The sequence below is a fragment of the Sphingomonas sp. 179-A 2A2 NHS genome, assembly GCF_045371305.1.
GTDB lineage: Bacteria > Pseudomonadota > Alphaproteobacteria > Sphingomonadales > Sphingomonadaceae > Sphingomonas.
Genome location: NZ_JBIQDE010000004.1, coordinates 166,016 through 221,503 on the forward strand (window position 1 = coordinate 166,016; position 55,488 = coordinate 221,503).

General features: G+C 67.7%; 52 protein-coding genes (2 of these 52 only partly in view). 25 read left to right on the top strand and 27 right to left on the bottom strand.

The features are described from left to right. Window positions 1-664, top strand: the end of a protein-coding gene (locus ACH0AE_RS10200; RefSeq protein WP_294444389.1) for a bifunctional cytochrome P450/NADPH--P450 reductase. It extends 2,546 nt beyond the left edge of the window; 664 of the gene's 3,210 nt are visible here — the last part of the coding sequence; its start codon lies off the left edge, out of view; its stop codon occupies window positions 662-664. Between the two features lie 33 nt (window positions 665-697). On the opposite strand, the gene ACH0AE_RS10205 is transcribed toward ACH0AE_RS10200, so the two are convergent. The 4 genes from ACH0AE_RS10205 to ACH0AE_RS10220 form a co-directional block, all read right to left on the bottom strand. Continuing rightward, entirely contained in the window at window positions 698-3,106 is a 2,409-nt protein-coding gene (locus tag ACH0AE_RS10205; protein WP_294444388.1) for a TonB-dependent receptor, read from the bottom strand. Next, the gene (locus ACH0AE_RS10210; protein ID WP_406875720.1) at window positions 3,090-4,088 is read right to left on the bottom strand and encodes a FecR family protein; all 999 of its coding nucleotides are present in this window, start codon (window positions 4,086-4,088) and stop codon (window positions 3,090-3,092) included. The genes ACH0AE_RS10205 and ACH0AE_RS10210 overlap by 17 nt, the downstream gene beginning before the upstream one ends. 33 nt (window positions 4,089-4,121) lie before the next feature. After that, window positions 4,122-4,658, bottom strand: coding sequence for an RNA polymerase sigma factor (locus ACH0AE_RS10215; protein WP_294445177.1), 537 nt, complete (start codon window positions 4,656-4,658; stop codon window positions 4,122-4,124). A gap of 74 nt (window positions 4,659-4,732) precedes the next feature. Beyond that, window positions 4,733-5,308 carry a M23 family metallopeptidase gene (locus ACH0AE_RS10220; protein WP_294445176.1) on the bottom strand — a complete coding sequence of 192 codons (576 nt, stop codon included), beginning with the start codon at window positions 5,306-5,308 and terminating at the stop codon, window positions 4,733-4,735. 116 nt (window positions 5,309-5,424) lie between these two features. Between ACH0AE_RS10220 and ACH0AE_RS10225 the strand changes: the two genes are divergently transcribed. From ACH0AE_RS10225 to ACH0AE_RS10270, 10 genes are read left to right on the top strand one after another with little or no spacing between them, the layout of a single operon-like run. Then, window positions 5,425-6,231, top strand: coding sequence for an aldolase/citrate lyase family protein (locus ACH0AE_RS10225; RefSeq protein ID WP_294445175.1), 807 nt, complete (start codon window positions 5,425-5,427; stop codon window positions 6,229-6,231). A gap of 3 nt (window positions 6,232-6,234) precedes the next feature. Next, complete coding sequence (locus ACH0AE_RS10230; protein ID WP_294445174.1) at window positions 6,235-7,068, top strand: inositol monophosphatase family protein; 834 nt, start codon at window positions 6,235-6,237, stop codon at window positions 7,066-7,068. After that, window positions 7,065-8,927 carry an SLBB domain-containing protein gene (locus ACH0AE_RS10235; RefSeq protein ID WP_406875721.1) on the top strand — a complete coding sequence of 621 codons (1,863 nt, stop codon included), beginning with the start codon at window positions 7,065-7,067 and terminating at the stop codon, window positions 8,925-8,927. The genes ACH0AE_RS10230 and ACH0AE_RS10235 overlap by 4 nt, the downstream gene beginning before the upstream one ends. Continuing rightward, the gene (locus tag ACH0AE_RS10240) at window positions 8,927-10,021 is read left to right on the top strand and encodes a capsule biosynthesis protein (protein WP_294443673.1); all 1,095 of its coding nucleotides are present in this window, start codon (window positions 8,927-8,929) and stop codon (window positions 10,019-10,021) included. Before ACH0AE_RS10235 ends, ACH0AE_RS10240 begins: the two co-directional genes overlap by 1 nt. Beyond that, the gene (locus ACH0AE_RS10245; RefSeq protein WP_294443672.1) at window positions 10,018-10,938 is read left to right on the top strand and encodes a glycosyltransferase family 2 protein; all 921 of its coding nucleotides are present in this window, start codon (window positions 10,018-10,020) and stop codon (window positions 10,936-10,938) included. The genes ACH0AE_RS10240 and ACH0AE_RS10245 overlap by 4 nt, the downstream gene beginning before the upstream one ends. Beyond that, the gene (locus tag ACH0AE_RS10250) at window positions 10,935-12,221 is read left to right on the top strand and encodes a hypothetical protein (RefSeq protein WP_294443671.1); all 1,287 of its coding nucleotides are present in this window, start codon (window positions 10,935-10,937) and stop codon (window positions 12,219-12,221) included. The genes ACH0AE_RS10245 and ACH0AE_RS10250 overlap by 4 nt, the downstream gene beginning before the upstream one ends. Continuing rightward, window positions 12,221-13,240 carry an NAD(P)-dependent oxidoreductase gene (locus ACH0AE_RS10255; RefSeq protein ID WP_294443670.1) on the top strand — a complete coding sequence of 340 codons (1,020 nt, stop codon included), beginning with the start codon at window positions 12,221-12,223 and terminating at the stop codon, window positions 13,238-13,240. The genes ACH0AE_RS10250 and ACH0AE_RS10255 overlap by 1 nt, the downstream gene beginning before the upstream one ends. Next, window positions 13,228-15,048, top strand: a complete 1,821-nt coding sequence (locus ACH0AE_RS10260; RefSeq protein ID WP_406875722.1) for a thiamine pyrophosphate-binding protein — start codon at window positions 13,228-13,230, stop codon at window positions 15,046-15,048. The genes ACH0AE_RS10255 and ACH0AE_RS10260 overlap by 13 nt, the downstream gene beginning before the upstream one ends. Continuing rightward, the gene (locus ACH0AE_RS10265) at window positions 15,045-15,449 is read left to right on the top strand and encodes a GtrA family protein (protein WP_294443668.1); all 405 of its coding nucleotides are present in this window, start codon (window positions 15,045-15,047) and stop codon (window positions 15,447-15,449) included. Before ACH0AE_RS10260 ends, ACH0AE_RS10265 begins: the two co-directional genes overlap by 4 nt. After that, window positions 15,446-16,408, top strand: a complete 963-nt coding sequence (locus ACH0AE_RS10270; RefSeq protein ID WP_294443667.1) for a class I SAM-dependent methyltransferase — start codon at window positions 15,446-15,448, stop codon at window positions 16,406-16,408. The genes ACH0AE_RS10265 and ACH0AE_RS10270 overlap by 4 nt, the downstream gene beginning before the upstream one ends. On the opposite strand, the gene rfbG is transcribed toward ACH0AE_RS10270, so the two are convergent. Beyond that, window positions 16,363-17,448, bottom strand: a complete 1,086-nt coding sequence (gene rfbG / locus ACH0AE_RS10275; protein WP_294443666.1) for a CDP-glucose 4,6-dehydratase — start codon at window positions 17,446-17,448, stop codon at window positions 16,363-16,365. The genes ACH0AE_RS10270 and rfbG overlap by 46 nt on opposite strands. Then, window positions 17,445-18,221, bottom strand: coding sequence for a glucose-1-phosphate cytidylyltransferase (rfbF, locus tag ACH0AE_RS10280; protein ID WP_294443664.1), 777 nt, complete (start codon window positions 18,219-18,221; stop codon window positions 17,445-17,447). Before rfbF ends, rfbG begins: the two co-directional genes overlap by 4 nt. A gap of 56 nt (window positions 18,222-18,277) precedes the next feature. On the opposite strand from rfbF, the gene ACH0AE_RS10285 reads away from it, so the two are divergent. Further along, a complete protein-coding gene (locus tag ACH0AE_RS10285; RefSeq protein ID WP_406875723.1) occupies window positions 18,278-19,882 on the top strand; it encodes an ArnT family glycosyltransferase in 1,605 nt (534 codons plus the stop codon). A gap of 113 nt (window positions 19,883-19,995) precedes the next feature. On the opposite strand, the gene ACH0AE_RS10290 is transcribed toward ACH0AE_RS10285, so the two are convergent. Further along, window positions 19,996-20,271 (bottom strand): hypothetical protein, encoded by a 276-nt coding sequence (locus ACH0AE_RS10290; protein WP_294443662.1) that lies wholly within the window; start codon window positions 20,269-20,271, stop codon window positions 19,996-19,998. Window positions 20,272-20,703: 432 nt separating this feature from the next. Between ACH0AE_RS10290 and ACH0AE_RS10295 the strand changes: the two genes are divergently transcribed. The 4 genes from ACH0AE_RS10295 to ACH0AE_RS10310 all read left to right on the top strand — a co-directional run bounded on the left by ACH0AE_RS10295 (window position 20,704) and on the right by ACH0AE_RS10310 (window position 24,801). Then, on the top strand, window positions 20,704-21,138 hold the full coding sequence (locus ACH0AE_RS10295; protein WP_294443661.1) for a DoxX family protein: 435 nt from the start codon (window positions 20,704-20,706) through the stop codon (window positions 21,136-21,138). A gap of 243 nt (window positions 21,139-21,381) precedes the next feature. After that, the gene (locus tag ACH0AE_RS10300) at window positions 21,382-22,998 is read left to right on the top strand and encodes a GMC family oxidoreductase (RefSeq protein ID WP_294443660.1); all 1,617 of its coding nucleotides are present in this window, start codon (window positions 21,382-21,384) and stop codon (window positions 22,996-22,998) included. Window positions 22,999-23,096: 98 nt separating this feature from the next. Further along, a complete protein-coding gene (locus ACH0AE_RS10305; protein ID WP_294443659.1) occupies window positions 23,097-23,873 on the top strand; it encodes a winged helix-turn-helix domain-containing protein in 777 nt (258 codons plus the stop codon). A gap of 175 nt (window positions 23,874-24,048) precedes the next feature. Further along, window positions 24,049-24,801: a response regulator gene (locus ACH0AE_RS10310; protein ID WP_294443658.1), complete on the top strand. Its 753-nt coding sequence runs from the start codon at window positions 24,049-24,051 to the stop codon at window positions 24,799-24,801. Between the two features lie 15 nt (window positions 24,802-24,816). Here ACH0AE_RS10310 and ACH0AE_RS10315 read toward each other — a convergent pair whose 3' ends face one another. After that, window positions 24,817-27,195: a DAHL domain-containing protein gene (locus ACH0AE_RS10315; RefSeq protein WP_294443657.1), complete on the bottom strand. Its 2,379-nt coding sequence runs from the start codon at window positions 27,193-27,195 to the stop codon at window positions 24,817-24,819. Continuing rightward, on the bottom strand, window positions 27,192-28,304 hold the full coding sequence (locus ACH0AE_RS10320) for a cytochrome-c peroxidase (protein ID WP_294443656.1): 1,113 nt from the start codon (window positions 28,302-28,304) through the stop codon (window positions 27,192-27,194). The genes ACH0AE_RS10315 and ACH0AE_RS10320 overlap by 4 nt, the downstream gene beginning before the upstream one ends. A 204-nt stretch (window positions 28,305-28,508) precedes the next feature. Here ACH0AE_RS10320 and ACH0AE_RS10325 point away from each other — a divergent pair, with 204 nt between their 5' ends. Next, window positions 28,509-29,663, top strand: coding sequence for a GAF domain-containing protein (locus ACH0AE_RS10325; RefSeq protein ID WP_294443655.1), 1,155 nt, complete (start codon window positions 28,509-28,511; stop codon window positions 29,661-29,663). A 3-nt stretch (window positions 29,664-29,666) separates the two neighbouring features. On the opposite strand, the gene ACH0AE_RS10330 is transcribed toward ACH0AE_RS10325, so the two are convergent. Further along, window positions 29,667-30,146, bottom strand: coding sequence for a MarR family winged helix-turn-helix transcriptional regulator (locus ACH0AE_RS10330; RefSeq protein WP_294443654.1), 480 nt, complete (start codon window positions 30,144-30,146; stop codon window positions 29,667-29,669). Window positions 30,147-30,269: 123 nt separating this feature from the next. Between ACH0AE_RS10330 and ACH0AE_RS10335 the strand changes: the two genes are divergently transcribed. Both ACH0AE_RS10335 and ACH0AE_RS10340 read left to right on the top strand, forming a co-directional pair. After that, complete coding sequence (locus tag ACH0AE_RS10335) at window positions 30,270-30,695, top strand: Ohr family peroxiredoxin (protein WP_294443653.1); 426 nt, start codon at window positions 30,270-30,272, stop codon at window positions 30,693-30,695. Window positions 30,696-30,727: 32 nt separating this feature from the next. Then, complete coding sequence (locus ACH0AE_RS10340) at window positions 30,728-31,522, top strand: alpha/beta fold hydrolase (RefSeq protein WP_294443652.1); 795 nt, start codon at window positions 30,728-30,730, stop codon at window positions 31,520-31,522. 147 nt (window positions 31,523-31,669) lie between these two features. On the opposite strand, the gene ACH0AE_RS10345 is transcribed toward ACH0AE_RS10340, so the two are convergent. From ACH0AE_RS10345 to ACH0AE_RS10360, 4 genes are all read right to left on the bottom strand, one after another. After that, window positions 31,670-31,972, bottom strand: a complete 303-nt coding sequence (locus ACH0AE_RS10345; RefSeq protein ID WP_294443651.1) for a hypothetical protein — start codon at window positions 31,970-31,972, stop codon at window positions 31,670-31,672. Beyond that, on the bottom strand, window positions 31,969-33,105 hold the full coding sequence (locus tag ACH0AE_RS10350; RefSeq protein ID WP_294443650.1) for a class I SAM-dependent methyltransferase: 1,137 nt from the start codon (window positions 33,103-33,105) through the stop codon (window positions 31,969-31,971). Before ACH0AE_RS10350 ends, ACH0AE_RS10345 begins: the two co-directional genes overlap by 4 nt. Continuing rightward, window positions 33,102-34,040, bottom strand: coding sequence for a VOC family protein (locus ACH0AE_RS10355; protein WP_294443648.1), 939 nt, complete (start codon window positions 34,038-34,040; stop codon window positions 33,102-33,104). Before ACH0AE_RS10355 ends, ACH0AE_RS10350 begins: the two co-directional genes overlap by 4 nt. A 103-nt stretch (window positions 34,041-34,143) precedes the next feature. Continuing rightward, window positions 34,144-34,905 (bottom strand): GntR family transcriptional regulator, encoded by a 762-nt coding sequence (locus ACH0AE_RS10360; protein WP_406875724.1) that lies wholly within the window; start codon window positions 34,903-34,905, stop codon window positions 34,144-34,146. 61 nt (window positions 34,906-34,966) lie between these two features. Here ACH0AE_RS10360 and ACH0AE_RS10365 point away from each other — a divergent pair, with 61 nt between their 5' ends. Then, window positions 34,967-35,365, top strand: a complete 399-nt coding sequence (locus ACH0AE_RS10365; protein WP_294443645.1) for a heme-binding protein — start codon at window positions 34,967-34,969, stop codon at window positions 35,363-35,365. 47 nt (window positions 35,366-35,412) lie between these two features. Here ACH0AE_RS10365 and ACH0AE_RS10370 read toward each other — a convergent pair whose 3' ends face one another. The 7 genes from ACH0AE_RS10370 to ACH0AE_RS10400 all read right to left on the bottom strand — a co-directional run bounded on the left by ACH0AE_RS10370 (window position 35,413) and on the right by ACH0AE_RS10400 (window position 44,072). After that, complete coding sequence (locus ACH0AE_RS10370; RefSeq protein WP_294443644.1) at window positions 35,413-36,264, bottom strand: SDR family NAD(P)-dependent oxidoreductase; 852 nt, start codon at window positions 36,262-36,264, stop codon at window positions 35,413-35,415. A gap of 28 nt (window positions 36,265-36,292) precedes the next feature. Then, entirely contained in the window at window positions 36,293-38,263 is a 1,971-nt protein-coding gene (locus tag ACH0AE_RS10375; protein ID WP_294443643.1) for an FAD-dependent oxidoreductase, read from the bottom strand. Between the two features lie 7 nt (window positions 38,264-38,270). Continuing rightward, the gene (locus ACH0AE_RS10380) at window positions 38,271-38,570 is read right to left on the bottom strand and encodes a hypothetical protein (protein ID WP_294443642.1); all 300 of its coding nucleotides are present in this window, start codon (window positions 38,568-38,570) and stop codon (window positions 38,271-38,273) included. 54 nt (window positions 38,571-38,624) lie between these two features. Continuing rightward, on the bottom strand, window positions 38,625-40,988 hold the full coding sequence (locus ACH0AE_RS10385; RefSeq protein WP_406875725.1) for a TonB-dependent receptor: 2,364 nt from the start codon (window positions 40,986-40,988) through the stop codon (window positions 38,625-38,627). Between the two features lie 218 nt (window positions 40,989-41,206). Beyond that, window positions 41,207-41,800 (bottom strand): glutathione S-transferase family protein, encoded by a 594-nt coding sequence (locus ACH0AE_RS10390; protein WP_294443907.1) that lies wholly within the window; start codon window positions 41,798-41,800, stop codon window positions 41,207-41,209. Beyond that, entirely contained in the window at window positions 41,797-42,648 is an 852-nt protein-coding gene (locus ACH0AE_RS10395) for an alpha/beta fold hydrolase (RefSeq protein ID WP_294443908.1), read from the bottom strand. Before ACH0AE_RS10395 ends, ACH0AE_RS10390 begins: the two co-directional genes overlap by 4 nt. Then, complete coding sequence (locus ACH0AE_RS10400) at window positions 42,648-44,072, bottom strand: FAD-dependent oxidoreductase (protein ID WP_294443909.1); 1,425 nt, start codon at window positions 44,070-44,072, stop codon at window positions 42,648-42,650. The genes ACH0AE_RS10395 and ACH0AE_RS10400 overlap by 1 nt, the downstream gene beginning before the upstream one ends. 163 nt (window positions 44,073-44,235) lie before the next feature. Here ACH0AE_RS10400 and ACH0AE_RS10405 point away from each other — a divergent pair, with 163 nt between their 5' ends. Beyond that, a complete protein-coding gene (locus tag ACH0AE_RS10405) occupies window positions 44,236-45,204 on the top strand; it encodes an alpha/beta fold hydrolase (protein ID WP_294443910.1) in 969 nt (322 codons plus the stop codon). A 14-nt stretch (window positions 45,205-45,218) separates the two neighbouring features. Here ACH0AE_RS10405 and ACH0AE_RS10410 read toward each other — a convergent pair whose 3' ends face one another. The 3 genes from ACH0AE_RS10410 to ACH0AE_RS10420 are packed head-to-tail and all read right to left on the bottom strand — an operon-like array spanning window position 45,219 to window position 48,568. Then, window positions 45,219-45,986, bottom strand: a complete 768-nt coding sequence (locus ACH0AE_RS10410; RefSeq protein ID WP_294443911.1) for an IclR family transcriptional regulator — start codon at window positions 45,984-45,986, stop codon at window positions 45,219-45,221. A 30-nt stretch (window positions 45,987-46,016) separates the two neighbouring features. Next, a complete protein-coding gene (locus ACH0AE_RS10415; protein WP_294443912.1) occupies window positions 46,017-47,339 on the bottom strand; it encodes an MFS transporter in 1,323 nt (440 codons plus the stop codon). A 41-nt stretch (window positions 47,340-47,380) separates the two neighbouring features. Then, window positions 47,381-48,568 carry a class I SAM-dependent methyltransferase gene (locus ACH0AE_RS10420; RefSeq protein ID WP_294443913.1) on the bottom strand — a complete coding sequence of 396 codons (1,188 nt, stop codon included), beginning with the start codon at window positions 48,566-48,568 and terminating at the stop codon, window positions 47,381-47,383. Window positions 48,569-48,777: 209 nt separating this feature from the next. Here ACH0AE_RS10420 and ACH0AE_RS10425 point away from each other — a divergent pair, with 209 nt between their 5' ends. From ACH0AE_RS10425 to ACH0AE_RS10440, 4 genes are read left to right on the top strand one after another with little or no spacing between them, the layout of a single operon-like run. Next, window positions 48,778-49,968 (top strand): FAD-dependent oxidoreductase, encoded by a 1,191-nt coding sequence (locus ACH0AE_RS10425; protein ID WP_406875726.1) that lies wholly within the window; start codon window positions 48,778-48,780, stop codon window positions 49,966-49,968. Beyond that, entirely contained in the window at window positions 49,965-50,717 is a 753-nt protein-coding gene (locus ACH0AE_RS10430) for a hypothetical protein (RefSeq protein WP_294443915.1), read from the top strand. Before ACH0AE_RS10425 ends, ACH0AE_RS10430 begins: the two co-directional genes overlap by 4 nt. A 10-nt stretch (window positions 50,718-50,727) precedes the next feature. Then, window positions 50,728-52,191, top strand: coding sequence for an aldehyde dehydrogenase (locus tag ACH0AE_RS10435; RefSeq protein WP_294443916.1), 1,464 nt, complete (start codon window positions 50,728-50,730; stop codon window positions 52,189-52,191). Window positions 52,192-52,196: 5 nt separating this feature from the next. Beyond that, the gene (locus tag ACH0AE_RS10440; protein ID WP_294443917.1) at window positions 52,197-53,054 is read left to right on the top strand and encodes an alpha/beta fold hydrolase; all 858 of its coding nucleotides are present in this window, start codon (window positions 52,197-52,199) and stop codon (window positions 53,052-53,054) included. Between the two features lie 49 nt (window positions 53,055-53,103). Here the strand turns inward: ACH0AE_RS10440 and ACH0AE_RS10445 are convergent, their stop codons facing one another. The 3 genes in view from ACH0AE_RS10445 to ACH0AE_RS10455 are tightly spaced (each overlapping or abutting the next) and all read right to left on the bottom strand, a layout consistent with a single transcriptional unit that may run on beyond the window. Next, entirely contained in the window at window positions 53,104-54,027 is a 924-nt protein-coding gene (locus ACH0AE_RS10445) for a polysaccharide deacetylase family protein (RefSeq protein ID WP_294443918.1), read from the bottom strand. Beyond that, window positions 54,027-54,950, bottom strand: coding sequence for a polysaccharide deacetylase family protein (locus ACH0AE_RS10450; RefSeq protein ID WP_294443919.1), 924 nt, complete (start codon window positions 54,948-54,950; stop codon window positions 54,027-54,029). Before ACH0AE_RS10450 ends, ACH0AE_RS10445 begins: the two co-directional genes overlap by 1 nt. After that, on the bottom strand, window positions 54,950-55,488 hold the 3' portion of the coding sequence (locus tag ACH0AE_RS10455) for an isochorismatase family protein (protein ID WP_294443920.1). It continues 142 nt past the right edge of the window; only the last 539 of its 681 coding nucleotides appear in the window; its start codon lies off the right edge, out of view — the gene reads right to left on this strand; it ends in the stop codon at window positions 54,950-54,952. The genes ACH0AE_RS10450 and ACH0AE_RS10455 overlap by 1 nt, the downstream gene beginning before the upstream one ends.

Sequence of the window (55,488 nt, forward strand, 5' to 3'; positions counted from 1 at the left end):
GATCGCGTCCTCGCCGCTGGTCGATCCGCAGGTGGCGGACCTGATCGTCGGAACGATGGCGGCGCCTGCGTGGTCAGGGCTGGGCGAGCATCGCGGCTTTGCCTCCAGCTACATGGGATCGGTGGCGCCGGGCGATCATGTGTTCGGTTATGTCCGCCGGCCCAACCCGCCGTTCGCGCCCCCGGCCGACCCGATGGTGCCGATGATCCTGATCGGGCCGGGCACTGGCTTCGCGCCGCTGCGCGGCTTCCTGCAGGAGCGCGAGGCAAAGCAGGCGGCGGGCGCGGAGGTGGCGACGAGCCTGTTGTTCTTCGGCTGCCGCCATCCCGAGCATGACTGGTTCTGCCGCGAGGACATGGAGCGCTGGGATGCGGCGGGCGTGGCCGAGCTGTTCACCGCCTTCTCCGCGGTGCCGACGCATCCGTGGCAGTTCGTGCAGGACGCGCTGTGGGCCGAACAGGAGCGAGTGTGGGCGGCGCTGCAGGCGGGTGCCTCCATCTATCTGTGCGGTGACGGCAAGTTCATGGCGCCGGCGGTGCGCGACACGCTGATCCGCATCCAGATGCAGCAGGCGGGCGGTGAACATGCGCAAGGCTCGGCGTGGCTGGAGGAGATGATCGCCGCCGGGCGCTTCCACCAGGATGTGTTCGGCTTCGGCAAGTGAGGTGCGGCCTCTGTCTGGAGGCGCGCGGAGCGATCAGAAGGCGAGATCGACGCCGATGCGGATGCTGCGCGGGCGCAGCGGGGTGATGTGATCCTGGTCGCGGATCAGGAACGGCGAGCCGAGCGCGAAGCGGTTGCCGCGCGAATCTAGCAGGTTCGTGGCGGTGAGCGTCAGCCCGCGGCGATCGTTGCCGATCCGCGCCTCCAGCCCGGTGTCGAAGTAATCGCCCTGTAGCCGGCCGAGGATCGTACCAATGCCGAGCGTCGACTGGCCGATGTACCGGGCATAGCCACTGAGATCGAGGCGGCTGCCGCCGGCGAGCGTGCTGGTATAGGTGAAGCCGAGGCGGCCGCTGCGGTGCGCTACATTCGGCAGGCGGCTTTCGTCGATCGCGCCGATGCTGACCGGCAGGATCGAGAAGGCGGGTTCGGTGATCCGGCTGTCATTGAGGTAGATCGCGCCGTCGAGCTCCAGCCCGGCGAGCGGGCGCCATCGCGCGGACAGGCCGACCGACCAGATGCGGCCATCGCCGATGTTTGCCGTCGTCGGGAAGCCGAATCCGTCGACGATATCGGCCTGGATGTTGCGCCAACTGGTGTGCGAGACGGTGACGCTGGCGTCTAGCGCGCGGCCGTCCCAGCGGCCGCCGACCTCGGTGGTCGAGACACGATCGCCGGCGAAGCGCTGGATGAAATCCTGCCGCACGGCGATGCCGCCGGGCCGGAACCCCTCCTGGTAACGGGCGAAGAGGCTGGCGCGCGGATCGGGGCGCCAGACGATCGCCGCGGAGGGAAGGAGGCGGGTTTCGGAGCGACTGTCACCCGCGCCGGGATCGACCCGCAGCGCAATCGCCTCGAGTACGTCGCGCGACTGGCCGCCGAGTCGCGAATGGGTGAGCCGGCCGCCCACCGTCACCGTCACTTGCGCCAGCGGCGAGACGGCATAGTCGCCGTAGAGCGTCGCCTCATCGACGTTGTTGCGCACGCCCGTCAGTGCCGAGCCTAACCAGGGGCCGCCCATGCGGCGCGAGACGCGGGCGCGATTGTGGAGCAGGCTGGCGCCGATCAGCCATCCCGCGCCGTTCGCGCCGCGGCGAGCGAGGCGAGTCTCGGCGGTGAGCAGGCCGATGCGATTGGTCTGCGTGTAGGTGGTCGGCTCCGCGCCTTCGAGCGGACCCTGCATCGGGCGCAGCGGATCGGGGAGCGTGGGGCCTTCATATTGTTCGAAGACGTGCTGGCCGGTGTAGCCGATCGAATTGGTCCATTCGACCGCGCCCAATGATTTGCGCACGACGAGATCGGTGAGCCAATATTCGTTGCGGAACGGCTGGGCGACGGTGCTGGCGCGGCTGAGACCGTCGGTGACGCGATCGGCATATTGGCTGTCGTCGCCGATGATCCGCTGGCCGAGCGCGGTGAGATCGATCGTCCAGTCGTTGGTCGGCGTGTAGCGCAAGGTGGCGCGGCCCCCGAGCGTGCCGACGCGATTCACGTCGCGCAGGCCACGCGCGCGATCATCGATATAGCCGCCCTCAATGTTGCCGAAGCCGAGCACGCGCAGGGCGAGCGTGTCGGCGACGAGGGGAAGGTTGACGATCGCGCCGCCGTCCGCGCCGGGCTTGCCGTGCTGTGTGGCGAGGACGCTGCCCCATAGTTGCGCGCTGCGATCGCCGGCGTCGGGCGCATTGGGCACGACGCGGACTACCCCGCCGAGCGAGCCGGCCCCGTAGAGCGTGCCTTGCGGGCCTTCCAGCACCTCGATGCTCTTCACGTCGTAGAGGCGAAGGCTCGGGTCCGGCGCGCTGTAGGTGATGCGGCTGTTGCCCCAATACTGGCCGACGGTGGCCTGCGTCGGGCCGACGAAGCTCGAATCCGCGATGCCGCGGATGAACAGCTTGTTGCGGCCGGGGCCGAGGTGAGTCGAGGTGACACTGGCGGCGCGGCTTTCGATGAGATCGGTGCCGCGCGCGGCCTGCGCCAGCGACAGAGTTTCACCAGCGATCACCTGCGCACCGCCGGGATAATCGGCGAGCGGCACGTCGCGCTTGGTGGCGGTGACGATGATGTCCGCGGGGGCTGGCTCGGCGGCGGGCGGGAGAGAAGGCTGGGGCCGGGGGGTGGGGCGCGGCGGAGGCGGGGGCGGGGCGCGTTCGACGATGAAGCTGGCGGTGGCGACGCGGCGGGCGATGGCGCCGGTGCCGGCGAACATCCGCTCGAGCGCCTGCGCCGGGGTGTAGCGCCCGCGCACCGCCTTGACGGGCAGCCGCGCGAGGGCGGGTTCGCGGATGCCGATGCTGATCCGGCCCTGGCGCGCGAGCAGGCGGGTCGCCTCCTGCGCGGGCGCCGCCGGGGTATCGATCTCGGTCGCACGTTCCTGCGCCGCGGCGGGAAGGGCCGCAGCGGTGCCGGCGATCGCAAGGGCGATGCTAGCGGCGCGCACCATCGCGCGGCGCCATCCGCCACCCCTGGCCGTCGCGGGTGACCGTCACTTCCGCCAGCGGACCGACCCGCGCCATCACGGCAGCCGGGCCGCCATCGAGCATGATCGTGCCGGTGAAGCGCTGGTCCGCCAGATCGGGGGCGACGGCGACCGGCGCACCGATGTTGCGGCCGAGCTGGCGCGCGACATCGCCGAGCGTGGCGTCGTTGAATTGGAGATATCCGGTGCGCCAGGCGCCGATCGAGGCGGTATCCACGGCGCGCTTCTCAGGGGCGGCGCTGGCTGAGGGGCGGACCAGCATCTCGCCGGCATCGAGCCGCATTTCGCCGCCGGGGCCGCGATAGACCACTGCGCCTTCGGCCACCGCGACGTCGAGCGCGCCGCTGTCCGCGACGACGTTGAACACGGTGCCGATGTCGGTCAGCCGGGTGCCGTCGGGCGTGATGACGATGAACGGGCGCGTATCGCTGTGGTGCACGGTGAACAGCGCCTCGCCGCTGGCAAGCTCCACCTGCCGGGGATTGTCCCGATCGATGGTGAGGCGGGTGCCGCCGTTCAAGATGATGTGCGAGCCGTCGGCCAGGTCGAGTTCGCGCCGCTCGCCGGGCTGCGTCGCATAGACCATCGTGTCGCTACGCTGGAAGGCGATCCAGCTGCCGCCGACCGCGGCGACCACCGCTGCGGCTGCCACCGCCGGCATGCGCCACGCGCCGGAGCGGCGGTGCGGCTGCGCGGGTGCGGCGGGGGACGCTGCCGGTGCGGGCGACCAGGCGGGCCTGGGCTTGGCGGCCGGCTCCGGCGGCGCGTCGAACAGCTCGTCCGCGGCGTCCATCTCGTCCAGCGCGGCCTCGTAGGCGGTATTGTGCGATGGGTGGGCCTCCAGCCACGTGGTGAAGCCGTCCCAATCGGCGAAGTCGGGCGCACGCAGGCGGATCGCCCAGAGGCGACCTTGCTCGCGCAGCGCGTCTTCGGACTTGCCGTTCATGCCCATCTCCCCATCGAGACGGAGCCGTGCCGCCTATTCCGCATCGAACTTCGCCTTCAGCCGGGCCAGCGCGCGATAGGCCTTCTGCAAATCCTTTTCGATCGAGCTGAGGCTGACGCCCATCTCGCGCGCGATCTCGTTCTGGCTGACGCCGTCGAGCCGGAAGCGGCGGAACACCTGGCTGACGCGCGGGCCCTGTTCGGCGAGCGCGGCATCGGCGGCGGCAAGCCGCTCGCGCGCGATCAGCGCCCGTTCGCCGACCGCCGGCTCTTCTGGCGAGACGCTGACTTCGTGCCAATCCTGCTGCCGCCGGGCGCGGCTGACCGCGCTGCGCCGGCGATCGCGCATCACGTTCTCGGCGGCGCGGAAGAGATACGATACCGGATCGGCGATCGGCTGCTGCGGCACGCCGACCAGCCGCTGCCAGAGATCCTGCAGCACATCCTCCGCCTCGTCACCGGCACCACGCGCGGCGAGGAACCGGAGCAGCCGGGGGCGCTCGTCCACCAGGACGCGGGCAAGGCCGCCAAGATCGGGATCCGGACTCATCGTGCGTGGGAAAGCACCCATCGGCGCCCTTGCCAAGACCCCCAGAGGTTTCGCTGGTGGCCCGTCGGGCCGCCGAGAGTGGTGGGCGAGCGCGCTCATCGACCCAGGATCGCCCGTGCTTCGCGCCCGCCGGGGAGGCGCGTTGGTGGCATAGTTGCGCCATCGCTCGCCTCGGCGAAGCGGGAGCGATGCCGCTGTTCGGGGGCGTCTGTTACGGGAGTCGTAGCGGTCGGGGCGGCGGCGCCGAAATGCGGCAGCGGATCAATCGGCGTGCCGGCGACGCGATATTCGAAATGGAGGTGGCTGCCGGTGGCGCGGCCGGTGCTGCCGATCTCGCCGATCGGCTGCCCCTGGCGCACCTCCTGATCGGGGCGCACGAGGATTCGCGACAGATGCGCATAGCGCGTCGTGCTGCGATCGGGATGTTCGAGCTCGACGAGCAACCCGTAGCTGCCGCGCCGGGCGGCGACGCGCACGACGCCGGTGGCGGCGGCGAGCACCGGCGTCCCGGCATGGGCGGCAAGATCGATCCCGCGATGCACCGCGCGTGCGCCGTGCAGCGGATCGATCCGGATGCCGAAGCCGGACGACAGCCGCGCCGGATTGGCGAGCAGCGCGCCGGGCAAGGCAAGGGCGAGGAGCGCCGGGGCGATCAGGGCGATCAGCTTCATGCCGGCGGGACGGAACCGCGGGCCCCGACCCGCAGCGCAAATTTCGTTGCGGGTCGACGCCGCCGACCGCGTCTTCCCCTTCGAAACCCCAGCAATAGCCACCGGGAGGGATGGACATGAACCGAACCGAAGCCGCCATGCTCGACATGCTGAAAAAGGGCCGCGACCATTATGGCGTGGTGGCCGTGAAGGCCGAGTTCGAGGCGGAAGGAACGCGGCCGGACGAGCTGCTGCGGCTGCTGGACCTGGCGCGCCGGGCCGACCTGAAGGTGGCGCTGAAGATCGGCGGTTGCGAGGCGATCTCCGACCTCCACGCCTCGCGCCTCTATGGCACCGACTACATCATCGCGCCGATGATCGAGACCCCGTACGCGCTCGCCAAGTTCGCCGATGCCCGCGACAAGGTGTATGGCGCGGGCGCGCACGATACCGACTTTCTCTTCAACCTGGAGACGGTGACTGCGCTCGAGGCGCTGGACGCGCTGCTGCCGCTGGCCGCCGAGCGGCTGGACGGTGTGGTGTTCGGCCGCGTCGATTTCACGCTTTCCCAGGGTCTGCCGCGCGGCGCGGTGAACGAGCGGGCGATCACCGATGCGGTGCTGCGCACGGCCGAGGCATGCCGGCAGCACGACATCGACCTCGTCGTCGGCGGATCGGTGTCTGGGGAAGCGGCGGCGCCGCTGCGCGAGATGCGGGCGATCCGCCTCGACCGGTTCGAGACGCGCAAGGTGGTGTTCGACGGCGCGGCGGCGGAAACGGCCGAGTTCGAGGCGGGCATCGCCCATGCTGTCGCCTTCGAACTCGCCTGGCTGGAGAACAAGCGCGACCATTATCGCGCGATTGCCGAAGAGGATGCCGCGCGGATCGCGATGATGGTGGAGCGCCGCGCGCGTGGCGCCAAGCCGCAGCTGGTGGCGGCCTGAGCCATGGGCCTGTCGCGAGAAGTTGCCGCGCTGATGCGGGGCGTCGCCCAGGAGGTAGTTCTGTCACGCTATCGCCTGCTGGGGGCCGCCGACATCGCCGAGAAGAGCCCGGGCGAGATCGTCACGGCGGTTGATCGCGAGGCGGAGCTTCGGCTGCGCGAGGGGCTGGTGCGGCTGGAAGGCGATGCGCGCATCGTCGGCGAGGAAGCCTGCGCCGATGATCCGCGCCTGCTGGACGGCATCGGCCGCGGCCTCGTCTGGCTGATCGATCCGCTGGACGGGACGGCGAATTTCGCGCGCGGCGAAGGCGCGTTCGGCATGATGATCGCGCTGGTTGCCGATGGCGAGCCGGTCGCATCCTGGATGCTGGATCCTTTATCCGGCCGGATGTGCCATGCCGAGCGCGGGCTTGGTGCGTGGATCGATGATCGGCCTGCTAGGATCGCGCCGCGTGACGAGCGGCGGCGGCCGGTGGCGGCGCTGGCGACCCAGTTCATGGCCGGCAGCGACCGGCTGCGTGTCGAGCGATCGGCAGCGCGGGTGTTCGCGCTGGAGCCAATCCCGCGCTGCGCGGCGGAAAGCTATCCGCGGCTCGTCACCGGGCGGAACCAGCTGGCGGTGTTCCAGCGCATCCTGCCGTGGGACCATGCCGCTGGCTTCCTGTTCCTGGCTGAGGCCGGCGGGCGCGCAACGCATTGGGATGGTGAGCCCTATCGCGTCGGATCCGGACGTGCCGGCCTGATCGCGGCTGCCAGCGAGGATGCGTGGCGGCGCGCGATGCATGTCCTGTCCGCCCCGCTTTCCGCGATCGATCGATACGAGCCGCTTGCCGCATGATGATCATCACTGCTGGTCGTCTGGCGGGCATGTCGCTCGTCCTGTGTGCTGCCCCGTTGGCGGCGCAACTTGCCTCGCCGATCGGCGGGGCGAGCCCGGCGGGTATGGGCGTGGGCGCTGCCCCCCGCGCCGCGCCCGGTGTCGCCGTGCCCCCGGCGACCCCCGCCACCTTTTCCCCGATGCGGATCGAGGCGCGCCCCGAGCCGGCTGAGCCCGAGCCGCATCCGGCGGCGCCGGCGGCACCCCAGTTGCCTGCCGCGCCAAGCGAGTTCGAGGCCTATGTCTCGAGCATCGCGGGCAAGCCGCTACGCCGCTTCGGCAGCGAACTGGTGACGCCGGGGGCGCGCGACTTCGCGTTGCCGGGCACGGCGGCGGTGCCGAGCGACTATCGCATCAATCCGGGTGACCAGCTGCGCCTCGACCTTTCGGGATCGGTCCAGGCATCGAACCTGTCGCTGACCGTGGACCGCGAGGGGCGGATCTTCGTGCCCGCGGTGGGCGCGGTGGTGGTGGGCGGCGCGCGCTATGGCGACCTGCACGGCGTGATCTCGCGCGCGGTGTCGCGGCAGTATCGCGGCTTCACGCTCGAGGTCGGCATGGGCCGGCTGCACGGCATCACCGTCTATGTCACCGGCTTCGCGCGTTCGCCGGGCGCCTACAACGTCAACAGCGTCGCGACGCTGGTGAACGCGGTGCTGGCGGCGGGCGGGCCTTCGGAAGGCGGCAGCTTCCGCTCGATCAGCCTGAAGCGCGGCGGGACGCTCGTCTCCGACTTCGATCTTTATGACCTGCTGCTGCGCGGCGACACATCCGGCGACGCGGTGCTGCGCAACGGCGACGTGATCCATATCGCGCCCGCCGGCGAGCAGGTGGCGGTGATGGGCAGCGTCAACCGCGAGGCGATCTTCGAGGTCGCGCCCGGCGAGACGATCGCGCAGGCGGTGGCCTATGCCGGCGGCGTCAGTACCGTGGCGGACGACACGCGGCTGATGGTGCTCGATACGCTCGGCAAGGCCGATGGCGGGTGGCGGCAGCTTTCCGCAGCGGAAGCGGCGGCGCGGGCGGTACGGCGCGGCGACGTGGTGCGCGTGCTGAGCGATGCGGGGCTGGCGCGGCCGATCGCGCAACAGCCGGTGCTGGTGACGCTGAGCGGCGAGGTCGCGCGGCCGGGCCGCTATTATGTGCCGCCGGGCACGCCGCTGTCCGAGGTCGTGACCAAGGCCGGCGGGCTGACGCCGCAGGCGTTTCCGTTCGCCAGCGTCATCACGCGCGAGTCCGTGAAGGCGCAGCAGCGCGAGAGCTTCGCGCGGGCGGTGGACGATGTGGAGCTTCTGCTCGGCACGCAGCCGCTGGTGTCGGCCAATCGTGCGCAGCTCGCCTCCGCGGCGAACCTGCAGCTGATCGACCAGGTGGTGGCGAAGATGCGCGAGCGCGAGCCGACCGGGCGGCTGGTGTTCGACGTACCGGTGACGGCGACGACGCTGCCGGCCGACCTCATCGTCGAGAATAACGACAGCGTGCACGTGCCGACGCGGCCGGCGACGATCGGCGTGTTCGGCGCGGTCGCGAGCCCGGCGTCCTTCGCTTACCGGCCGGGGCAGACGATCGGCGACGCGGTGCGCAGTTCGGGCGGAATCCAGTCGCTGGGCGACAGGAAGGAGATCTTTGTCGTGCGCGCCAACGGCATGGTGCTGGCACGCGGCAAGCGCACGCTGCGCGAGCCGGCGCTGCCGGGCGATCTCGTCTTCGTCCCGGTCGACGCCAATCGCGGCGAGTTCTGGGCGCGGCTGCGCGATATTACCGGCAGCCTGTTCGGCAGCGTGATCGGCGCGGCCACTATCGCGAATGCGGTGAACTGATGGCGCGGGTGATTGCATGGGTGCGCGATCCGCGCCGGCGGCTGCGCGTATATGGCGCGCTCGCCGCGGTGCTGGCGGTGCTGTGCCTGGTGCCGCAGCCGTATGAGGCGCGGGCGAAGCTGGTGCCGCAGGAGCCGGGGAGCCTTGGGCTGGGTTCGACGATGAACGCGCTTGGCGGGCAGCTGGGCGGCTTTGCCGCGCTGCTCGGCGGGGCGAAGCAGCCGATCGACCTGTACCTCACCATCGCGCGCGGGCGCGAGGTGGCGGATGCGGTGATCACGCGGCTGAAGCTGGCGGATCGTTATGGCTCGGCACGCAAGGCGCAGCTGGCGGTGGCGAAGAAGGTGGACGTCCATTCGCTGACCGGCGGCGTGATCGAGATCGAGACGCGCAGCCGCGATGCGGAGGAGGCGGAGGCGCTCACCCGCGCTTATGTCGCGGCCGTCACCGATCGGCTGAACGCGCTGAGCCGTGACCGGGTATTGCGCAAGCAGCAGGTGGTGCGGGCGCGCTTTCGCGGGGCGGGCGAGCGGGTGGTGAAGGCAGAGGCGGCGCTGCAGGCGTTCCGTCGCCGCAACCGGCTGGCCGAGCCCGAGGCGCAGCTTGGCGCCGAGCTGTCGTTGCGCGCGGGGTTGCAGGCACAATTGCAGGCGAAGCAGGTGGAACTGCAGACGCTGCGCCAGTTCCAGGGCGACGAGAACCCGCAGCTGCGCGCGGTGCAATCGGAAGTGGCGGCGCTGCGGGCGCAGATCGCGCGGACCGCCGATCCGGCCTCTGGCGCGGCGGGACCGAACGTGGCGGGCCTGTCCGAAGTGTCGGGCGCGTACCTCGACCTGTATCGTGACTATCGCTTCGCGCAGGCGCTGTACGAGGTCTACGCGCGATCATCCGAGGAGATCGCGGTCGAGGCGCTGGCGGCGGAGACCGCGTCCGACGCGCAGGTGATCGAGGCGCCGCGGCTGGATGCGGATCGCAAGTATAACGTGCCCGCGGTCGCGCTGCTGGTGATGGTGATCGCGCTAGCGCTGTTCACCGAAGTCTATGCGCCGGCGACGGGCATTCGCCTGCCGCTGATCGGGGAGTCGCGGCGGTGACCCGGCCCGAGCTTTCGATCGTCATCCCGTGTTTCAACGAGATCGAGAACGTGCGCGCGATCGTGGCGGCGGTGTCGCGCGAGGCGGTGTCGCACGTCGCGAGCCATGAGATCATCCTGATCGACAATTGTTCGACCGACGGGACGCGCGAGGCGATCGCGGAAATCTGCCGTGGCGACAGCCGGGTGCGGGCGATCTTCAACAACCGCAATTACGGCCAGATGCGCTCGCCGACCCACGGCATCTACCAGGCGCGAGGGCAGGCGGTGATCGGCATGTGCGCCGATTTCCAGGATCCCCCGGCGATGATCGGCGAGTTCGTCGCGCTGTGGCGCGCGGGCGCAAAGGTGGTGCTGGCGCAGCGGCGGAGTGAACGCGCCGGGATCGCGCTGACGGCGGTGCGGCGGCTTGGTTATGCGGTGCTGGCGCGCGTCGGCGATTATCCGGTGGTACCGGGGGCGACCGGCTTCGGCCTCTATGACCGGGCGGTGGTGGATACGCTGCGCACGTGGCGGGAGCCCGAGCCGTTTTTCCGCGGGATGGTGATCGAGAGCGGGTTTCCGGTCGCGCTGGTGCCGTTCGACCGGCCACCGCGGGCGGCTGGCGAGACCAAGAACGGGATCGCGAGCCTTGCCAGCTTCGCGCTGTCGGGCCTCGCCGGATCGGCCAAGTCGCTGCTTCGCCTGCCGATCATCCTGGCACTATGGGGCTATGGCGCCGCGTTGCTTGCCGCGATCGCCGGCGTGCTGGGGGGCGCGGGCGCGTTGCTGTGGCTGGCGCTGATCCTGGCGATGTTCGCGACGGTGCTGCTGTTCCTTGGCCTGATCGGGGATCAGGTGCGCCTGATCGGCGAGCGGACGCGCGGCGTGCCGCTGGTGATCGAGGAGGCGCGGCTCAACTTTCCCGACGCGGCATGAGCGCCGGGCGCGCCTTTCCCTGGGCCGAGTATGCGCTGATGCTGGCGGTGGCGGCGAGCGCTGGCGCGGCTGCGCTGTGGCTGGCGCGCACCGGCTACCTGCCGCAGCCGTTCGTGTTCGACACGAACGACACGTTCATGGACTGGTTCAACACCGCTTTCTGGGCGAACCGGCCCGGCGCCTATGACGTGTGGCGAAGCATCTATCCGCCGCTGTCGTTCGTGTTCCTGGACCTGACCACGCTGCCGGGCTGTTACCTGAGCTCACCGTTCCACGCGCGCGATTGCGACTGGCTGGCGCGGGCGACGATCCTGGCGTTCTACCTCGTCGATATCGTGCTGGTCGCGATCGCGTTTCGCCGGGCGGACGCGCGCACCGCGCTGCCGCGCACGATCGCCTTCGCGATCGGCCTGCCGTTGCTGTTCACGCTGGAGCGGGGCAATCTGATCCTCGTCGCCTTCGCCGCCTTCGTGCTGGCTTATGGCGGTATCACGCGCAGCCGGGCGGTGCGTGCGCTGTCGGTGGCGGCGACGATCAACTTCAAACCCTATCTGCTGCTGCCGGCGCTGGCGCAGGCGGTGCGGCGTGACTGGCGGCCGCTGGAACTGGCCGGCATCGCGACGGTGCTGCTGTACTGCGCGACGCTCGCCTGGGTAGGGGCAGGGACGCCCGGCGAACTGGTGTCGAACACCGCCACCTGGGTGAATTTCGTCGCCGGGCAGGTGTGGAACGAGGTGAATTACTCGACCAGCTATGCGCCGTTCCTGCTGATGCGCGAGAGCCAGTTGCCGCTCCTGACCTTCGTCTCCTCGCGGCTGGTGGAGGGAATCGAAGGCGTCGTGCCGATGGTGATCCGGGCGACGCAGGGACTGGCGCTGGTGACGCTGGCCGCGGCCTGGCTGCAGCCGCGCGCGCTGAGCGAAGCGCGGATCGCGGCGATCATGCTGGGCGCTTATCTCGTGACCCAGTCGCCGGGTGGGTACACGCAGGTTTTCCTGCTGTTCCTCGTCCTGCTGGAGCCATGGCGGGGCGGGGCAATCCCGGCGATCGCCGCGGCATATCTGCTGTGCCTCGTCGGCGACTGGCCGCTGGCAACGGTGCTGGAACTCAACACGACGAGCTGGCTGACCGGCCGGCCGGTAAACCCCAGTTTCGGGCTGACGCTTGGCCATTTCGCGCGGCCCGGCCTGGTGGTGCTGATCGTCTGGGCGCTGTCGCTCGATTCCCTCCTTCATGTCGCGCGGGCGCATCGCAGCGCGCGGCCGGTGCTTGGCCTTGCATGATGATTCCGGAAACTGATCTTGCGGCGATCGATGCCGCGCTGGCGCCTTACTGGGCGGCGCTGGACGGCGCGCGGCTGTTCGTGACGGGCGGCACCGGCTTCATCGGGCGGTGGATGCTGGAGGCGCTGGCGCGGGCGCCGATCACCGTATTCGCCACGGTGCTGACGCGCGATCCTGCGGGTTATGCCGCGCGGGCGCCGCACCTGGCAGCGCGCTTTCCCGGCGTGAAGGGCGACATATTACAGTTCGAGCCGCCGGTGGGACCCTTCACCCATGTGATCCATGGTGCGACCGATGCGAGCGCGGCGCTGACCGCGAACGATCCGCGGCGCATGTTCGACACGATCCTGGCGGGGACCAGCGCCGCGGCGGAGGTGGCGCGGCGCGATGGCGCACGCTTTCTGCTGATGAGTTCCGGCGCGGTCTATGGCGTGCAGCCGCCCGTGCTGACGCACGTCGACGAGAGCTGGACCGGCGGACCGGACGTGCGCGACCCGCGATCCTCCTATGGCGAGGGGAAGCGGGCGGCTGAGACGCTGACGACGATCTATCACCGTCAGCTGGGGATCGAGACGGTTAGCGCGCGGATTTTCGCGCTGCTTGGCCCCGGCCTGTCGCTCGACACGCATTTCGCGGCGGGCAATTTCATCCGCGATGCGATCGCCGGGCGGCGGATCGTGGTGGAGGGCAGTGGGGAAGCGGTGCGATCGTACCTCTACGCCGCGGACCTTGCGGTGTGGATGTGGCGGCTGGTGATCAGCGCCGCGCCTGGCAGCACATACAATGTCGGATCGGAAGAAGCGGTGTCGATCGCGCAGCTCGCGCGGCGGACGGCGGCGGTACTGGGCGCGCCCGGCGTCGACGTGCTCGGTCGGCCTGACCCGGGTTGGAACCCCGGCCGCTACGTTCCCTCGACCGCCGCGATCCGCCGCGATCTCGGCCTCACCACCACCGTCACTCTCGACGACGCGATCCGGCGCACTGCCGCCGCCAATGGATGGACATCATGCTCCAAATGAAGCTTTCCGCCTGGCTTGCCGACTGGCTGGCCGATCATGGCATCGCCCATGTCTTCATGCTGACGGGCGGCGGTGCGATGCATCTCAACCATTCGCTCGGCACGCATCCGCGGCTGAGGACGACCTTCACCCACCACGAGCAGGCGCTGGCGATCGCCGGCGAGGCCTATGCCCGGCTGACCAACCGGCCGGCGGTGGTGAACGTCACCTCCGGCCCCGGCGGCACGAATGCGATCACTGGCGTGTACGGCGCCTATGTCGATTCGATCCCGATGCTGGTGCTGTCCGGCCAGGTGAAGCGCGAGACGACGGTGCGCTCGACCGGGCTGCCGCTGCGCCAGCTGGGCGACCAGGAGCTCGATATTGAGGAGCTGGTGCGGCCGATCACCAAATATGCGATGATGGTCGAGGATCCGGCGACGATCCGCTACCATCTGGAGAAGGCGCTGCATCTGGCGACGACCGGCCGGCCGGGACCGGTGTGGGTCGACATTCCGCTCGATGTGCAGGCGGCGATGATCGATCCCGACGCGCTGGCTGGCTTCGATGCAGGCGAACTGGATGAGCCGTGGCGGGAAACGGATTGCACGGCCGCCGCGCGCGCAATCCTTGACCGGGTTGCAGTGGCGGAGCGGCCGGTTGTGCTGGTCGGCAGCGGGGTGCGACTGAGCGGAGCGCATGACGAGTTCATTCGCCTGATCGAGAAGCTGGGCGTGCCGGTCGTCACCGCGTGGAACGCGCACGACGCCCTGTGGGACGATCACCCGCTTCACGCCGGGCGGCCGGGGACGGTCGGCGATCGCGGCGGCAACATGGTGACGCAGAGCGCGGACCTGCTGCTGGTGCTCGGCAGCCGACTGAACATCCGTCAGGTGAGCTACAACTGGCAGAGTTTCGCGCGGGCGGCGTACAAGATCTGGGTCGACGTGGACCCGGTGGAGCTGCGCAAGCCGACCGTGAAGCCGGACATGCCGGTGGTGGCAGATCTGGCGGAGCTGCTGCCCGCCCTGTGCGCGGCGGACTATGCCGGGCCGAGCGCGGCGCATCGAGAATGGCTGAACTGGGCCAAGGAGCGGGTGCGCGCTTTCCCGGCGGTGCTGCCAGAATATCGCGATCACGGCCCGGCGAACCATCCCTATGTAGCGATGGAGGCGCTGTTCGAGGCGCTGGCGCCCGATGACGTGGTCGTCACCGGCAATGGATCGGCGTGTGTCGTCAGCTTCCAGGCGGGGCGGATGCAGCGCGGGCAGCGGCTGTGGACCAATTCGGGCTGCGCGACGATGGGCTATGACTTGCCGGCGGCGATCGGCGTGTGGGCGGCGACCGGCGGCAAGCAGCGCGTGATCTGCATCGCGGGCGACGGCAGCATCATGATGAACCTGCAGGAGATGCAGACCATCGCCGGCTACGGCATGCCGGTGAAGGTCTTCCTGATCAACAATTCGGGCTATGTCTCGATCTTCCAGACGCACCGCAACTTCTTCAACGGCGTGGAGGTTGGCGGCGGGCCGAAGAGCAACGTCACCTTCCCGAGCTTCAAGCGGATCGCGGATGCCTTCGGCTTCGCTTATGCGCGCGCCGAGGGGCACAATGATCTGCCCGCCGCGATCGCGGCGACGCTGGACGCGCCCGAGCCGGCCCTGTGCGAGATCATCGTCGACGAGCATGTCGCCTTCGCGCCCAAGCTGAGCGCGAAGGTGCATCCCGATGGGCGTATCACCTCGCCGCCGCTGGAGGATCTGTCGCCCTTCCTGCCGCGCGAGGTACTGGCGGCGAATATGGCAATCCCGCTCGAGGAAGAGGCATGACCGTGGCGGCCTTGCCCGGCGGCCGGCCGCTGCGTTTCCTGGTGGCAGGGGCGGCGAACACGGCGTTCGGCCTCGCCATCTATCCAGCGCTGCTGTGGAGCGTGCCGGCGTTCGCGATGCATTACATGATCGCGCTTGGCGTGGCGCAGGTGGTGAGCCTGTGCTTCGCCTTCGCCACGTACAAGCTGGGCGTGTTCCGCACGCGCGGCAATATCGCGCGCGAGTTCGGCGCGTTCTCGGGCTTTTACCTGTTCAACTATGCCGCGAACTGGGCGGCGCTGCCGCTGCTGGTGGAGCTTGCCGGCATCCCGCCGGTGATTGCGCAGCTTGGCTTTGCGATCGTGCTGATCGCGACCAGCTGGTTCTGGCACAGCCGCGTGACGTTTCGGGGCGAGCAATGAAACCTTCGTTGACGCTGCCGGCGCTGCGCGAGCGCGCCTGCCCGTCGTGCGGAAGCCGGGATGCTGCGCCTGAGGTGACGAGCGGGGGCGAGGTGGAGCGGCAGACGCTCGACGCGCTGCGGCCCTATTGGTTCGGGATCGACAAGGAGCGGCGCTTCTTCCCCTATCATCGCTGCCTTGAGTGCGGACTGCTGTACAACCGCATCTTCTTCGACGAAGCGCAACTGTCCGAGCTTTATGGCGCGATGCCGCCGAACATGGATCTGGTGCCGGACGAGGCGATCGTCGCCACGCAGCGCGGCTATTTCGCGGAAGCGGTGGCACGGGTGGAGCTGGGCGGCGATTACCTCGAGATCGGGCCGGACGTCGGCCATATCGTGCAGGCGGCGCGCGAGACGAGGCGGTTCGGGCGGTTCTGGCTGTTCGAGCCGAACCGGGCAGTCCACGGCCGGCTGCGCGCCGCCGCGCCAGGCGCGACGATCCTGCTCGGGATGGACGATCTGTCCCCGGTGCCGAGCGGGAGTGTGGGCCTTGCGGTGATGGTTCATGTGCTGGATCACCTGCTCGACCCTATCGCGCTGCTGGCGGAGATCAGGCGCACGCTGCATCCGGCAGGGACGCTGATGATCGTGACGCATGACGAAAGCTCGCTGCTGCGGCGGCTGCTTGGGCCGCGCTGGCCTGCGTTCTGCCTGCAGCATCCCGAGCTCTACAATCCGGGAACGATCCGCAACCTGCTGGCGCGCGCCGGACTGGAGACGGTGACGGTGATGCGCAGCGCGAACCACTTCCCGGTTGATTTCCTGGCGCGGCAGGCGGCGCAGGCAGCGGGCGTGCGGCTGGGTCGGCTGCCGTTGCCGAAGCGCGCGGTGAAGCTGCGCCTCGGCAACATGCTGACGCTAGCGCACGCGGATCAGGCGGCGGCTGCGTTCCGGGTGCCGGCGGAAAGCGCCGCGTAATGGGCGATCTGATCGAGCGTGACGCGCCGCGCATCCTCGCCGGCGCCGACCGCCTTGTGCCATTCGACGATCCAGCCGATCGCCTGCCCGAGATCGAGCGCCGGACGCCAGCCGAGGGCGGCGCGGGCGCGGGCGGAATCGAGGCGGAGCAGCCCGGCTTCGTGCGGGCGGGGACCGGCGTCGAGCGTCGGCGGGGCCGCGCCGTCGCGCCAGCCGGCACGCATGCGATCGACGATCCAGCGTACCGGGCGAGCATCCTCGTCCGCGGGACCGAAGTTCCAGGCGTCGGCGAAGCGCCGCTCGCCCGCCATCAGCCGTTCGGCGATCATGATGTAACCGCCCAGCGCCTCCAGCACATGCTGCCATGGGCGAATTGCGTCTGGCGCGCGGATCAGCGGCGCAACGCCCGCCTCGAAGGCGCGAACCAGATCGGGGACGAGCCGGTCGGCTGCCCAGTCACCGCCGCCGATGACGTTGCCGGCGCGGACGGAGGCGAGGAGCGGGGCGTCGGCGCTGCCGAAATAGGAGCGGCGCCACGCGGCGACGACGAGTTCGGCGCAGCCCTTCGAGCTGCTGTAAGGATCATGCCCGCCCATCGGATCGCTTTCGCGGTACGGCCAGTCCCATTCCCGGTTCTCGTAGCATTTGTCGCTGGTGACGCAGACGATCGCTTTCACGCCGCCGGTGAGCCGCGCCGCCTCCAGCAGGTGGACGGTGCCCATGACGTTGGCGGCATAGGTTTCGATCGGCTGTTCGTACGACAGGCGGACGAGCGGCTGGGCGGCGAGATGGAAGATCACGTCCGGGCGGGAGCGTTCCACCGTGCTGCGCAGGGCGGTGAAATCGCGAACATCGCCTTCGACATGATCGACGAGGTCAGCGAGCCGTGCAGCCTCGAAGAGACTGGGATCGGTGGGCGGGGGCAGGGCGAAGCCGGTGACCTTCGCGCCCATGGCATGAAGCCACAGCGCCAGCCAGCTGCCCTTGAAGCCGGTGTGGCCGGTGACCAGCACGCGGCGGCCCTGCCAAGAGGGGTTCACCAGCGCTTCCACGGCGCGTCTCCCGTCTGCCAGAGGGTGTCGAGGTGAACCTTGTCTCGCAGGGTATCCATCGGGTGCCAGAAGCCGTCGTGACGGTATCCCATCAGCTCGCCCGCGGCAGCGAGCGCCTCCAGCGGGCCGGCTTCCCAGATCGTGTCCGGGCCGTCGATGAGATCGAGCACGCTGGGATCGGCGACGAAGAAGCCGCCGTTGATCTGCCCGCCGTCACCGGCCGGCTTTTCGCGGAACGCGGCGACGCGGTCGCCGTCGAATTCCAGCGAGCCGAAGCGGCCGGGCGGGGTGACGGAAGTGATCGTCGCGCGGCGCCCGTGCGCCTTGTGGAACGCCACGAGCTGCGCGACGTCGATGTCCGCGACGCCATCGCCATAGGTGAAGCAGAACGGCTCGTCGGGATCGAGATAGGGGCGGATCGCGGCGAGGCGCCCGCCGGTCATCGTCGTCGCGCCGGTTTCGACGAGGGTGATACGCCACGGTTCGCTGCGGGCATGATGCACTTCCATGCCGTTGCTGCCGCGCCGCAGGTCGATTGTGACGTCCGCGGTGTGGAGGAAGTAGTTCGCGAAATACTCCTTGATCAGATAGCCCTTGTAGCCAAGGCAGATCACGAAATCGTCGAAGCCCGACGCGGCGTAGATCTTCATGATGTGCCAAAGGATCGGCATGCCGCCGATCTCGACCATCGGCTTTGGCCTGACGGCGGTTTCCTCGCCAAGCCGGCTGCCGAGACCGCCGGCCAGTATCACGGTACGCATGGGTCCTCCCGCAGATGATAGTCGCACGGAAGACGGAAACGGCGGGCCCGGCCCGCATGCCGACGAGCCGCGCCGAGCATGCGGCGATCGCGCTGATCCTGCTGTTCGCCGCAGGCATGCGGCTGTGGCACATCGATTTCGGCCTGCCGGCGCTGAACGATCCGGACGAGCCGGTGTTCATCATGACTGTGCTGGACATGCTGCGCGAGGGGCGGCTGAACCCCGGCTGGTTCGGGCATCCGGCGACATTGCTGTTCTACCTGCTGGCGCTGGTGATCGTCGGCGTGGCGGGCACGGGGCTGATGCTTGGCCGATGGGCAAGCACCGACGCCTTCGTGGCGGCGGTGTTCGCGGATCCGGCGACGATCGTGCTGCCGATGCGGGTGATGATCGCGGGCTTCGGCGTGGCCAGCGTTGCGATGACGTGGCGGATCGGGCGGCGGATCGCGGGGCCGGCGGCCGGGCTGGTCGCCGCGCTGCTTCTCTCGATCAACGCGCTCCACGTCGAACTGTCGCAGGTGATCCGTACCGACATGCTGGTGACGCTGCTGATGGGATGGTGCCTGCTGGCGGCATTGGCGATCCTGGAGCGTGGCCGGGTGCGGGATCATGTGATCGCCGGGATCGCGGCGGGGCTGGCCTGTGCGACGAAATGGCCGGCATTCCTGATCCTCGCCGCGCCAGCGCTGGCTTCGTTCGGCCATCGTGGCGGCGGGCGTGACCGACGGCTGGCGCTGCTTGCGCCGGCAGTTGCGGTTGTGACGCTGATCATCGTCTCCCCCTATCTGCTGCTCGACTGGCAGACGGTGGTCCATGACCTGCGCGGTGAGGCGCGGCCGCTGCACCTTGGCGCGACCGGGCACGGCCTGATCGGTAATCTGTGGTGGTACGTCAGCCATCCGCTGTACCAGACGTTCGGTGGGGCCGGGCTGGGGCTCATCGCGATCGGAGCAGCCGCGCTGGCGCGCGGGCGGGCGGGGCGGCTGGTGATATTGCCGACCTTTGCCGTCATCCTCTTGGCCCTTGCGGCGCAGCCGCTGGTGTGGGCGCGGTGGATCGTGCCGTTGCTGCCGCTCGCGGCGATCATGGCGGCCGCTGGACTGTGCCGGATGATGGACCTGGTGCCGAAGGGATGGGGCCAGTTGGCGGTTGGCGGTGTGATCCTGGCGACGGTGTCGGCAGGAATGACAAGCACGACCTACGCGCGGCAGCGGGCGCGGAGCGATGATCCGCGCCAGGCCGCATCCGCCTGGGTGAACCGCCATGTGCCGGCGACGCAATCGATCCTGGTGGAGCATGCCGCCTTCGATCTGCTCAGACGACCCGGCGTGATGCTGTTTCCGCTGGGGAGCGCCGGCTGTGTCGATGTGCGGACAGCGCTGGCCGGGGCGCCGAGCCATCGGCGGATCAACAAGCTGCGGGAGCGGCGCGCGATCGTGGACCTCGGCCATCTGGATGAGGCGGCGCTGACGAGGTGCCGTGCCGACGTGCTGATCCTGAGCAATTATGCGCGGTATCGGGCGGAAGCGGCGCGGTTTCCGCGGGAGGTGGCCAATTACCGGCGACTGGTGGCCGGATATACGGCGCGCGCGAAATTCGGGCGCGCTGGCGAAGAGGGTGAACGACAGGTGGAGGTCTTCATGCGCGATGCGGCGCAATAGGCGCCCGGCAGCGTTAGTCGCAGCCCTGGCCGCCGGACGCGGTGGTGGACAGGGCCGATCAGCGCCTGTTCCACCGCGTCGCGGCGACCGGGTTGGGTCCGGGCCGCGCCAACTCAGCTGACCATGTAATATGAGGTGCGGCTGAAGTGGCTGCCCGGGTTGTACAGCAAGTGCCGGTGCGTCATCGCCAAGAGGCAGTCGTCCGTGCAGCCGCCGGCGATCTCCGGAAACATGGAAGTCTGCGCTTCCGTTGGCGGTGTCACGACGAAGAGAATGGCGAAGGTCATGGTCAGGGCCGCGATCGAACTGATGATGCGGGATTGGACGCGCGGGTAAACCGACGCGATCTTCTTCTGCGGCAGTGCCGGACTGTTGTGGACGAGCTTCATGGGGTGTCCCTCCTTATTGGACGGCGGCCATCTAGGAAGCGAAGGTCACAAGTCAGTGGCGCAAGCGCGGTGCTGCGTTAGGCCTGTAACCGAGGGGCGCGCAGCCGACCGGCTGCGCGCGACGACGGGCAGTGGATTGCAGCAGTAGCGCGGCGCGGTGCGGCGGTAATCGACCCGTCTCCAGCGCGTCGCAGTGAATGCGGCATGACGCATCAGGAAGACCAGCATTGCGGCACTAGCCGGACCTCACTCTGGTCGGCGCTGCTCGACAGTTTTGCCCTTTGTGCCTGCGCAACGCACCCGACCGCAGAGTCCGTCGGCTTCATGATGCGTGTTCACGCGCGGCGCATGGAACGGCGCCGCGGTCACTCGCCTGGCCCTGTTGCAGCGCGCCGCGCGCCCGCGGGGCTGGCCCACTGTTGGAGATTTTCCATGAACGCTTCGATCAAACGCCTGCTGTGCCGCCCGTCCGCGACCATGGTCGCGCGGATTGCCGTAACCTTTCCATTCTGGAGCAGCGGCTTTTCCAAGCTGCTCGCCTTTGATGCGGGTGCGGCCGAGATGGCGGCGTATGGGCTGGAGCCGGCCGCCGTGTTCAACGCCGCGACGGTGATCGTGCAGCTGGGCGCATCCGCGCTGATCGTGCTTGGCCGCTTCGCCTGGCTGGGAGCAGCGATCCTCACGGTTTTCACCGCGCTGACGATCGTCCTCGTGCACCGCTTCTGGGCGATTACCGACGAGCCTTTCCGGACGATCGCGCTGCACGTGTCGATGGAGCATGTCGGCATCATCGGGGGGCTGATCGGAGTCGCCGCGCTGGCGGCGGTGCAGGAGCGCGATGGGCGCCCTGTGCCGCGCACAGCGTGAGCGGGCTTTATTTCATCTGTAACGCGGCGTCCCTGAACGTCCCTAGGCTCAGGAAATCGACCTGAACTCAATGTGATGATGTTTGTGGCGCGGGTCTTTCCGAGGGAGTGACGGTGTCCAGCGGCTACCAACAGCAAATCGGCAGGATTGTATAATCTGATAGAATTGATACTTACCGTCCTGCGACGGACGCAGGTTAGCGGATCGTCATTCGGATCAAGGCACATCGACGGGAGCAAGGGAATGACGACCGGAACGACCCAGCAAGATCATGATTTCGCGCGCCGCGGCGCGGAGAACCAGGCTCGCCTGACGGGCGACCTTTCCGACAGCTATGACTTCATCGTCTGCGGGGCAGGCTCGTCCGGTTCGGTGGTGGCGCGCCGGCTGGCGGAGAATGGCGCTGCATCGGTACTGTTGATCGAGGCTGGCGGCAGCGATGAGGTGGCCGCCGTGCTGGAGCCCGGCCTGTGGCCGACCAACCTGGGCAGCGAGCGTGACTGGAACTTCGTCGCCGAGCCCAATCCGCATCTCAACGGCCGCTCGCTTCCCATGTCGATGGGCAAGGGGCTTGGCGGCGGATCGAGCATTAACGTGATGGTCTGGGCGCGCGGCCACCGCAGCGACTGGGATTATTTCGCGAAGGAGGCGGGCGACGAGCGCTGGGGCTATCAGGCCGCACTCGACACCTATCGCCGGATCGAGAATTGGCAGGGGACGCCCGATCCCGATTATCGCGGCACGGGCGGCCCGGTGTGGGTGCAGCCGGCAAAGGAGCCCAATCCGCTGGCGCACGCCATGCTGGATGCGGCCGGGGAGCTCGGCATCCCCACCTTCGACAGCCCCAACGGGCGCATGATGGATGGCGACGGCGGCGCCGCGATCTCCGACATGCTGGTGCGCGACGGGAAGCGTCATTCGCTGTTCCGCGCTTATGTGCATCCAGTGCTGGACCGCCCGAACTTGGCGGTGCTGACCGGCGCGACGGTGCTGCGTATCATCATTGCGGGCAAGCGCGCCACTGGCGTCGAGATCGAGCGCGATGGGCGGCGGCACACGATCACCGCGCGGCATGAAACCGTGCTGTCGCTGGGCGCGATCCAGACACCCAGGGTGCTGATGCATTCCGGCATCGGCGACGAGGCGGAGTTGAAGCGGGTTGGCCTGCTGGTGGTGCAGCATCTGCCGGGCGTCGGCCGCAATCTGCAGGACCATGTCTCGTTCGGCTGCACCTGGGAATTTGTCGAGCCGATCGCGCCGCGAAACAGCGGGAGCGAGGCGACGCTGTACTGGAAGAGCCGACCTGAGCTGGAATCACCGGATCTGCTGTTCTGCCAGGTCGAGTTCCCGGTGCCGAGCGAGCGCACCGCGGCGTTCGGCGTGCCGGAGCATGGCTGGACGATGTTCGCCGGGCTGGCGCGCCCGGCGAGCCGGGGGCGGCTGCGCTTGCGCAGTGCCGATCCGCACGCGCCGCTCGAGATCGACGCGAACATGCTGTCCGACCCGATCGACCTCCAGGCAGCGATCAAGTGCGTCGAACTGTGCCGCGAGCTTGGCAATGCGCAGGCTTTCCGGCCGCTAGTGAAGCGCGAGGTGATGCCGGGTAACCTCAGCGGCGGCGCGATGGAGGATTACATCCGCGACGCGGCCGTCACCTACTGGCACCAGACCTGCACGGCGAAGATGGGGCGCGATGCGCTTTCCGTCGTGGATGCATCGCTGAAGGTCTATGGCATCGAGGGCCTGCGGATCGCCGACGGTTCGATCATGCCGCGCGTCTCGACCGGCAACACCCAGGCGCCCTGTGCCGTCATCGGCGAGCGCGCAGCCGACATGCTGCGCGAGGCGCATCGGGTTTGAACCGACCCCCAGCCTGACCACCCCGGGCCCGATCCGCGGGCGAGCGTAGCCGAAGACGGCGCGCTCGTCCGCGGCAGGGCAAGTTCACGGAGCCGATCATGTATCACTTTGCCTCGCTTCAGCCCGCCGCCCAGCAACTGCCGATCGCCGTGCGGCCGCGCCATATCGGCCGCGTGCTCGTCATCGAGGAGGATGCCGGCACGCGGTCCGCGATCCTCACCTATCTGGAAGATCATGAATGGTCGGCGGTGGCGTGCACGCCGCAGGAGATCGGGCGGCATCTGCATAACCAGCAGCTGAGCCTCGTGATCATGAGCGCGCGGCTCCGGGCGCGCGACGCGCTGGACCTGGTGCGTGAAGTGCGCAGCCGATCCTATGTGCCGATCATCCTGTTCCGCACCGATGGCGAGCCCGCAGGGGTCGAGCGGATCGTGGGGCTGGAATTGGGCGCGGACGATTTCCTATCCGGCCCGCTGAACCTCGAGGAGCTGATGGCGCGGGCGCGGGCGATCCTGCGCCGGCAGGAGCTTGGCCGACTGGCGCCGCAGCCCCTGCGGGGCGGCTATCGCTTTGCCGGTTGGGAGCTGCGCCACGCGGGGCGAACGCTGACCTCGCCGTGCGGTGACGAGGTGAGCCTGACCAAGAACGAATATGCGCTGCTGAACGCCTTGCTCGAGGCGCCGGGGCGGCCGCTGTCACGGCTTCATCTGATGCGCAGCACGCGCGTGCACGAGGATATCTACGACCGCAGCATCGATGTGCAGGTGCTGCGCGTACGGCGCAAGCTGTCTCGCGAGCCGGGCGGCGAGGAGCTGATCAAGACGGAGCGCGGCTATGGTTACCGCCTTGACGCGCAAGTGGAGCCGTTGTTCTGATATGATTGTGCGCAAGACTTCGCCGGTGCGCGCGCTTCACTGACCGCGTGATCCGGCGGTTTGGTCGCAAACTCGCCGTAAACGGTTACAGTCGTGACTGCGACTGTTCTTATCCTTTGGCCCCGTCCGTAAGGCACCGCGCTGTCGCTGCTGGTGTTTTAGGAGGAGGCTTTGGATGATGATGATTGAAGCGGCGGAAGTATCGTCGCACGCGAAGGCTGCACGCATCCTGCTGGTGGATGATGATCCCGCGATGCAGCGAATGATCGTCAGCTACCTCAACGATCACAACATGAACGCGACCGCCGTATCGGGGCGCAAGAGCCTGATGCACACGCTGGCAGTGCGTGAGCCGGATCTGGTGATCCTGGATCTTCATCTTGGCGAGGATGACGGGCTGGACGTGCTGCGCGAACTGCGCGCGAAAAGCGTCGTGCCCGTCATCCTGATCACCGGCAACCGCCGCGAGGAGGTGGACCGGGTCGTCGGGCTTGAGCTTGGCGCGGACGATTACGTGACCAAGCCGTTCGGGCTGCGCGAGTTGCTGGCGCGGGTGCGCGCGGCGCTGCGGCGGCGGACGATGGATCGCCTGCGCCCGCCGAAGCAGCGGGAACTGCTGTTCACCTTCGCTGGCTGGCGCTTCGACCAGCGGCAGCGCGAGCTGACGTCGCCTGCGGGCGAGCAGGTGACGCTGACGAAGAGCGAGTTCGCGCTGTTGAGCGCCTTCGTCCAGGCACCCAATCGGACGCTCTCACGCGAGCACCTGCTGCGCGCGACGCGGATCCACGAGGATGTCTATGATCGCAGCATCGACGTGCAGATCCTGCGGTTGCGGCGCAAGCTGGAGGACGATGCCCAGTCGCCGCGCTTCATCCGCACCGAGCGCGGCATGGGATACCGCTTCCTGGCGGAAGTGGAGGTGCAGTGAGGGGAAGCGGCGCGATCAGGCGAGCGTGCCGGCACGCTCGCGGATCAGCGCCGCCACCTCCGAGCCGTCGATCGGGTGAGAGAGATTGACCACGCGGGAGCAGGGAAAGGTGAGATTGGCGGGCGTTGCCAGGAGGAGCGGGCGCGCGCCAAGCGTCGGCAGCATTTCGTGAACCAGGCGGCCCACCGTCCGGACTTCACGCGCGGAGACGAGCACTGCGTCAGACGATCGCACCGCATCGATCATCGCCTCGGCGCCCGTCGATAGCGGCAGTTCGATGGTGTTGAGGCCGAGTCCGGCGAGCGTGCGGCTGTCGTGCGACAATGCGTCGGACGCGGTGAGAAGCAGGATCCGGTCGCCTTCGCGCAGGACCGCCGATGTGGCGGCTTCGGCGGCGGCAGGAAGCCACACGGTGAAGCAGGCACCCGCGTGGTCCAGGTTCGTCACGTCGATCGTGCCGCCATGGTCCCGCACGATTTCCCATGCGGTGGAGAGGCCCAGGCCTGTACCTGCCGCCTTGGTGGTGAAGAACGGTTCAAAAAGGCGCGCGGCAACCTCCGGTGGCACGCCGGGGCCGGAATCCACGATGGCCACGGTGAAATATCGCCCTGCTGCAAGGCTGCCGTGGCTGAACCGGCGCCGCTCCGTGAGGTTGACGAGATCGCACACCATTGCGACCGGACCGCCGCGGCCGGCCTGCGCCGCGTTGTTGCAGATGTTGAGAAAGGCCTGTTGCAGGTCGACGGTCGCGCCGCTGACGGGGCAGGGCCCATCTGGCACATCGAGGCGGAACATCGCCTCGTCCTGATTGGCGGCGGCAAGGAGGCGATGTGTTTCCTCCAGAATGTCGCGCAGATCGATCGGACGCTTTCCCGAGCGGCTGTGTTTGGCGAAGCCCAGCATTTCGTCGACCAGATCGCTGGCGCGGCGGGCAGCGATCAGGATCTCGTCGAAATAGCCGCGCGTGGCCGATCCCTTGCGCGTTCGCCCGCGACCCATTTCGCCGTACCCGGCGATGGCGCCGATGATGTTGTTGAAATTGTGCGCGAGGCCGCTGGCGAGCACGCCGATCGCCTCCATCCGGCGGGCCCAGGCAAGGGTGCGATCAAGGTTGCGTCGTTCGATGCTGAGCAATTCGCGATTGGCGCCGTGAGCGATCGCGGCGAGTGCGGAGGCGGTGCCGGCGAGATGATCGTGCCGCTGCGCCGAGGCGGGGCCGGCCGGCTCGAACCCGATCAGCACCGGCGCAGGGTGCGTGGTGCGAAGGAGAACGAGATCGCTCACGCCTGCCTGTTGCATCGCGTGCGCGATGGCCGGGTAACGGGTGAGCCGATGGTGGTAGGCGAGGACACGATTGTCGAACCACGCCCCGTCCTGCTCGGCGGCCTCTGCAAAGGGAGCGAGCCAGTCGTCCGGAAGAGCGCCGGGCGGCCAGGAGAATATCGACTGATCGGCCAGTTCGGGGATGCGCAGCTGGAGCCGTCGCGCGTTGATGTGACACGCCAGGTGATCGACCGCCTCCTGCACGCGTGACACGAACGTCGAGCCGCCGGTGTCGATCAGCGGCATGGCGATCGCGGCGCTGAGCCGGGCATTGGCGGCTTGTGCCGCCAGTTCGCGGGTCTGCAGCCGCTGGAGCAGGAGCAGCATTACGACGGCGGCGGCCAGCAGAGCAAGCGCGAAGGCGGCGGAGAATTGCAGCGCGCGCATCCGGTAGGTGCGGCTGATCAGATTCGCCTCAAGGGCGGTTTCGAGCCGAGCGAGGCGCTGCTCGATGTCCGTCGCCCAGATCGCCCGCAGCAGGCGATCGCCCTCCGGCAGAACATCCACCAGCAGACGCGCGTGGGAGGATAGCTGCGCGCGCGGTGATCCATTCGCCGCGCGTGGCAGCGCGGCGAGCGCGGCGCGGGCACTGGCGACGGTCGGCGGGCTGGTGTCGAGCGTGAGCTTCAGCACCCAGGCGGACAAAACATCGCGCCCCGGCGTTTCAGTAGCCCCATTGGCGGCAAAGCGGGCGAGGGAGTTCTGCAGCAGCGCGTTGTTGGTCTTGAACCGTTCGACCAGCGCCTCCTGTCGCGCTGTCGCGGCGGTGAGATCGGCGACGGCGCGGCGGACTTCGTCGTCGGAGGGTAGCTCACGCAGACGCGACAGAGCGTCGTCTGTCGCGGTGAGGTCGGCATTCACCGGATCATAGGTGCGGATGAGGCCCGCGCGTGCATTAAGCAGATCGATGTGGAGCGCGCGCTGTGCCATCGAGAATTGCGTGACGCCTTCTGCGGCGGCGCTTGACCAGCGCCGGCGCGCGTCCATCGCCCGCACCGCCGCCGCGGTGAGCAGGATGCTGAGAAGGAGCAGATACGGGATCGCGATCTTGAGCAGATGGGGCGGCTTCATCGCGCCGCAACCGGCTTGGCGGGCTGGGCAGGCTTGGCGGAGGTAAGCGACCGTCCCTGATAGGTGCCCGTGAGTACCCCGAGGAAGGCGGCGATATCCTCGACGTCCTGCTCTGCAATGGTGAGATCGAGCTGCGCGCGGCCCATCTGCCGGATCGCCTCGGGAAGCGAGGAGACGGCGCCATCGTGGAAATAAGGCGCGGTGACGGCGACGTTCCGCAGGCTGGGCACGCGCAGGAGGGCAGGGCCGCTGCGCCCCAGCGGATGGAAGATGCCGCGCCGCTGCATGAGGTTCGCACCGACATTGCGGCCCTGATGGCAGCTGGCGCAGCCGAGCTCCCGAAAACGGGCGAGGCCGCGTTGCTGCTGGGCGCTGAGCGCACTGCGATCTCCGCGCCGCCAGCGATCGAACGGCGCATCAGGCGTGACGAGCGTTTCCATGTAAGCGGCAAGCGCGTCGGCGATATGATCACCGCTGGGTGGCCCGGCGTAGATCGCACGGAAGCGGGCCGCGACGGCCCGATCCTGTGACAGGCGGCGCGCGGCGAGGTCTCCGGCGCCCATCAGGTGAACGTCGGCCAAGGTTCGCTGCGTGAAGGCGCGAAGGTTACGGCTGCGACCTTCCCAGCCGAGGCGGAAGCTTTCGCCTGCGTTGAAGACGGTTGGGGTATTGAAGCGCATCGGGTGACCGCTGTCGCCGCGGTCGCGCGCGAATGCCGACGCGCCGTTGGTCGCGAGATCGTGGCAGGAGGCGCAGCTGTAATTGCGGGAGCGGGACAGGCGGCTGTCTTTGAACAGCAGCTGCCCGAGAGCGATCTTCTCCTGCGCGCCCAGTGGTGGCGCCACGATCGGCGTTACGAAGGATCCGTCGGGTGATTGCGGCTGGCGCGCCGCGGCGAGGCTGAGGCCGAAGGTGGCGATAGCGAGCGGCATCAGGAGGGCGAGTGTCGCCGTGCCGGCATTGCTGGCGCGTGTCGGCCCGGGCTGCCCGGATATGGCGACGCCCTCGAACGGCGACATGGCGAGCGCGATCCGGAGCGCGGACCATCCGCGACGACGGGCCGGCAAGATGCGGCAGAGGATGCGGGTGACCATCAGCGGCGGGCCCATCCAGGAAGCATCACCGGAGTGATCACGGCATCCTGTTTCATCCGCGCTGCAGGAGCAATGATCCGTGTTACGCCGGCAACGCAGCCTGTGCTGTGGATGGGCGCGAAAGTAATCACATTCGCTCAGGGTTCATCGAGGGTGGGTGGCACGAAGAAGCGGTACGGCACGTTGGCCGCTTTGCCCGCGGGCTGTTAGGGGTCGATGATGGCGAAAACGGACAAGGATATCCTCACCACCGCGGAGACGGCAAAGCTGCTCGGCGTGTCGGTGCGCACTGCGCAGCTGCTGGTGGAGGGCGGCTCGATCCCGTCGTGGAAGACGCCGGGGGGGCACCGCCGCGTCTATCGATCGGACGTGATGGCGATCATCAACGGCCGCGAGGAAGAGGGGGCGACGGCCAACCCCTCCGCCATGGTCGTGGTGATCGGCGCGACGGACCGGCTGCCGCTCTATCGCACGTTGTTCGCTCCGGTCGGCGAGTGCACGGTCGAGATGTTTGATGACGTGCTTGCCGCCCTGGTGGCGGTTGGATCGCTGAAGCCCCACACGATCATCGTCGATGCGCCCGACGGCGGCCCCGATCGCACCCAGCTGCTGCGGGGTCTTTCGGCCAATCGCGCGCTTGGCGGCAGCCGGCTGCTGGCGGTGGGACAAGCGGCGAGCGTGCCCGCCTCGCTCCAGCCGCGGGTGACGCGGCTGGACACGCCGGAAGCGGCTTTGGAAGTGATCGAGCAGGCGATTGCGGGTGACGAGCCGGTGACATTCCAGCCGGGCGATGCGCCATTCCCGATCGCGCGCAACGAGGGCCAGCGGCTCATCGCGCTGGAACGCACCGGTCTGCTCGATACGGCGCCGGAGGAAGCTTTCGATCGGCTGACGTGGCTGGCGGCACAAGGGCTCGATGCGCCGATCGCGCTGATGACGCTGCTGACCCCGTCGCGCCAATGGTTCAAATCGCGCGTCGGGCTCGACATGACGGAGACGCCGCGCAGCTGGGCATTCTGCAACCACACGATCTTGCAACGCGACGTGTTCAGCGTGGAGGATCTGGCGAGCGACGCACGCTTTGCGGATAATCCGGCGGTGGCGGGGGAGCCGGGCTTTCGCTTCTATGCCGGCGCGCCGGTGCTGGATCCCGACGGCTTCGTCGTCGGATCGCTGTGCGTGATCGATCGCAAGCCGCGCAAGCTTGACGAGCGGGGCGCGCAGATGATCCGGACGCTCGCTGCAATCGCGTCCGACGAGATACGGCTCCGGGGGCTGGAGCGTCAGACGGGTCCTCAGAAGAGCGCCGGCAGCATGCCGAAGCGCCGACCGGCGGCGTTGCCGGGAAAGGCAGCGCCGCCGCCGGCGCCGTGACGGCTATTCAGCAGTCTCCGTCTCCGCGCCGCGGTCTTCGACGTGGCGATAGACGGCATCGCGAAGCTGCGCGACGCGGCGGTTGAGCTCGCCGAGTTCCGCCGCCGTCTCGCCCGAGGCGGTGAGGAGCTTTTCGCCGAGGCAGCCGGCCTCGTTTCGGATCGCACGGCCACGTTCGGTGAGGGAGATCACCACCTGGCGCTCGTTGGCGGGATTACGCGCGCGCCGGACGAGACCGGCCACTTCCAGCCGCTTCAACAGCGGGGTGAGCGTGCTCGATTCAAGGGCGAGCTCGCCGGCAATGCCACCGACCGTCTGATTGTCGGCGTGCCACAGGACGTTCAGCACGAGATACTGCGGGTAGGTGAGGCCCAGCCGATCCAGCATCGGCTTGTAGAGCCGCTGGATCGCGATCCCCGCGGAGTAAACGGCGAAGCACAGCTGATCCTGGAGCGGGACGGGCGGCGAAGATCGGTTGGTCATCATGGTCCCTTGTCGGGGCAATCCTCTCGCGTAAAGATATCGCGATAACTTTTTCCTTTACAAGAGCCACCGAATCGCTCATATCTGTTATCGCGATAACGGTTATCGCATAGGAGCAGCGATATGACGATCCTGTACCAAGCGCGTGCTTCGGCGATCGGCGGGCGCACGGGCCGCACGGCAACCGACGACGGCGCACTTGACGTGACGCTGGCGATGCCGCCGGAACTGGGCGGCGCTGGCGGTGAGGGGGCGAACCCCGAGCAATTGTTCGCCTGCGGCTATGCCGCGTGTTTCCTTGGTGCGATCCGCCTCGTCGCCAAGCGCCGCAAGGTGACCCTGGCACCCGATGCGCGGGTTCATGCGACCGTCGGTATCGGCATGCGCAACGATGGATCGGGCTTCGGCCTAGACGTTGCGCTGGCGGTCGACCTGCCCGGACTCGCCCCGACGCTCGCAGCGGAGCTCGTCGAGGAAGCGGACGACGTCTGCCCCTATTCCCACCTTGCGCGCGGCAATGCTGACGTCCGCCTCGCGCTTGCTGCCTGACCACCCACGACAGTCGAGAAAGGAAGACCAAGATGCGTCACATGATCCTGAAACTCGCCGCAGCCGCCGCCGCCGCGAGCCTTTCCACCATCGCCGTCGCGGGTGCCGCGCAGGCCCAGGCGACCGCCCCGGCCGCCATCAAGAATGTCGTGCTGGTGCACGGCGCCTTCGCCGACGGCTCCGGCTGGCGGAACGTGTACAATGATCTGACAAAGCGCGGGTATCGCGTGTCGGTCGTGCAGAACCCGCTGACGTCGCTCGAGGATGACGTCGCGGCCACCCGGCGGGTGCTGGACCGGCAGGACGGGCCGGCCATCCTCGTCGGGCACAGCTGGGGCGGCACGGTGATCACCGAGGCAGGCGTCCACCCAAAGGTTTCCGGCCTGGTGTATGTCGCTGCCCTGTCGCCCGATGCCGGCGAGACCACGGCGCAGCAATATGAAGGCTTCACCACGCCGCCGGAATTTGTGATCCAGACGACCAAGGACGGCTATGGCTTCGTCGATCCGGCGAAGTTCAAGGTCGGTTTTGCGGCGGATGCGAGCGACGCGGATGCGGCGTTCCTGCGCGATACGCAGGTGCCGATCAACATGTCCGCATTCGGTGTGAAGCTGCAGAATGCGGCGTGGAAGACGCGGCCGAGCTGGGCGGTGTACGGCAAGCAGGACAAGGCGTTTGACCAGCGGATGCTGCAGGCGATGGCCAAGCGGATCGGCGCCGACACGGTGGAGGTGAATGCCAGCCACGCGGTGTTCATGACGCAGCCCAAGGCGGTGGCGGACGTGATCGACCGGGCGGCGAAGGGCGCGGCGGCCAAGGGGCGCTGAGCCAGCATTAGCGGTAAAAAGGGGGCGGCCTGCGGGTCGCCCCCTTGTCGTTTGGGCCGCTCCAACATGGCGCCGCGGCGGTGCGCGATGGCGCGCAAGCGGAGAGCGATGGTGCGTTATGCGCACCGTTGGTGCGTCGTGGCAGGTCTATGTGCGCGGATCGACCATGATCCGCATGACGCGCAGCTGCATGGCCTCGATCGCGGCGCGACGCGCTTCTTCCGCGTCAGCCGGCTGGGGCGCTTCCTTCCAGCTGGCATAGGGCTCGCCGCGCAGATCGGCCACTTCGCGTTCGAGCCGGTCGATCCGGTCATTCGCGTTGCTGAGCTCGACGAGGAGCGCCAGCGCGATCGCCAGCACCTTTTCGGTCTCTTCATTGTCGAGGCTGGCGGGGCGGGGGCCCCTGCCGCCCGCGATGACGGCGGAAATCGCGTCGACGGCGCTGGTCATGCTTCAGCTCCCGCCGGCTTGCGGCCGCTGATCACGTACCAGCGATTGATGTTGTTCACCGCCTCGACGTGATGTTCGCGCACCACTTCGGGGTCGAAGCCGGCGGCGATCATGTCGGCCTGAAGATCGGCGTCGTTATAGATCTTCCAGAACAGTTCGCCGTTGAAGCGCGTATCCCAGTTCTTCTCGACGCGGTGGACCTCGCTGGGCGCGAAGCGGGTGTCGACATCCTGGAAGATCACGACGCCGCCGGGGCGGACGACGCGAAGCGCCTCGCGCATCGCGGCGCGGCGTTTGTCGGCCCCGATCTCGTGCAGCATGTTGTGCGAGACGACGAGATCGAAGCTGTCGTCGGCGAAGCGCAGATCGGCGGCGTCCATCTGGTGGAAGTGGACCGCGACGCCCAGCGCCTCCGCCCGCGCATGGGCATAGCGCAGCATGCCGGCGCCGATGTCGATCGCGTGCACCTCGGCATCGGGGAAGCGATCGGCGTAGGCGGCCGAGGCGGCGCCGGCGGAGCAGCCGAGATCGAGGATCTTGCCGGGCGCGAGATCGGGGAAGTCCTGATCGAGCAGGCGGAAGACGACGCCGGCCTTGCTGTCGCCCTTGCCGGCACCCTGGCCGAAGGAGAAGACGTTGCCACCGGTTTCGTAGAAGGCGCCGGCCACGACGTCGCCGGGATGATCGTCACGCGCATAGCCGCCCGGCTGCAAGTGAACGTCCGTACCCGCGATCTCGGGCGAGGGATCGTAATCGGGCGCGAGCGTCAGGCTGCCCTTGCGGTTCGGCGACGTGGCGAGCGCGTCGGCGGCGGCCTCCATGCGGGCGCGATCGCGGAAGATCGGTTCGCCCACGGCAACCCAGATCATCTCCTGCGAGGCGCGGTTGGCGGCGCTCCACAGGCGATAGTCAGTCGAGGCGAACAGTGCCTCCTCGATGTCCTCGGGCGATTGCGGCTGGCGACCATGACGCTCGGCAAAGGCGGGCGCGCCTTCCTCGGCGAAGCGGCGCACGTTCTGCGAGCGGACGCGCATGTTGAGCAGCTTGCGCAGCGAGACGACCGCGCGCTGGCGGCTCAGTTCGTCGGCGGTGGCCTGCGGCAGGACGGGATGCTGGACGTCGCGAACCCTCATGATGCCTTCTCCTCGATGAATTCGACCAGTTCGCCCGCCGGCCCGCGCACGGTGCAGCTGCGGCGCCCGTCATAGCCAAGGCCGGAGTGGACCCGGGGCGGGGCGATCGCCAGCGGCACCACGCGATCGAACGCCAGCGTCTCGATCGATGCCATCGCGCAGCCGGGCGGAAGCGAGCCGGGTGCCTGCGGGCGATCGGTTGCGATGAAGCCGGGGCCGCTGGGGTATTCGTCGAATTCGAACAGGTAGCCGTGTTCGCGCAGGCCGGCCGTCGTCATGCGGATGGCGTGATCGGCGGGGAGGCCCTGCGCCGTCTGAACGAGGGAGATCAGGCTGTTGCGCAGCGGACGGCGCTTCAGATCGAAGAGATCGCAATACCAGTTGCGCATCGCGTCAAAATCCCGCCCGGCCAGGACGAGGATGAACGGGCGGTCGATCAGGGAGCGCGGCTGCGGCAGGATCGAGGCCGCGCGGTCGCCGCTTTCCATGGTGAAATACAGGCATTCGCCCGACGGCCCTTCGACCTGCATCGCGACAATCGAGGGCATGAACTGCAGCGGCTTGGGCGCCGCGAGGATGCGGAATTCGCTCGCTTTCAGCCGATCGTGGACCGCGTGCACGTCATCGACGATGATCTCGATCGCGGCCCAGCCGAACGTGGTGAGCGCGCGGTAGCCGGGAACGGCCGGCGTCTCGACGATGCGGATGTAATCGCGCTCGGCGCCTTCGGTGCTGAGCAGGCAATAGGGGCGGCCGGCGGCGGCAGGGGTGCCCCAGCTTTCGGCGAGTTCGGTCGAGACGTTGCCGGCCTCGCGCGTGCGGTAATCGAGCACGTCGCGATAGAGCTGCGCCGTGGCGGCGACATTCGCGCTGCCCACGGTCGCGAAGCGGAACCGGGTGAGCAGCGGATCCCCGTGTGACGTCCAGTCGCTCATTCGATCACCCCCATACGGCGATCCTAGCACGGAATGATCTTAATTCTATATCAAATGAGCGTCATGTGGCAGGGTGTGCCACATGACGCGGAATCGCGATGGTTCAGGCCACGGCGGAGTGGAGATCGAGCTTGATCTGGTACAGATCGGGCCGGAATTGCGCGACCACGTGCTGCACCGGACGGCGGTTCGTATCGGACACCGTTCGGCTGACCCGCAGGATCGGCGACCCGATCTCCACCTCCAGCAGATTGGCGAGCGATGCGTCGGCGAGCGAGGCGGTGATGATCTGCGTCGCGGCGCCAATCTGAACCCCGGCCTGTTCGAGCAAGGTGAGCATCGGCGTGGAGCGCAACGAGGAGCGGTCCATCCCGCCCGCCAGCTCCGCCGGCACATAGCTGACCAGATGGCTGATCGGCTGGTTTTCGAGCAAGCGGACACGGGCCACGCGAAGCACCGGCGTGCCGGCCGCAATGCCCAGCGCCTCCGTCACCGGCATCTTCGCCGGCACCGTGTCGAGGTCCAGGATCCGGACCTGCGTCTTCCGCCCGTATGTGATGAGCGATTCCATCGCCTGTTCGATGCTGCCCTCGATCGGGCGGACCGGCGACTGATAGGTGACGTGCGTGCCCACGCGTCGCTTGCGGCCGACGAGATTGGCATCCGCCAGTTCGGCGAGGGCGCGGCGCGCGGTGATGCGCGACACGCCGAACGTTTCGGCCAGTTCCTGTTCCGGCGGCAAGCGCGAGCCGAACGCGCGCGAGCCGTTGATGATCTCTTCCCGCAACTGGAGGAAGAGCTGGTGATAGAGCGGCACCGCTTGCAGGCGATCGACGTGTGCGACCTCGTCGTTGTTCTTTGTCATTCGCGCTCCCCTTCAACCACCCGCTTGCCGCGCAACGTGCCGGCCGAAAAGAGGAAAATAGATGCTGATCAAAGCTGCACTCGATGATTTGGCGCTCGATGCGATGCTGGCGGCGGCCCGCGACAAGGCCAAAACCCTAGGAATTGCGGCATCCGTGGCGATCGTCGACGATGGCGGATACCCGCTTCGACTGGCCCGCTCAGAGGCAGCCGGAAAAATGACGGCGGCGGTGGCGCTGGCGAAGGCGCGGACCGCGGCGCTGATGCGTGGGCCGAGCGGAGCGCTGACCGCGCGGCTGAAAGACGAGCCGGAATTGCTGCGGCTGACCGATTACCTGCCGATGCCGGGCGGCCTGCCGGTGCGGCACGAGAAAGACTGCCTGGGAGGCGTGGGCGTGTCCGGCGGGAATGCGGAGCAGGACGTGACGATCGCGCAGGCGGCGCTGGACGCGATCATCTGAAGCAACTGTTGGGCCGCCGGGTGTTTACCCGGCGGCCCGGCACAGGATCAGTGCATTTCCTCGCCGCCCGAGACGTTCATCGCCTCGCCGGTGATGTAGCGGGCCTGGCCCGAGCAGAGGAACGCGCAGGCGTTGGCGGTATCCTCCGGCGTGCCGACCCGGCCGAGCGGGATGCGGCCGCGCATCGCCTCGAGATATTCCTCGATCGTCTGGCCGCGCATCGAGGCCATGTACTCGTTCTGCCAGGCGCCGAGGCCGGTGGTGACGTGGTTCGGGCAGACCATGTTCACGTTGATCTGCTGCGGCCCCATCTCGATCGCGACCGAGCGGGTGAGGCCGACGAGGCCGTGCTTCGACGCGATGTAGGAGGAGGTGAGGGCGGAACCCGACTTCGACCCGCGGCTGCCGATCGAGACCACGCGGCCGCGGCCCCAGCCGGACTGCTCGTCCTGCGTCAGCATCTGGCGGATGGCGTGCTTCATCGCGAAGAAGGCGCCGCGCAGGTTCACGTCCAGAACCGTGTCCCACTTCTCCTGCGTCTGCTCGACGAAGGGGCCGAAGAGATAGCCGACGCCGGCGTTGTTCACGAGGATGTCGAGCCGGCCGAAACGCTCCACCGTGGCGGCGACCATCGCCTCGACTTCCGCCTCGACGCGCATGTCGGCGGCGTAGGTGGCGATATCGGGGTGAAGCGCGCGAAGCTCCGTCGCGACGGCTTCGAGATCGTCGTTGGTGCCGATGCCGTGGCCCGGCGCCATCGCGCCCTTGGTGGTGCCCAGATCATGGAGCATCACCTTGACGCCGTCCTCGGCGAGCTTGCGCGCGATCGCTGCGCCGAGGCCGCCGGGACGGCCGGCGCCAGTGACGATGGCGACCTTGCCGTTGAGATCGGGGTACATGCGGGAGTTCCTGTTTACGGGGGACAGATCAAAGGGAGAGGGCGGCGCGGTAGCCTTCGGATGTCGCCGCCAGGACGGTGCGCGGGGCCCAGCAATCGCCGATCAGCTGGGGCACGATGCCGGCCGCGCGGAGCGGCGCCTCGAGCGAAACCTCGGGGACGCGCGGCGTGGCGAAGGTGAAAAGCGCAACGTCCGGGATGATGGTGCGCGCGCCGGTGAAGACGTTGCGCAGCGCGACCTCGCCTTCCTCGAAGCGCGAGTCCGCGGCAGGAGCCACGAGCGTGACGATCTCGATCCCCTTCTTGAGGAAGCGGGCGTAGATGCCCTGGCGGGTGACCATCGCTTCCTCGCCGGCGATCCGTTCGCGATCGGTGACGACCACCACCCGGTCGAAGCGGGCGTGGAGCAGTTCCGCCGCGGCATAAGTGAAGGCCGTGCCGTCCGCGTCATGGATGACGGCGGTGCCGGGCTGGCGGCCGGTGCGGCGCGTCAGATCCTCCATCACTGCGCGAAGATCGGGGAAGAATTCGCGATATTCCTCCGGCAGGTAATCGGGGGTGGCGGGCGTGGCGCCGGTCGCCAGGATCACCTTGTCGGGGTTGAGCGCGAGGATGTCCTCGGCAGTCGCTTCCTGGCCCCAGCGCAGGTCCGCGCCGGCGCGCTCCGCGGCGAGGCGCTGGTAATCGTAGATACTGCTCAAATTCTCGCCGCCCGGCAGGAGCGCGTGGAGCCGCGTCTTGCCGCCGGCCTCGTCGCCGCGGGAGAAGAGGGTGACGTGGTGGCCGCGGGCGGCGGCGACCCAGGCGGCCTCCATGCCGGCGACCCCGCCACCGACCACGACGACGCGGCAGGGGGCCGCGGCGGGCTCGGGCGTCCAGTCCGCCTCGTCGGGCGCGCCGACGCGCGGGTTGTTGTCGCAATGCAGGCCGCGGCCGACGTTGATCATGTGCCAGCAGGTGTTGCAGGCGACGCAATAGCGGATCTGCGCCTCGCGCCCCTCCTGCGCCTTCAGGCCCCAGGCGGGATCGGTGACGAGCGGGCGGCCGATCATGACGAGATCGCCGAGGCCATCGCGCACGATGCGCTCGCCCTCGTTCGGATCGGCGATCAGGCCAAGTGCGCCGATCGGCACGCCGGGGGCCGACTTGCCGAGCGCCGCGATCGTATCGACATACGGCGCGCGGGGGCCGTGGAGATCGGGCAGATGCTCGTAGAGCGTGTGGCCGTGAGCGCCCCAGCAATAGGTGATGTAATCCACCGCGCCGGTGGCGTGGACGAGGCGGGTGATCTCGGCCGCCTGGGCGAGATCGATGCCGTTCTCCATGCCGTCCTCGGCCGGCAGCTTGGCGCCGATGATGAAGCCGGTGCCGCACGCCTGGCGGAGCGTCTCGATCAGTTCGATCAGCAAGGTGGCGCGGCCGGCGAGATCACCGCCGTAGCGGTCCTCGCGCCGGTTCGATCGGGCGGCGAGGAACTGGTGGAAGAGGTGGCCGTGGCCGGCCGAGATCTCGACGCCCGCAAACCCAGCGCGCTGGAGCGCGCGGGCGCTGATCGCGAATTCCTCGATCATCGTCGCGATGCCGTCGATCGACAGCGCGTGCGGCACGGTGCCGCTGAGATCGTCAGGAAGTGCGGAGGCGCCATAGGCGTTGGGGTTGCGGAAGCCGGAGCGGAAGCCGCGGCCATTGTCCTGCACCTGGCCAAGCATCAGGCTGTCATGTGCGCCGACCGCATCGGCCCAACGGGCGAGCGCATCGGTGTTGATGCCGGACAGGATCGCGGGGCGGGTGGGCAGTTGCTGCCATTGCAGCATGCCCATCGGCTCGCTCACGAGCATCGCCGCGCCGCCGCGCGCGCGATTGGCGTAATAGTCGATCAGGCGATCCGTGACCCGCCCACCTTGCGCGAAATGCGTCGACATGGACGCATGGACGATACGGTTCTTGAGCGTCCGGCCGCCGATGACGACCGGGGAGAAGAGATTGGGATAGGCCGTCATCGATGGATCAGGATGCGCCGTGCATCCGCATGACGCGCTGAAAATAGGCGTTGCGCCACTCGTTGCGCTCTGCCTCCACCGCCGGATCGGCGCGATAGGCCTCGATATCGGCGCGGCTGACCGTGCCGTTAGCATCGAGCAGGCGCTCGATCGTGTCGGTGCGTTCGCGCAGCACCGCCACTTCGGTCATCAGCTCGAAGAAGAAGGTCATGATCTGATCGATCGAGGGATCGTCAAAGAAATGCGGACGCGGCCCCTTGCTCACGCGGGGCAGGGTGACGCTTTCGGGGGGGCGGGGATCAGCCATGGCAATCGTCCTATGAGATCGGGGCGGACGTTGCCGCCCGCCCCGATCCGATGATCAGAAGTCCTTGCGAACGCGGATGGACCAGCGGCCCGGCTCGTTCAGATACGGGAAGATCAGGAACGAGGCGACATAGCGGCGATCGAAGCAGTTGTTGCACTCCGCCGCGATGCTCCAGCCCTGCGACACGTTGCGCAGCGTGATGCCGGCGTTGAACGTGCTGCCCGCCTCCTGATAGCCGCGCACGTCGTTCTGCGCCGACGGGTAGCTGCCGTCGCTGTACACCCAGGTGCCCGACGGGATCAGCTGGAAATCGCCGAGATCCGCCGTGTAGCTGGCGTAGAGCGTCGAGTTGAACGGCGCGACACGCGACGGGAGCGCGATGCTGCCATTCTGGGTGACGATGCCCTGGTTGCAGTTCGTGCCCGGTGCGATGCCGGCGCGGCAGCGCTCCGCCTGATCCAGCACGCTCTGGTCGATGTTCTTGTAGCGGGCGTGCTGCCAGCCCGACGTCCAGGAGAGCGTCGCGCCGCGGAACGGAATGACGGTCAGCTCGGACTCGATGCCGTAGTTGCGTAGATCGGCGAAGTTGCCGGTGTTGTAGATGATCTGGCCCGGCAGCAGCGGGTTTTCACGGCCAGCCGGCAGCTGGTTGTCGGCATCGTTGAAGTAGAAGCCCGTCAGGTTGAAGCGGACGCGACGATCGAAGAATTCCGAACGCAGACCGCCCTCGAACGACCAGATCGTCTCACGATCGAAGGCGAACATGCTGGCGGCGTTGTAAGCGCGCGACACCCAGCCGCCCGACTTGAAGCCCTTCGTCGCCGACGCGAAGGCCGAGACGTCCGGCGCCATCTTCCAGTTGATGGCGAAGCGCGGCGTCCAGACCTTGGCTTCCTGCGTCACCGGGTTGCCGGCGTTGATCACGTCAATCGTGGTGAACGGCTGGTTGATGCCCACCGGCGGCAGCGGCGAGGCATTCGGACCGAACTTAATGTCCTTATACTCCTCGGTGTAGCGGATGCCGGCGGTGAAGGTGAGGTTCGGGGTGATCTTGTAATCGCCCTGCAGGTAACCCGCGATCGCATCGGTGTTGTTCTGCATCGTACGGTCAGCAAACAACGTGCCGGTGCCGTTGAGCGCGATCGACAGGTTCGCGAAGCTCGTGCGGTTGTCTTCGCGGATGTAGAAGACGCCGCCGACATAGGTCAGCTTGTCGTCAAGCGCGCTGCCGGTGAACTTGATTTCCTGGCTGAACTGCTTGTGCCAGCTGTCGTTCGCGAGGACCGACGTCGGCCCCGGCACAGGGGTGATGAGATCGTTCGGATACTCATACACCGTCGAGGTGCTGAGCAGGCTCATCGCGCTGTCGGTGAGATATTCGTTATAGATGTGGCGATAGCCGGTGATGATGTTCACCGTCAGATTGTCGGTCGCCTCGAGTTCGAGGTTCGACACCGCCGACCAGCTCTTCGCGACGTTGCCGAGCGTGTTGTCAGCCAGCTCCGGCGACAGGTAGCTGCGGCCGCCGAACACGTCGGAGACGGTCTGGCCTTCGCGCAGCTTGGTGTAGCTGACGCGCTTCTTGGTTTCCCGATCGTAGAAGTTGGGGAAGTTCGCATAGCTCTGGCGGTTATAGTCGCCCGTGATGTCCCAGATCACGCCATCGCCGAGCACGCGGACGGCGCCGCGGAAGCCGTAGCTGTTCTCGGAGTTCAGGCGCTGGCCGGTGACGCGGTTTTCGACATAGCCCTTGTCATCGACGTAATAGCCCTGGAACTTCGTCAGGATCTTGTCGGCGACGAGCGGAAGATCGATCGAGCCGCGGACGGTGGCGCGATCGAAGCGGCCATAGCCTGCCTCGACGAAGCCGCCGAGATCACGCGACGGCTTCTTCAGGACGACGTTGATTGCGCCGCCCGTCGTGTTGCGGCCGAAGAGCGTGCCTTGCGGACCGCGCAGAACCTCGATCCGCTCCACATCGAAGAAGGAGAAGTTGTTGGCGCTCTGACGCGACATATAGACGTCGTCGACATAGGTGCCGACCGGAAGATCGAAGGTCGAGATGGTCTCGTTGTTGTTGAGACCGCGCATCGAATAGCTGTTCGCGGTGCCGACCGACGTGTTGTTGTGCGCGATCAGGTTCGGCACATAGGCGAACAGATCGATCGTGCGCGCGATCTGGCGCGACTGCAGTTCCTGCGGCGAGAAGGCCGAAATCGCGAGCGGCACGTCCTGCAGGCGTTCTTCACGGCGCTGCGCGGTTACCACCAGATCCTCGAGCGCTTCGCCCTGGTTCTCGACTTCTGCAGCCGGTGCCGGTTCTGCCGGTGCAACCGTCTGTGCCTGTGCCTGCCCTGCGATCGCCAGCGCCAGAAGGCTGAGCCCTGCGAAATGATGGCGCTTGATCTTGCTCGTCATCAACAATCCCCTTCAGATTCCCGGATCCGGCACGCCGCTCGCGCGCCATCTCCCCCCACAGCTAAAACGGGTCCTCTTGAGCGGGCGCCTGGTTCGACGCCCGCCCAAATTCCTGCGAACTTCGTTAGATTTATTTGTTATACGGATAGAACATAACCATCGGCGGCTGTCACGCGCTTTTCTTGTTAGGATGCGATTTCAGTGCCGATGTGGCCTTTTTACCCGTTGTAGGCCGGCCGGCCGGTTGCCCGATCCAGCCACGCCGCGACATTAGGATAGGCTTCCAATGTGACACGCGAGGGACGCGCGAGCGCGGCGATCGCCGCGACATTGATGTCCGCCACCGTGAAGGTGTCGCCAAGCAGCCAGTCATGGCCGGAAAGCGCCTTTTCAAGAACGCCGAGCGGCGCCTGGAGCGACTGTTCGGCCGCGTCGGCCGCCGCGGCGTCGCGCTGATCCTCCGGCTTGATCACGCGATCGAACAGGCAGGTGGTGAGCGGACGCTCAAGCTCGCTGACGGCCCAGAACGTCCATTGCCAGGCGAGAGCCTCGCCCTGTGCATCGGCGGGATAGAGCGTGCCGGTGCCGTGCTTCTTCGCCAGGTACAGGCTTTGCGCGAAGGATTCGAACAGGACGAAATCGCCCTCTACAAGGGTCGGCACCTTGCCGTTCGGATTGAGCGCGAGATAGGCCTCCTGCTTGATCTCCCCCGGTGCGGGCTCGATCGAGGTGACCTCGACGCCGAGTTCACGCGCTACCCAGAGGGGGCGACGCGCGCGCGAACCGGGGCGGCCGTAGATGGTGACGCTCACTGTACCACATTCTCCTGGACTGAAGCGGCCGCCGGATGGTGGGCGGCCAGGAACGAAAGGATCGGTGCGGCCCATTCAGGCGCGCGTTCGAAAACCATGCCGGCGCCGCCGGGAAGCTCCGCATAATCCCAGCCCGGGCGGCGCTCGACCAGCTGGCGCCCCATCGGGAACAGCCGATCGGTGCGGCTCGCGATGATCAGCGTCGGGCAAGCAATGGCGTCGAGATCGGCTTCCAGATCATAGGCAGGCGCGGCGCGGTGGCCGTCTTCCTTCCACGGGCCGTTGGCGAAATAGGCGACGATGCCGACGTGGATCGTCTCGTCGGTCCAGGCCGGATCGGCGATGCGGCGCACGGTGGCCCAGCGATCGGTGAAGTGGCTGCCGTCCGGCTTGATTTCCTGCAGGTCGGTGAGGCCGGCGGCACGCTCGGCGCGCTGCTCGGCGGTGTAATAGGGCATGTTGTCCGTCACGAGCGCGGCGACGAGATCCGGATGCACCGCAGCGAGCCGGGCAGCGACGAGCGAGCCGCCGTGGTGGCCGGCGACGGCGACCGGAGCCAGACCGAGCGCGCGGATGACGGCGGCGACTGTTTCCGCATAGCCTTCGATGCTTGCCGCCTCGCGCGGGGGATCCGACATGCCGTGGCCGGGCAGATCGGGCACGATCACCCGGTAGCCGGCTGCCGCGAGGACGGGCATGGCGCGGCGATACTGGATCGATCCCCACGGTGCCTGGTGGACGAGCACGATCGGCGTGCCGGTGCCAAGCTCGCGGTAATGGACGAGGCCGTCCGGGCCATCGACATAGCCGCGGCGCTCACCGGGGAGGACGTTGACGGACGGGAGCATCAGGCGGCCACCTTCGCGGAGCTGGCGACGCGCTGCCCGATCAAGCGGCCGAACGTGAGCGCCGGGGTCACCATCATGCCGCCGCACGCGGCCTTGCCCATCGTCTGGCTGGAGCCGAGCAATTCGCCGGCCGCGTAGAGCCCGTCGATCACGCTTCCGTCCTTGCGGATGACGCGAAGATCGTCGTCGACCGCGAGGCCGACGGCGCTGGAGATGGCGCTGCCCTGCATGCGGATCGCATAGAAGGGGCCCTTCTCGATCGGTGCCGGCAGGTGCTGGCGGCCGAAGAAGTCGTTCCCGGTGGTGACGCCGTAATTGTAGCCGGCGATGGCATTGGCGAGGCCCGCGGCGTCGATGCCGGTGGCGACCGCGAGATCCTCGATCGTGTCGGCGCGGGTGAAGGCGGGGCCGCCTTCGGCGATGGCGCGCTTCACCTCGTCACGGCTCCAGCCGGCGAGAAGCGGCGGGGCCTCATCGAGTATGCGTTGATCGAAGACGATCCAGTAGCGGCGATCGGGCTGCATGCTGAGCGCCATCTCGCGTGCGTCGATGCTGCGCACGTCCTCGCGCACGAAGCGCTGGCCGTTGGCGTTGACGTAGATCTCCCACGGCTCGCGGCGCTCGGGGAAATGCTCCACCGTCGCGAAGGCGCGGGCGGGGAAGGTGTCGCTGTTGTAGAGCGTGCCGAAGTTGTTGAAGACATTCTCCTGGCCGCGCAGGTAGCCGCCGACCGACTGGCCGAGCCCGAGGCCGGCGCCCTTGGAGAAGCGCCACGGGGCGGCATTGTAGAGCGGATAGCCGTTCAGCTCGGCGAACATCTCCGCGTTCGAGGCATAGCCGCCACAGGCGAGAAGGACGGCCGCGCCGGTGAAATCGTGGGTGGCGCCGGAAGCATCACGGGCAGTTGCGCCAGTCACTGCGCCGTTCGCATCGGTGGTCAGCGCGACGACTTCATGTTCGAGGCGCAGATCGACGCGGCCGTCGGCGACGAGCTGTTCGACAATCGGCACGAGCACGTCCTTGACGCTGACGCCGCCCTTTTCGCCCCAGTAATAGCGATCCTGCGAATAAGGTTCGTGGCCGAAGCCCTTGATCGGATGTTCGGGCAGGGGGGCGAAGCCGCGCTCCATCAGCCAGTCGAAGGTGCCGGCGGCATGATCGATGGCGAGGCGGGCGAGCCCCTGGTTGATCGTGCCGCGGCTGATCCGGACGACATCGGCGAAATGATCATCGGGCGTGTCGTTGATGCCGCGCTCGCGCTGCAGGCGGGTGCCCGCGGCGCTCATCTGGCCGGTCGCCACCCAAAGGGTGCCACCGAGCACATCGGCATGTTCGAGAAGCAGAACCTTCGCGCCACCTTCCGCCGCGAAGATGGTGGCAGCCAGGCCGGCGGAGCCACCGCCAACGATGATGAGATCGTACAACCTTTGCCTTTCCGAAATATAGAACGGTGTTCCGATTTGCAGAGCTAAGCGAGGTTTCGAACGAGGGTCAAGAGCGGTTGTGGATCGATGATTGACAGAGAAGAAAGCCGCAACAATCATAATGCGATACGGTGGATCAATATTCAGAACAGAAGGTATGAGGATGCTGAGTTGGTTGATGATTGCGTCTGCATTGGGCTCGGGCGTGGTTTCGCCGAGTGATTCGGCCAGCGCGGCGAATGCGCCGGTTACGGCGCTGGCAACGCGTGCCGCAGCGTGCAAGCCGCCCCTCCAGTCCGACAGTGGCTGGGACGGGATCGGCGTCGTTCGCGGCGGCAAGGGCTATGTCACGACGCCGATGGGGCAAGTGCATTATCGGCTGATGGGGCCCAGCGACGGGCCGACCGTGCTGCTGCTCCACCAGACGCCCTGGTCGCTGATCGAATGGGCGGATATCCAGCCCTGCCTGGCGGCGCGTGGCATTCGCACGCTGGCCATTGATGCGCCAGGCTATGGCATGTCGGACGTTCCCGATGGCAAGCCGACGATCAGGCAATATGCCGCGAACCTCGCGCCGGTGCTGGATCAACTGGGGATTTCCCGCGTGACGGTGGCGGGGCATCACACCGGCGCCGCGACAGCCGCCGCCTTCGCCGCGCAATTCCCCGATCGCGTGGCCGGCGTCGTGCTGCACGGCGCGCCCAACTACAACGCGCAGGAACGGGCGCAGCGGCTGGCGCTGCCGCATCCCGACCTGACGCTGCGCCCCGACGGCAGCCATCTCAGCAACTATTTCGGCAAGCTCTACCGCGCGCAGGGCGAGGTGCCGCGGCACCTGTCGACGATCACCTGGTCGACGCTGAACATCTTCCTCGCCGGAGCGGCGGACGTGGCGCATGCCGCGGTGTACAACAATGACATGGGCGCGGACCTCGCCAAGATCGAGGTGCCGCTGCTGGTGCTGTCCGACGCCGGCGACGCGCTTCATGCGATCGACCAGCGCACGGGCAAGATGAAGCCGAACTTCTCGTACCAGACCTTCTCGCAAGGTTCGGCGCACGGGCTGATCGTGGAGCCGGCGCGCTGGGCCGAGACGGTGGGTACGTTCGTCAGGAAACTGCCGGCGCGCTGAGCGCCGGCAGCGGTTCAGGCAACCAGCCGGGCCGCGTGATCGAGGGCCGATGCGCCAAGCGCGCGCGACGCATCGGCCGCGGCACCGCGCACATGCGCGACGAGCGACGGCGTCTGTTCCTCGCCGAAGCGGGAGAGCGGGAGGGCAAGGCCCATCGCCGCGACGATCTGATTGTTCGGGCCCCAGACGGGCGCGGCGATCCCGCCGACCTGCGGTTCCCATTCGCCGCGATTGATCGCGATGCCGGCCTCGCGCACTTCCTCCACCGCGGCCTGAAGCGCGTCGGCATTGGTGATGGTGCGCGGCGTATAGCCGCGCAGCGGCACGGCCAGCGTTTCGCGCAGCGCGCCGGGATGGAAGGCGAGGAATACCTTGCCCGTCGCCGAGCAATGCGCCGGCGCCCGCTCGCCGATTTCCGAGAAGGCGCGGATCGAGTGCACGCCTTCGGCCTTGTCGACGTAGATCACCTCGCGTCCGGCCGGGATGGCGAGATGAACCGTCTCCATCGTCGTGCGCGCCAGTTGTTCCATGATCGGGCGGATCGTGCGGCGAAGATCCAGCCGCTCGATAACCTTGGCGCCTTCCTGCCAGATCTTGAGCGTTGCTGAATAGCGGCCGCCGGTGGTGGAGGCATAACCAAGCGCCATGAACGTCTGAAGGTAGCGGTGAATATTGCTCTTGGTGAGACCCACCTGGCGCGCGAGTTCCGACACGCCGACGGGCTCCGGGGCAGCGACCAGTGCCTCAAGCACGGCCATGCCCTTCACGATTGTCTTATCCATCCTCTACCCCGGTTATCCTGCGCCCCACCCTCAATTCTGGGTCGACGTGCTGCCATTTGCCAGTGCCGTCTCCAGTTCGGTGACGGCTTCGCGATAATGACGCAACCCAATGAACGTAATTACGATCGAAGGGATGCCAATCAGCAGCACATAACCGCACAGTACCACACCGATCATCGACGGATCACCCGTCAGATCAGTCGCGAGGCCGATGATCGGGGGCCCGAGCAGCGGGCCGATCAGGGAAATGCAGGTGTTGAAGATCGCCAGCGCCTGGGTGCGGATCTCACCGGGCGTGATCTGCGCCATGGACGAGGGGCCACCCGCCGTCGCCACGGACTTGCCGATGAAGGCGATGAACATGAAGAAGATGCCGAGATAGGCGTTGGGCATGATCGGATAGACTGCGCTCGCGGGCACGCAGATCAGGAGGCCGAGGATCAGCACGCGCATGGTGCCATCGGCTTGCCCGGCGAACTTCTTCTGCGCCCAAACGGCCAACGCCGTGCCGATCGGGCCGGCGGTGAAATAGAACAGGCCGGTGACAAAGCCCGTTTGCGCAATGCTCCACCCCCACACGCGGGAGAAGAGCGGCACGTTCCACAGCGTCAGCGCAGCGAGCGCGAAATTGCAGGTCGAGCCGGTGATCAGCGAGCCGTAGCCGCGCCAGCGCTTGCCCATGTAGCGGAAGGCGGCGCTTGCCCGCGGCGGCGCGGCCGTCGTCTCCTGACGCTTGGGCTCCTGCACCGACAGCATCAGGCCGGCGAAGAGGAAGCCCGGGAGGCCGACGGCGACGAAGGTCGCCTGCCAGGGCTGCAGCAGGCCGAAGACGGGCCAGACGGTGGGTCCAAGCTTCTCCAGCCACGCAACGACCAGGCCGCCGAGAAGGAAGGCGAGCCCGGCGCCGAGATAAGGGCCCGCCATATAGACGCTGATCGCGCGCGGCCGCTCCCGCCGATTGAAATAGTCACTGATGATCGAGACGGAGCAGGGGCTGACCACTGCTTCGCCAAGGCCAAGGCCGAGCCGCATCAGGAACAAGGGGAGGAAGGTTGCGACAAGGCCGCTGCCGACCGTCATCGTGCACCAGATGACGATGCCGGCGATGAGCAGCCACTTGCGGTTCGACCGGTCCGCGTACCAGCCGAGCGGAATAGCGACGAGCACGTGGAAGGTCGAGAAGGCCGGCCCGAGCAGAAGCCCGATCTCGAAGTCGCTGAGCGACAAGTCGCGCTTCAGCGGCTCCACCAGCAACGACAGGATGAACCGGTCGAAATAGGAGAGGATGAAGATCACGAGCAGCAGCGCGACCACGTACCAGCGGTACGCTGGCCCGTTCTTATCCAGTATCACAATTCCCCCCTTGCGCTCGTGTCGTCAGAGTTGCGTGCCGATCAGCCCGGCTTGCGGCTGCCGAAGACGTACCAGCCGCCCTTGCCGTGACGCGGCCGGCCGGGCTCGTCCCAGGCGAAGGCGGCGGTACGATCGGGATAGGCGCCGATATCCGGCAGGATGTGCGCGAAGCTTGCCGTAGGATCGAAGCCGGCGCGCTCCATCAGCGCGATCGGATCCTGATCGCGCCAGGCGGTGTACGCGGGCTCGTTGTTGTTGCGCGTATCCCAATTCCAGAAATAGTTTTCCCACGGATCGACCAGATCGTGCGCGGGCAGTTCCTGATGGACCATGATGCCGCCCGGGCGCAGCAGGCGGTGGCATTCCGCCAGCACCTTCTTCGTCGCCCAGACCGGGATTTCGTGGAAGAAGAAGCTGGAGACGATCAGGTCGAAATGGCCATCGGGGAAGTCTGTCGCTTCGGCATTCTGCTGGCTGAAGTGGACCGGCACGCCCTCATGCTCGGCGACGGCATGGCCGTAGCGAAGGAGCGGCGCGCCGACATCGATCCCATGCGCCTCCACGCCCGGAAAGGCGGGGACATAGGGAATGAGGTTCTTGCCCGAGCTGGTGCCAATATCGAGCATCCGCTGCGGCTGGAAATCAGGCCACGTCGCCTTGATCCAGCGGCTGACGACGCGCGCCACGCCGCCCCATGAACGATGGCTCTGCTGCGCCGTGAAGACCCGCGCGCCGAGGCTGACGACCGCGCCCTGCGCCACGTCATCCTCGGTCCATTCGGTGTGGAAGCAGCCCGGCGTCAGGTGAACGTCGAGCGTGCTGACATAGGCCGGCACCTCGAAGGCGGGATCGGTGCGCAGCGAGCCGCCGGCGGGATTGCGCTCGGCGGCGTCGCGGGCGACCGCGATCAGATCGGGAAGGGCGCGCTCCACCTGCGGCTGCACGGACTGGAAGCACATCTCCTGCGCATTGTAGCGAAGCGTGCTGTAGAAGCGGTAGCTCGGCTCCTTCGACATGGCGCGATCGATCTCGCGCCAATGCTTGACCGGCCCGGCCAGCTTCGGCTCGACGCGGGTCTTCCAGTCGGTCTCGAGCGCGTTGACGAAATCCTGAATGGCATGGCGGCGAAGCGTGCTGCAGAACTTCTGGCGCGCGATCTCGTCATGCGTCGGCTGCGTCACCAGTTCGATGTCCGCAATCGCGCTGTTCGTCGGTGCCGCTTCCGCCATCATCGCCTCCTCGCCATCTGTATCAAAATACGATACGCCGTTTCGAATCTAGCTGTACCATGCTACTATAAGCGTGGCAACGCGCTCTCGCTGGTGCCTTGCACGCAATCCTGTTGCGGAAACACCCTTGCCACGTAGCGATTCATTATAGAGTTAGAACAAATCTGTTGCGGAGGTCAGGGTTGGGGATTCAGTCGTCTGAAGCGGGCGTGATCATCGTCGGTGCCGGCCCAGTCGGCCTGATGACGGCGCTGCTGCTCTCCGAGCAGGGCATCGAGTGGCGGCTGATCGCGAGCGAGCCGGTTCTGGCCGGCGATCTGCGCGCATCGACTTTCCATCCGCCAACGCTCGATCTGCTGGGGCGGCTTGGGCTGGCGGAGCCGCTGATCGCGGAGGGGCTGGTGAGCCCGACTTGGCAGGTGCGGCTGCATGCGACCGGCGAGCGGGCCGAGTTCGACCTGTCCGTCATCGCCGACGACACCGACCATCCATTCCGCCTGCAGTGCGAGCAATCCCGCCTGTGCGCAATGGTGCTGGAGCGGCTGCAGGCGGATCCCAAGGGCACGCTGATGCTCGGTTGGACGGTGGATGGTGTTACCGCGGACGAGACGGGCGTCGCGGTGACAGCCCGCCCCGTGGATGCGCCTGGGGCCGATCCGCAGACCTTCCGGGCGCGCTACCTGATCGGGGCGGACGGATCGCGCAGCGTCGTCCGCCGCGCCATGGGCATTGGCTTCGAGGGGATGACCTATCCCGAGACGACGATCCTGGCGACGAGCGACTTCCCGTTCCAGGATCACCTGCCGGGCCTGTCGAACGTCAATTACGTGTGGAAGGACGGCGGCACCTTTTCGCTCCTGCGCCTTCGGCATTTGTGGCGGTGCAGCCTTTACCCCGATCAGGGTGAGACGATTGAAGAGGCGCTGCAGCCCGAAAGCATCGCGCAGAAGCTGCGCGCGATCGTGCCCGAGGCAGCGGACCGCGCGCCGATGGAAGTGCGGCCGTATCGTGTGCACATGCGGATCGCCGATGATTATCGCGCGGACCGCGTGCTGCTCGCCGGCGACGCCGCGCATGTGAATTCCCCCGCGGGCGGGATGGGCATGAACGGCGGCATCCATGACGCGGCGGAGCTTGCCGCGACGCTGGGCGAGGTATGGCGGGGCGCGCCGGAGGCGCTGCTCGATCGCTATACGCGCCGCCGCCGGCCGGTGGCGGAGCAGGAGATGCTGGCGCAGGCGGATCGCAATCGGGCGCGGATGCAGGAGCGCGATCCCGAGCGGCGCCGCGCGCTGCTGGCGGATCTGCAGCGCATCGCCGGCGACCGCGATCTCGCGCGGGAGCATCTGTTGCGCACGTCGATGATCACCGGGCTGCGCCGTGCCGCGGCGGTGGCATGAGCGGTTATGATTACGCGCCGCGCGGGCGGATCGGCATCGGCACGCCGCAGGCCAATCCGACGGTAGAGGATGAACTGCGCATCCTGCTGCCGCCAGCGGTTGGCATGTCCGTCACCCGGCTGACCAGCCTTGCCGCAAAGCCCGAGGACCGGCTGCGTGACTATCTGTGCCGGCTGGAGACCTTCCTCGACAGCTTCGATACGCTGAAGCTGGACGCTTTCGGCTTTGCCTGCACGGCCTCGTCCTATCTCGTCGACATCAAGGTGGCAGACGTCATCGTCGACCGCTGCATGATCCGGCGCGGCTACCCGATCGTGACGGCGGCGGACGCAATCGTTCGCGCACTGGACCGGCTGAGCGCGAAGAAGATGGCGATTATCAGCCCGTATCCCGCTGCGCTCGCCGAAGCGGCGACCACCTATTGGCGCCGGCGCGGGTTCGAGGTGACGGCGGTGGCCGCAGCCGGCGACTTGCTGCCGGGTGCGGACACGCGAGGCATCTATGCGCTGGGCAGCGAGGACGCCCGGCGGGCGCTTCTAGGCCTCGACCTGGCTGGGGCAGAGGTGGTGCTGTTCAGCGGCACCGGCATGCCCTCGCTGCCACTCCTCGCCAGCCAGACGAGCGGCGTGCCGATGCTGTCGTCCAACCTGTGCCTTGCCGCGGCGCTTTGCGACCTGCTGGGCCAGGGCGATCCCCTGACCGGTTCCGCGCCCTGGGCAGCACGCTGCCGCGCGGCCGTTACCCACTGAAAGGTTCTGCATGAAGACGATCACGGCCCTGATTGCGGGCGAGACGATCACCACCGGGGAAGCGCCTATCGCGGTCATCGATCCGGCGAGCGATACGCTGATCGCGGAGCTGCCGGAGGCGGATGGCGCCACGGTCGACCGGGCGGTGGCGGCGGCGCGGCGCGCGTTCGAGGACGGTGCCTGGCGGCTCGCCTCGGTCGAGCAGCGCCAGGCGGTGCTTCGCCGTGCGGCCGACCTGATCGATGCAGCGGCGGACGAGCTGGCCGATATCGAATGCGCCAATACCGGCGTGCCGCTGTCGCAGATCCGCGGGCGCTCGGTGCCGCGCGCGGCCGACAATTTCCGCTTCTTCGCCGATTACATCGGCCAGGCGACCGGCCGCCTGTACGAGCAGCATCCCGATTACCTGACGATGGTGCGGCGCGAGCCGGTGGGGGTTGCGGCGCTGATCAGCCCGTGGAACTCGCCGATCGCGCTCGGCTCGATGAAGATCGCGTCGGCCATCGCCTTCGGCAACAGCTGCGTCATTAAGCCTTCCGAGCAGGCGCCGCTGGGGATCACCCAGCTGACCGCGCTGCTCGGCGATGCGGGCCTGCCCGACGGCGTGGTAAACCTGGTGAACGGGCGCGGGGCGACCACGGGTGACCGGCTGGTGCGCCACCCCGATGTCGATCTCGTCTCCTTCACGGGCGGAACGCCGACCGGGCGGGTGATCATGCGCACGGCGGGCGAACTGCTGAAGCCCGCGTCGGTGGAGCTTGGCGGCAAGTCCGCGAACATCATCTTCGACGACGCCGATTTCGAGCGTGCGGTGGACGGCGCGCTGCTGGGCATCTTCACCAACAACGGCCAGCAGTGCCTCGCCGGATCGCGCATCCTGGTGCAGCGCGGGATAGCGGACCGCTTCGTCGAGGCCTTCGTCGAGCGGGCGCGGCGGATCCGGGTGGGCGACCCGCGCGACCCGGCGACCGAGATCGGCCCGCTCGTGTCGCGGCGGCACATGGAGCATGTGCTTGGCTTCGTGCCCGCTGGCGAAACGGGGCTCTCCGTGCTGACCGGCGGGCGCGCCGCACCGGGGCTGGAGCAGGGCTGCTACGTCGAGCCGACGCTGGTGCGCGCGGAGCGGCAGGACCTGCGGGTGTGCCAGGAGGAGATCTTTGGGCCGTTCGCGACGCTATCCGTCTTCGATACCGAGGAAGAGGCGTGGCAGATGGCGAATGCCACGCGCTTCGGGCTGGTCGCCTATGTGTGGTCCGAGAGCGTGCAGCGGATCATGACCGCGCAGGAGCGGCTCGCCGCGGGCACGGTGTGGTGCAATACGCCGATGATGCGCGAGCTTCGCGCGCCGTTCGGCGGGTGGAAGGAATCGGGCATCGGATCGGACGGCGGGCTGGAATGCGAGGCGTTCTTCACCCATGCGAAGACGGTCAGCATCCCGCGCCGCCCGCTGCCGCTGCGCAAGCTCGGCGCCTGACGAGGGTGCGCACGCCGGGCGACAGCGTCTCCATCGACCGATCGTTCGTGCGCGTCGCGGGCGGGGAGATCCATTTGCGGCGCTCGACCCGCGGGGCGGGGCGGGCGCTGGTGATGATCCACGCCTCGCCGGGCTCGTCACGCAATCTTTTGCCGTTGATTGAGGCACTTGCGCGCGATGGTCGCCGGGTGCTGGCGGCGGATACGCCGGGGAATGGCGATTCGGATGACCTCGCGCCGGAAGCGCCGGACGTGGCGTGGTATGCGGTTGCGTTGGTGGAGCTGCTCGACCGGCTGGGGGTCGACGAAGTGGACCTGTACGGCACCCACACGGGCGCGCGGATCGCGGTGGAGGTAGCGGCGCAGGCGCCCGAGCGAGTGGGCGCGCTGATCCTCGACGGGCTGATCGATTATCCGCCGGAGACGCGCGCGCTGTTCCTTGAGCGCTATGCGCCGGCGATGGAGCCGGACGATTATGGCCGACAATTCGCCTGGGCGTTCAACTACATACGCGATCAGGCGGTGCACTTCCCGCACTTCCTGCGTGATCCCGAACACCGCATCATGACGCGTGCGGTGCCGGATGCAGCGTCGCTTCACGCGTCGACGCTGGACCTGCTGAAGGCGCTGACCTCATACCACAAAGCGTATCGCGCGGCGTTTGCCTATCCGCTGATGGAGCGGCTGCCGGAGGTGATGGCGCCGACATTGCTGCTGCGCGCGCAAGGGGAGCTGCCGGCGCTGAAGGCGGCGGTGGAGGCGATTTCGGCCGTGCTTTCGCGGTCGTCCATCGTGCCGGTTGCGGGCGATGCTGGCGCGAAAGCGGCGGTGATTGGTCGCTTCCTGGCATTGAATGGAGAGTGATGGTCGCCTGCTGCACGCCCGCATCTGAAACGCGGGCGTGCAGCCGGGATCAGATCACCGGGTTGGCGGCGTCGACGATTTCGCTTCCGGTGGCGAACCACGCGGTCGGGCGCTTCGCCAGTTCACCGAGCAGCGTCTCGAAGGCGCCGATGCGATAGGGCAGGCCAAGGATGTAGGGCGTGACGTTGAGCGCCAGCATCCGGCCGCTGCCGCCCGCGCTTTCACGCTCCATGAGGTCAAAAGCGTCAATCATCTGTTCGACGTAGGATTCCGCCGAATTCTGCTGCGCGACGATGATCTGGCGATCTGACAGTTCGTGGCTGAGCGGCACGTTGACGATGGCGCCGGCGGTGGTGGTGAAGCGATAGGGCAGTTCGTCGTTCACCCAGTCGCACATATACTCGACCCCGGCCTCGACCAGCAGGCGCGGCGTGTTGAACGACTGCGAGCGGGCGATCGACAGCCAGCCGCGCGGTCGCTTGCCCGAGACGCGCTCCAGGGTGTCGAGCGACTGCGTGATGAGCGCGCGCTCGTCCGCCTCGTCCAGGCCCGAGGCGATCGTGCCGTTCATGTCGGTCGAATGGGCGATGATCTCATGCCCCGCCGCGTTGATATCAGCGATGATCGAGGGATAGCGTTCCGCGATCGCGCTGTTCGCGGCGACCGACACCTTTGCGCCGACCGCGGCGAAGGCGTCCAGCATCCGGTAGAAGCCGACGCGCGTGCCGTAATCGCGCGCGGTGTAATGGCGATAGTCGGGATAGGGCGTCTGCATGTGCCCGGGCGCGCGGAACGGCTTGTCGCCCGCGACGATCGGGAACCATTCGAGATCGACCACCGTCCATACCGCGACCTGCTTGCCGTTCGGCCAGGCGATCGGCGCGCGGGTGTCGATGCTGGACCAGCCGTAATGATCATGGTCCATGCCGTGACGGCGCTTGGGATAGGTCAGATACGATTGATCGAGCGCCATCAGCGCGCCTCCTTGTAGCGCGCGGCATCGGCGGTCGCCGCGTCATAGCCGTTGGCGAGGAAATGATCGGCGATGTCGCCCGAGCGGGTGATCCAGGCCCGCCCGTCCGCGGCGATATGCCGCAGCACTTCTTCGAACGCCGCCATGCGATGCGGCTGGCCGATGAGATAGGCGTGGAGCGGAATGCACATCACGGTGCCGGACTGCGCGCCTTCTTCGGCCAGCCGATCGAACTGGCGGATGAGCGTCGCGGCATATTCGCGCGGGCTCATGTTATAGACGAGGAAGCCGTAATGGTCGTTCACCTCCAGGCTGTACGGCATGGAGACGAGCCGGCCCTTGGCGACATGCACCGGCCCCGGCTGATCATCGTGATAGAGATCGCAGGTGTAGGTGAGCCCATATTCCGCGATCAGATCGAGCGTGCGGGGCGTGTGGGTGAGGGCGGGTGCGAGCCAGCCCTTGATCGTCTGACCCGTGGCATCGCGAACCGTGTTGATCGCGTCCTCGATCAGCTGGCGCTCCTGCGCCTCGTCCATCCCGTAGGAATAGCGGGTGTTGTAGACGCCATGGCTGAAGAACTCCCAGCCAAGGTCGTTCACTTCCGACACGATTTCGGGATGATGCTGGCACATCGCGACCGAGAGCGAGACCGAGCCCTTGAAGCCGTGACGCTCCATCGCATCCGCCAGCCGGCGATGGCCGACGCGGTTGCCGTAGTCGCGGTGCGAATAGCCGACGACGTCCGGATGCGGCTTCGGCCAGCTCTTGCGGTGGGGGTTCGCCGGGGGATCGAGCTCGTAGAACTCGATGTTGGGCGACACCCACACCGCGACGGTCTTGCCATCGGGCCATTCGATCTTTGCGCGATCCCGATAGGGGCGGAAATCGTAAAGCCCGGGATCGCCTTCGCCTTCCCGCATCAACGTGCCTCCAGCCAGTCGATCACCGTCTGCACGGGTTCGACATCGGCGTATTTCAGCTGAAGATCGGTGAGGTTCGCGAAGTGATAGCTTTCGTGCTTGTCCGCGCAGGTTTCGATCGGGACGATCGTGCGGAAGCCGTAGGAAAGCGAATCCACCGCGGTCGCGCGGACGCAGCCCGAGGTGCTGCCGCCGGTGACGATGACGGTATCGACCTTGTGCCAGCGCAGATAGGAATTGAGCGGCGTTTCGAAGAAGGCCGAGGGCATCCGCTTCGTATAGACGAGATCGTTGGGATCGATCCGGACGCGCGGATCGAACTGGTGCCGCTCGCTGCCGTATTTGATGTTCTGGAGCGAATCCTCGGTGTTGGTGCGCGTGCCCCAGACGCCCGCGTCGCCCGCATCGTCCTTGTAGGCGACGTGGCTCCAGATCACCGGCATGCCCTTTTCACGGGCGAGATCGGAGATCTGGTTGACGTAGTCGATCTGCCTGGGATCGGTTTCATAGGCCGTCTTGAACATGTCGATGCGGGTAT

Excerpts from the sequence above, each read along its gene's own strand:
- ACH0AE_RS10295 (WP_294443661.1), top strand. The coding sequence starts at position 20,704 with ATGAACGCTTCGATCAAACGCCTGCTGTGCCGCCCGTCCGCGACCATG.
- ACH0AE_RS10315 (WP_294443657.1), bottom strand. The coding sequence starts at position 27,195 with ATGAAGCCGCCCCATCTGCTCAAGATCGCGATCCCGTATCTGCTCCTT.
- ACH0AE_RS10265 (WP_294443668.1), top strand. The coding sequence starts at position 15,045 with ATGACCGTGGCGGCCTTGCCCGGCGGCCGGCCGCTGCGTTTCCTGGTG.
- ACH0AE_RS10290 (WP_294443662.1), bottom strand. The coding sequence starts at position 20,271 with ATGAAGCTCGTCCACAACAGTCCGGCACTGCCGCAGAAGAAGATCGCG.
- ACH0AE_RS10445 (WP_294443918.1), bottom strand. The coding sequence starts at position 54,027 with ATGGCGCTCGATCAATCGTATCTGACCTATCCCAAGCGCCGTCACGGC.
- ACH0AE_RS10375 (WP_294443643.1), bottom strand. The coding sequence starts at position 38,263 with ATGACGGCCTATCCCAATCTCTTCTCCCCGGTCGTCATCGGCGGCCGG.
- ACH0AE_RS10420 (WP_294443913.1), bottom strand. The coding sequence starts at position 48,568 with ATGGCGGAAGCGGCACCGACGAACAGCGCGATTGCGGACATCGAACTG.
- ACH0AE_RS10335 (WP_294443653.1), top strand. The coding sequence starts at position 30,270 with ATGACGATCCTGTACCAAGCGCGTGCTTCGGCGATCGGCGGGCGCACG.
- ACH0AE_RS10355 (WP_294443648.1), bottom strand. The coding sequence starts at position 34,040 with ATGAGCGACTGGACGTCACACGGGGATCCGCTGCTCACCCGGTTCCGC.
- ACH0AE_RS10360 (WP_406875724.1), bottom strand. The coding sequence starts at position 34,905 with ATGACAAAGAACAACGACGAGGTCGCACACGTCGATCGCCTGCAAGCG.
- ACH0AE_RS10350 (WP_294443650.1), bottom strand. The coding sequence starts at position 33,105 with ATGAGGGTTCGCGACGTCCAGCATCCCGTCCTGCCGCAGGCCACCGCC.
- ACH0AE_RS10370 (WP_294443644.1), bottom strand. The coding sequence starts at position 36,264 with ATGTACCCCGATCTCAACGGCAAGGTCGCCATCGTCACTGGCGCCGGC.
- ACH0AE_RS10205 (WP_294444388.1), bottom strand. The coding sequence starts at position 3,106 with ATGGTGCGCGCCGCTAGCATCGCCCTTGCGATCGCCGGCACCGCTGCG.
- ACH0AE_RS10320 (WP_294443656.1), bottom strand. The coding sequence starts at position 28,304 with ATGGGCCCGCCGCTGATGGTCACCCGCATCCTCTGCCGCATCTTGCCG.
- ACH0AE_RS10250 (WP_294443671.1), top strand. The coding sequence starts at position 10,935 with ATGAGCGCCGGGCGCGCCTTTCCCTGGGCCGAGTATGCGCTGATGCTG.
- ACH0AE_RS10330 (WP_294443654.1), bottom strand. The coding sequence starts at position 30,146 with ATGACCAACCGATCTTCGCCGCCCGTCCCGCTCCAGGATCAGCTGTGC.
- ACH0AE_RS10405 (WP_294443910.1), top strand. The coding sequence starts at position 44,236 with ATGCTGAGTTGGTTGATGATTGCGTCTGCATTGGGCTCGGGCGTGGTT.
- ACH0AE_RS10215 (WP_294445177.1), bottom strand. The coding sequence starts at position 4,658 with ATGGGTGCTTTCCCACGCACGATGAGTCCGGATCCCGATCTTGGCGGC.
- ACH0AE_RS10380 (WP_294443642.1), bottom strand. The coding sequence starts at position 38,570 with ATGGCTGATCCCCGCCCCCCCGAAAGCGTCACCCTGCCCCGCGTGAGC.
- ACH0AE_RS10240 (WP_294443673.1), top strand. The coding sequence starts at position 8,927 with ATGGCGCGGGTGATTGCATGGGTGCGCGATCCGCGCCGGCGGCTGCGC.
- ACH0AE_RS10300 (WP_294443660.1), top strand. The coding sequence starts at position 21,382 with ATGACGACCGGAACGACCCAGCAAGATCATGATTTCGCGCGCCGCGGC.
- ACH0AE_RS10230 (WP_294445174.1), top strand. The coding sequence starts at position 6,235 with ATGGGCCTGTCGCGAGAAGTTGCCGCGCTGATGCGGGGCGTCGCCCAG.
- ACH0AE_RS10305 (WP_294443659.1), top strand. The coding sequence starts at position 23,097 with ATGTATCACTTTGCCTCGCTTCAGCCCGCCGCCCAGCAACTGCCGATC.
- ACH0AE_RS10235 (WP_406875721.1), top strand. The coding sequence starts at position 7,065 with ATGATGATCATCACTGCTGGTCGTCTGGCGGGCATGTCGCTCGTCCTG.
- ACH0AE_RS10220 (WP_294445176.1), bottom strand. The coding sequence starts at position 5,308 with ATGAAGCTGATCGCCCTGATCGCCCCGGCGCTCCTCGCCCTTGCCTTG.
- rfbF (WP_294443664.1), bottom strand. The coding sequence starts at position 18,221 with ATGCGTACCGTGATACTGGCCGGCGGTCTCGGCAGCCGGCTTGGCGAG.
- ACH0AE_RS10210 (WP_406875720.1), bottom strand. The coding sequence starts at position 4,088 with ATGAACGGCAAGTCCGAAGACGCGCTGCGCGAGCAAGGTCGCCTCTGG.
- ACH0AE_RS10410 (WP_294443911.1), bottom strand. The coding sequence starts at position 45,986 with ATGGATAAGACAATCGTGAAGGGCATGGCCGTGCTTGAGGCACTGGTC.
- ACH0AE_RS10285 (WP_406875723.1), top strand. The coding sequence starts at position 18,278 with ATGCCGACGAGCCGCGCCGAGCATGCGGCGATCGCGCTGATCCTGCTG.
- ACH0AE_RS10395 (WP_294443908.1), bottom strand. The coding sequence starts at position 42,648 with ATGCTCCCGTCCGTCAACGTCCTCCCCGGTGAGCGCCGCGGCTATGTC.
- ACH0AE_RS10430 (WP_294443915.1), top strand. The coding sequence starts at position 49,965 with ATGAGCGGTTATGATTACGCGCCGCGCGGGCGGATCGGCATCGGCACG.
- ACH0AE_RS10365 (WP_294443645.1), top strand. The coding sequence starts at position 34,967 with ATGCTGATCAAAGCTGCACTCGATGATTTGGCGCTCGATGCGATGCTG.
- ACH0AE_RS10325 (WP_294443655.1), top strand. The coding sequence starts at position 28,509 with ATGGCGAAAACGGACAAGGATATCCTCACCACCGCGGAGACGGCAAAG.
- ACH0AE_RS10385 (WP_406875725.1), bottom strand. The coding sequence starts at position 40,988 with ATGACGAGCAAGATCAAGCGCCATCATTTCGCAGGGCTCAGCCTTCTG.
- ACH0AE_RS10270 (WP_294443667.1), top strand. The coding sequence starts at position 15,446 with ATGAAACCTTCGTTGACGCTGCCGGCGCTGCGCGAGCGCGCCTGCCCG.
- ACH0AE_RS10435 (WP_294443916.1), top strand. The coding sequence starts at position 50,728 with ATGAAGACGATCACGGCCCTGATTGCGGGCGAGACGATCACCACCGGG.
- ACH0AE_RS10255 (WP_294443670.1), top strand. The coding sequence starts at position 12,221 with ATGATTCCGGAAACTGATCTTGCGGCGATCGATGCCGCGCTGGCGCCT.
- ACH0AE_RS10340 (WP_294443652.1), top strand. The coding sequence starts at position 30,728 with ATGCGTCACATGATCCTGAAACTCGCCGCAGCCGCCGCCGCCGCGAGC.
- ACH0AE_RS10450 (WP_294443919.1), bottom strand. The coding sequence starts at position 54,950 with ATGCGGGAAGGCGAAGGCGATCCCGGGCTTTACGATTTCCGCCCCTAT.
- ACH0AE_RS10260 (WP_406875722.1), top strand. The coding sequence starts at position 13,228 with ATGCTCCAAATGAAGCTTTCCGCCTGGCTTGCCGACTGGCTGGCCGAT.
- ACH0AE_RS10225 (WP_294445175.1), top strand. The coding sequence starts at position 5,425 with ATGAACCGAACCGAAGCCGCCATGCTCGACATGCTGAAAAAGGGCCGC.
- ACH0AE_RS10310 (WP_294443658.1), top strand. The coding sequence starts at position 24,049 with ATGATGATGATTGAAGCGGCGGAAGTATCGTCGCACGCGAAGGCTGCA.
- ACH0AE_RS10345 (WP_294443651.1), bottom strand. The coding sequence starts at position 31,972 with ATGACCAGCGCCGTCGACGCGATTTCCGCCGTCATCGCGGGCGGCAGG.